A 57330-nucleotide genomic window follows, 5' to 3' on the forward strand; every position below is an offset into this window, starting at 1 on the left:
AGTAAGCCAGCCCACCGCCGTAGCCGTCCACCGTGGCAGCCCGTTCGCCTTTGGCTTCCTGAAATTCACCCTCCAGGCTTGCGGTGGCTTCCTGGTAAGTGGTTTTGATCTCTGTCAGTGCTGCCTTATGCTCTGCCAGCAGGGCGGCAAGGGCTTCGCCTTCCTCAGCCTTGATGCCTGCAATGGCTGTGGCTTCCTCAGCCTCCAGGTTGGCGATTTTCTGACGGGCCGAATCTTTGTCGGTGGCGAAGGATTGCCCCGTTCGGCGCTCCCGGTTGTAAACGTTGCTCAGCTCCCGTTTGGCGGCTCCGATCTTACCGGCATACGCGGTTTGCTCAGCTGCCAGGCGTTCCTGGTATCGCTGAGCGGTGGCGGTGCTGTCACTCCGGTAGGCTTCGGCGGCTTTTGCCTGGCTTGCGTTGTAGTCGATCTGTGCGCCTTGAATCGCCAGGCTGTCCCGCTCCGGTTCCACCACTACGGCATCCACAACGGTCTTACTGTTCTGGTAGCTCAGTATGCCGGACGTAGTCAGCAGCACGAAGCCCAAAATAAAGACGGCTATGGACATTGCCAGGTGAAGCCCCTGCCATCGTTTGTACAACACGGCATCCACTGCCTGGGGGATGGTCACTCGAAGGCCGATCTCGAGTACAGCGGTGCCGATAATGGCAACCGCAGCAGCCGGATAGATAGCCAGCTCCTGGAGGATGGGGTAAAGTACGCTGAGTGCAGCCGCAAAGATGCCGGAGACCTCCGTCAGTGCGCTAACGACCTGGGCAAAGTAGCCGCTGGATTTGATGGTCTTACCCAATCTTGCATAAGTAGCAAAGAATGCCCTATCTTTGGGCGTAGAACGTAAATGTTTCATTGCTGTAAGTTTTGAAATGTTTCACAATTGCCCGCTCCGAGTGGTAGCTCGGGGGCGGGCTTTTTTATTGCGCCGGGTTTTGATCCAATGCCTGGATCAGTTCTGAATATTTGCAGTACAACCGCCGGCGAAGGCTGTACACTTTGATAATGCCCCGGTCTCTCCAGGTGTCGAAGGTGCTTCGGCTGATCTGAAACAGCTCCATCACTTCCTCCGGTGTGAGGATCTCCTTTTGTGGCGTTTGCTTCAGCTCCAGGACTAACTCCCGCAGCTCGGAAACAGCCTGCAAAACGTTGGTGGTCTCTGCCATACATAGTTGAATTTTAATGATTATGAATAGTGATTGTACTTAGTAGCAATTCCCAATTAGGCGTAAATATACACAGGGACAAATAAAGGAACAATTTTATGCACACATTTATGACAAAAAAATATTAGTATACTTCAGATAGAGCTTGATTGATGAATAAATCCACCTTTTCAAGGACCTCAGTTGAAAGTTGCCAGCCTTTTTTGGATAGAGTTTGGTTGAAATAAGCCTCGAAGTCAGGCTTTAGGTCATTAACTACCCAATCAAATATAGTCGCCAAACGGCTCCCAGTCTCGCGTTCTGTCTCTACCTGATAAGTGGATAATACATAGCACATACTGATATCTCCAAATGAGTTTTTTGAAAGAATAGATTGGTATTTTCTGAGATCATGATCTTTGATTTGTAATGAATCTCTAGTGAAAATTGGCATGTTAAAAGCCCTGCCTATTTCCATCAGTTCAACTTTGCTAAGGTGTTTTTTTAGCTCTTGAAATAAATCCTCTCTAATTTTATCATAGAAGAGCGCATATAGCAAAGTTCGATATAGTTCAAATCTGTCCCCAAATCCTTTGAGCTGAAAGTCGTCCCCGAAAAAGTGATATTCGTACCGGATTGACTGCTCAATAGTTCTGTCAATTTCCATTACGTATCCAGGATGTTTTTGTAAGAAACTGGTAAACCCTTCATCGGTAAACCGATTGTAGAAAGGTTTTATATCTAAGCTAATGTCAAAGTCTTTAGCCCAATCCATTGAAAACTTATTGTTCTTGCGATCAAAAGTAACTCTAGTGTAAGGCGCATAGTAAAGTAACCCGTTAGCCTCTTTGGGCTTCAGCTGCTTATTCAGGTAGTGATTAATGGTTACTTTCTTCTGCTTTGTCATCTACCAATCCGCTTTTTTCAGGGCTTCCTCAATCGCTTTTTTATTCAGGTGGACATACTTCATCGTGGTAGCAATGCGGCGGTGGGTCATCAGTCGACGGAGGTGCTGTACCTCGATCTTTCCCGCCATAATGGTCCCAAAGGTGTGGCGGCCCACATAGGCGTGAATTTCCCGGTGCAGGGTCTTCCGGATGGGCAAAAGTTGGGCAATCGTCTTCAGGTTGCGATTGATAGCCGCTTTGGCGTATGGCCATACATAAGTCCGGTATTTCTTCAGTTGCGCCTTTGGGCCTCCCCGGTAGGGCATTTCCTCCAGTACCCGTTTTATGATCCGTTCGGGCCTACTGTCCCCACCATCCGGATGGGGAAAAAGAGTCCGGAGGTTGAAGTGGTACGGCTCCTCCGTTTTGCTGGTGCGAAATCTCAGCTCTATTCCGTCCGCGTGTATGGTGAAGTGTTCCGGCTTCAGCTCCTCCAGGTCAACCGGCCGGATGCCGGTGTAGCAAATAAAGAGGAAGTAATCCAGGTGAATCCGGAGCGGGTGGTCATAGGGCAGGCGCATCTGCTCGAAGGCCTCCAGCTCCTCCTCCGTCAGGTAGAGCGGATTAGAGGTGGGGGGCTTGATCCGGAAATCCTGGAATGCGGTCTGATTTTCTACCGGTAGGTGTCCGGTTTTGACGGCGATCCGGATAAATTTCTTCATCCACTTGAAATGTTTGTGGATGGAGGTTGTCCCCTGGTTTTGCTGAACTAGAAATTCGTGGAAGTTGGCGGCAAACTGATAGTTGATCTGGCTGAACAGGACTTTCCCCTGGAAGGCCCGGAGCTTGTTCAGGGTTTGCTGCTTTGATAGGAATGAAGCCTGGTGCCGTTCCTTCTGGAGGTAGAGGTGGTACAGGTCGGTGAAGTTCTTTATCGTATGCTTTTTGGCTTTGTAGTCCTGAAGGCGCTCCAGGCTCAGCGGTTCCTCATTCCGCTGTAGCTCGGTAATAAAGCTCTCCATTCTGCCTACGGTCATACTGATAATTTGGTTGAACTCATAGGCTTTAGGATGCCGGATCACTCGCTTTGCCTTTTCATCCCATTGGCTGGGACTGACGTACACACCCGTTTTGAAAAACTTGTGGCGGGCATCGTGGTAGGCTCTAATCAGTACGGCGGCTGTGCCGTCTTTCCTTAGCCTCTTATTCCGATTGTAGTTAAAAATGATTGCCAGACGGATCATATTGAGCTTTTGTAGTGGTGATGAAATTCGGGAATTACCACTTTGTACAAAAACTGTAAAAAACGTCCGGTGAATAGATGGGAATTAGTACGGTTAGATACTAATTCCCACTATTTATACTCGCCTGTTCCTTAGCTTTTTAAGGTCTAAAAACGAGTAGTTACGAAAAACGTTGTGGTCCCACTTGGGCTCGAACCAAGGACCTACTGATTATGAGTCAGTTGCTCTAACCAGCTGAGCTATGGGACCCGCACATTTTATAAATGCAGCGCAAAAATACATATTCTGTAGCTGCGAGGCAAGCGATTTTTTTAATCAAGGCAGTTGCAGCGCTGCAACTGCCCTGATTTTGTGCTGTCAATTACTCACCTTTGTCTAAATGTACATCCATTTGTGGGTAAGGGATGCCGATGTCGTTGGCGTCAAACTCCTTTTTGATGCGCTCGAAAAAGACCTTATAGGCCGGCCAGAAATGCTCATTCTTAGCCATGAAGCGCACGGCAAAGTTTACGGAGCTGTCGGCGAGCTCCTTAACAAAGATATCATAACCGGCTTCAAGCTCAATATTAGGCAGCCCTTTCACGATCTCCTCAATGAGGGCTTTAGCTTTGTCAATATCATCATCGTAACCAATGCCTACAGTGAGGTCATGGCGGCGCATGCCCTGAGCAGTGTAATTCTGTATAGCATTGCTGGTAATTTGCCCATTGGGCACGATGATCAGCCGGTTGTCCAGCGCAACGAGCACAGTATGGAAGATGAAGATGTCCGTTACGGTACCTGCGTGCCCATTTACTTCCACAAAGTCGCCTACCTTGAAAAACTTGAAGATCAGGATAAGCACCCCGCTGGCAAAATTGGCGAGATTGCCCTGAAGCGCCAGTCCAACAGCAAAAGCCATAGCACTGAATATAGCGACGAAGGAGGTAACCTCCATACCAAACATAGAAGCTACACTGAGTAGCAGTAGAACTTTCAGGCCTATGCCTACCAGTGAGCCCAGGAAATCACGTACGGACTCCTCCTCTATGTGGCGGTCCATCGCTTTTTTGGCCAGCTTAGTGATCCTGCCAATGACCCAAAAGCCAATGATAAGCGTGAGAATAGCTCCAATCACCTGCATAGCGTACTGTGCAATGAAGCCTTGAATTTGTTCCAGAATTCCGTTCAAATCCATGATTTGATTTAAGTTTTGGATTGTTAATAGTGGTGTTTCGCGCTATAGAATAGGCAAAAAAACAGTTTTTTACAATAAGATACGGCTGAAAACATCAAAACGGTTCTCAGCCGCATCTTGTTCGGCAAGGCTCGCTTATACGAATGCGCCTCGTATTGTACTACTTGTCCAGGTGCACATCCATCTGTGGGAATGGAATGCTAACGCCGGAGCGGTCAAACTCCTTCTTTACATTTTCCTGCATGTAGAAATAGGTATCCCAATAGTGCTCACTTTTGATCCAGGGACGTACCAGGAAGTTCACAGAGCTGTCGCCCAGCGAAGAGACCTTGATGAGGGTTTCGGGCGTTCCTAAAACATACGGGCAGGCATCTGAGACGCGTTTGATCGCCTCCCTGGCTTTGTCGATATCGTCTCCGTAACCAATACCAAAAGTCATATCCACGCCCATTTCGCCCTGCCCGGAGATGTTAGTGATGACATTGCTGGTCACTACACTGTTAGGGATGATGATGCGCTTGTTGTCCAGGGTTTGCAAAACGGTGTTGAAGACCTGAATGCCGATAACTTTCCCTGTTTGTCCGCCACCAATTTCAACCAGATCTCCAACTTTGTACGGTTTGAAAATCAAAAGCAGCACACCGCTGGCGAAGTGGCCCAGGCTGCCTTGCAATGCCATGCCAACCGCAAAGGCGAGGGCACCAAAAAGGGCGACAAATGAGGTGGTTTCGATGCCAAACATGCTGGCTACACTAAGAAGCAGGAGTACCTTTAGGCCTACGCTGACGAGTGAGGTCAGAAAAGGGCGGATGGTCGGGTCAAAGCCCCGCTTTTCCATACTCTGCTTGAGAACATCGGTAATTTTCCCTATAATCCAAAAGCCAATAACCAAAGTCAGGATGGCACCGGCAACCTTGGGCAAATAGGTAGTCACCAGCGTGCCCAGCGCTTCAAAATCTAGTAATTGTTCCATGTTGATTGTAGTTTTGTTTTGATTGTGTTGTTTTCAGACGGATTTTCATCAGAAAGTTACACTTATAAGTAAAATAGCAGTATCAAAAGGAATGTGAAAAATATGCCGAAGTGGTATTCCAAAGAGGAGGCTTTACAAAAATTGCAGCGCTATTGCGCTTATCAGGACCGCTGCCATCAGGAGGTGCGTCAGCAACTGCGCGATATGAACGTATACCCAGACTGGCAGGAGGAGATTATTGTGGCGCTCATTGAAGAGAACTTTCTGAATGAGGAGCGTTTTGCTTGCAGTTACGTCCGGGGGAAGTTCCGCATGAAGCAATGGGGGCGGGTCCGAATCAAACAGGAGTTGCGCCGCCGGGATATATCAGATTATTGTATCCGCAAGGGTATGGCAGAAATTGAGGAGCCCGCTTATCAGGAAGCACTGAGAGAACTGATTGTGAAAAAGGGCGACCGAACAGAAGCGGATAACCTCTGGGCCTTCCGGAATAAAGTAGCGCGATTTGTGATTGATAAGGGCTATGAACCGGCTTTGGTGTGGCCGGCAGTCAAAGATATTTACCCGGACGGCACTTAAAAAATAGTGTTAGGATGCTGACTTTTTGTGATTTTAGGTTTGAAGACGGCGTATTAAAAACCTTATATTTATATTGGACAGAAAAGACTCCAAAAAGAACTTCAACTATTCTGTCCACATAAAACAGGAATATCATGAAAAAACGTCAACACAAACTCAACAAATTTGAATCTGCACGCCTGTCTGAAAAGGCATGCCTAAAGGCAAAGGGAGGGCACAAGTACAGCCCCACCGGTGCCGGATTTCAGGGTACTTTCATCTGGGAAACTGTAGATGTCCGTGGTTTGATGGGCCGAGACCTTGAATCAGAAAACGGTCTAAATACCACTTTCGGCCCGATGGGCGGATAAGCAGCATTCAACCATTCAATTCTTTAGCGGGGTAAGGAGCACAGCTGTTAACGGCTGCGTTCCTTAAACTTCCGTTTGATCATCTCACCGTAAGACTTTCCCTCCAGCTTTCCTTCCAGCCAAGCCATCATGTCAAAAGCACGCACAAAGAAGCTTTTGGCTCTTTCTGCTTGTGGCAACTGCTCAAATGCTCCTTTGAGGTTCTCATAAGCCGCTTTTAACTCATGCTTTGATGGCGATCCGGTTGCTTTCCTGATGAAACTAATGGTTTCCCGTTCCACATCGTGCAGTTGTTCCCGCTTCTTCAGGTAGCGGTAGGTGCTCCGGATGAGGGAGTCGAGCAGTACGTAATTGCCGAGCTCAAAATGCACAATTAGATTAAGGATGCGGGCGGTACCCTGTAGTTCCTGCCGCTCAACGGTAGTGCTCAGATTGAGCCAGTCGTTGAGGTAGGAAAGCGCGTCGTCGTAGGCTTCCGCCCCAAAGGAGATATGGAAGTAATAGTAATAGAAGGTATTGGTTTCAAATAAGTCATTATCGAAATGGCTGCGCTCTCTGAGGTGAGTCTTCAGAGCGGACAGCCCCTCCTTAAAGTCGCCTTTGGCAATGCAGAGTGAGAATTTGTTTTGGTAATACTGCCGGTGGATCTTGAGCTCATCGTCCTGACTCAGTGGCTTGACCTGCCGGAGCTTCTCCAGGTAAATCTCGAGCGCGTCATAATCACCCACCCGGCCACAGCCCATGATGAGGTTGCTTAGGGCGGAGATATACTCCGAGACGTCTTCATCCAGGAAGTGCGGTTTGGACTCCATCAGCTCAATGAGCTGCTCGCTGTTTGATTTGAAAGCCTGCAAGTCTCCTATCGCCAACTGATAGATGCTGAGCGTTCGGTAGTAATAGATTTGTGCCTGATGGGCATCGCCTTCGGGAGGTTTTTGCAAAAGTGGGGTGTCTACAATATTGGCCAGCCGCTTACGAAACTCCGGACCGGCCAGAGAGGCGTCTTTCCGCAGACTGACGAGCAGGCGGAAAAAAAGGTTGCGGTAAGCCGAAATACTACTAAGCTGCTGCTGCAAATGCTGCTCTTCGGTATCAATTCGGTCCAGAGCTTCATCAAGGTAGTCGATGTCAGATTTGGCGTAAGCCAGCTGCTTCTCCCAGCCCAGCATGTCAATGAGTACCGTGAAGCGTTCGTACTTATAGGCCAGTTTCCGGGCTTTGCCCAGCAGGTCCTGGCAATCTGAAAAAAGAGACCGGCGGAAAAGGACCTGCATACTCTGAAGGTAGTGGCGCAGCTTATAGTCCACAGAGGTCTTCTCATCGTAGCCTTGCAGGCTTTTCAGGCAGAGGTCATAGAGGTAGGCTTTCAGCTCGGAGTACTTCCGGCTTTGTACCGGCTCGCCCTGATACACCTCATTTTTCAGCACTTCGTCATCAAATTCCTCCTGTGCTTCAATGGCATCGAAAAGCCGCAGGTACTTACTGTTCTTGTTCGCATGGCTGCCAACGAAAACCTTGAAGTACCGCTTTTCAGAGCCCGACATGGACTTGATCAGGTTAAAAAGCTTATTGGATGGGGTCTTGGGCATAGTTCTTGTCCTTTTGCAATATACCGGGGCTATATAACTCCTGCAAAGCCATTTTGGCTGCCTCCTGCTCAAAGGTATTTTAAATTCTGAAACCTGACAATAAATCGAATGTGTATTGCGCCGCAGCCTGTCTTCGCCTAATATTGAGTTCATACATTTCCACACACAGGAGCTTGGTGCAGCACGCCAGGTTCCATAATTTAACGGTCTATGAAGATGGTAAGCTTAACACCCAAATCTAACAACCTGCGCCCAATTGCCCCCACTACGGCACTGAATGTGCGCCGTGCAAAAATCGCTTTGCCTACCCTTGAAGGCTACCTCTTCCGACCGGTAGCCAGCATTCTTTACCTCCGTGCAGAAGGCAATTATACCATGATCCGGTTTGCGAACGGGTCGCAGGAACTGATTTGCAAAACCCTCAGCCATGTGCAGGGGATGCTGTCACAGTACCCGCAGTTTGTCAGAGTCCACCGGTCTTTCACTGTCAACATCGAGCGCATAGACCGCTACGTTCGCGGAAAGGGAGGATTTGTCGTCATGGAGTGCGGTACAGAGATCAGTGTGGCCAATAGCAAAAAAATACACCTGGCTACTGCTGTGGAACAGTACTTTGGTGCCCGATTGTAAGATTTAGGTTTCCTATCTTTGGCTGCTGAATATGAGAGTAGCCATTAATACCCGTTTCCTGCTGCCAGGCCGCATCGAGGGCATTGGGCGGTACACCTACGAAGTAGTGCGCCGGCTGTTGCGCGACCATCCGGAGCATGATTACTTCTTTTTCTTCGATCGACCCTTTGACCCTGCCTTCACTTTTGGCGGTCAAGCCCGGGGCATTGTATTGCCGCCTCCTGCCCGCCACCCTTTGCTTTGGTACCTTTGGTTTGAATGGGCCGTGCCTTATGCTTTGCGCAAGCACGGGGCTGACGTATTTTTTTCGCCCGACGGCTATCTGTCACTACGGTCCGAGGTGCCTGCTCTGCTGACGGTCCATGATCTTGCCTTTGAGCATTTCACGGAGCACACGCCGGGGCTTGTAGGCCGGTACTACCGGCATTTTATGCCAAAGTTCTGTGCGCATGCCGGGCGCCTGTTGTCCGTATCGGGCTACACGGCACAAGATATACAGCAACGTTATGGTATTCCGGAATCCAAAATCGCCATCTGCGGCAATGCCTGCCGGGAAGGGTTCCGCCCGCTGACCGCAGGAGCAAAGGAGGCGGCCCGGAACAAATGGAGCGCTGGCAAGCCCTACTATCTTTATGTAGGTGCCATCCACCCTCGAAAGAATGTACATCGGTTAATCACTGCATTTTCTGATTTCAAAGCCCAAACGCAAAGCCTGGCCCGATTGCTGATTGCCGGCCGTTTTGCCTGGCAGTCCGGCCCGGTGAAGTCGGCCTATGAAGCTTCCGCATTTCAGGAAGATATTGACTTATTGGGCTTTGTGCCCGATGAAGATTTGCCGGCATTGATGGGCGGCGCGAAAGGCTTTGTCTATCCCTCTCTGTTTGAAGGCTTCGGGCTACCGCTGCTGGAAGCGATGGAAGCAGAAGTGCCCGTCATCACGTCCAATGTCTCCTCTATGCCGGAGGTAGCCGGTGAGGCAGCTTTACTGGTCGACCCCAACGATACCACAGCGCTCGCGCAGGCTTTGATATTGTTAGATGGAAACGCGCAACTACGGGCATCTCTGGTGGAAAGAGGCAGGCTGCAACGCAAGCAGTACAGCTGGGACCGCACCGCAGCAATAGTTTATGAAAACCTGGCTCAGCTCTTTTGATGCTTTCGCCAAATCCAGATTGTACCGCCCAGCCCAATCAAGAATAACGTGACGGCAATAAACTGAGCCTGTGTCAGCCCCGTGCCCAGAAAGGAATACACCTCATTGATCCGAACCTTTTCGATGAAAAAACGCTCCATGCCATTAAACAAGAGGTAGATGAAAAAGAGCATGCCCGGATAGCCTCTCGTAACACCTCGCAGCCCGAATAGTATACCGCCTATGGTAAAGGCCATCAGGGATTCATACACCGGCGTAGGGTAAACCGGTGGGTCGAGTCGGGTACAGTAGATCATATCACAGCCTTCAATAGGTACGCCCCGCCGCAGTACATTGTGCGGATAGTCGTAGGCCCACAGCCAGTCAGGCAGGAACCACCATTCAGGCTGCGCAGCGGCATTCACAATACCCCAGTCGCCATCGCCAGAGAAGTGGCAGCCCAGACGCCCCACCCCGTAGGCAATGATCAGCGCCGGTGCCACTGCATCTAAAACGTGGACAATGGGAATGTTCTTACGCCTCAGGTACAAGGCCACGAAGAGGAAGCCAAATATAAGCCCCCCGTAGATCGCCAGCCCGCCACCGGACAGCAAGGTGCCCACCGGATCGGCCAGCAGGGCAGGAATGTCTTCAATCACGGCAAACACCTTAGCGCCCACTACTCCAGAGATCGCCGCAATAATGGTGATCTCGCTGATCCGGTCGTGGGGGTAAATATGCCGGATGGCCTGCTTAGGCTTTGGCAGGGCTTTGCGGTTGCCATTCCAGTAGCGGTAGGCGGCAAAAGCAATGCCAAGCACCAGTCCGCCGCTCCAGCTACCTGCTGTCGAGAGCAGCACCTCTGCCGCGTCCGCCTTGAGGGCAGCAAAATTCTGATAGGCATAGATACCCTTAAAGCCAAGGATGAAGCCCCAAATGCCGTTGGAGGCAATTTCTGCATTGGTGGGGGGCTTGCCGAGCTCAATTTTTTCCTTTTGGGGATCAAACAGACCTTCCCGGGCCTTGCGCTTCAGTTCGTGGTAAAGGATAAAGGCGGCTGAGATGATCGCCAGGACCAGCAGCAATCCAAAGGTTTTAAAAATGGATAGCCAGTTATCAGCCGGGGTGCCAAAGAGATCGTGGAACACATAAGACAAGTCGGGGTACATCCGCTACGGAGTTGGTGCAGCCCAAAGGTAGGGCTTTGCCGTTTAATTTGCTACCGTTGCTGCTGACAGTGTGGCTTCCACCGCGCCTTCCTCATTGATATGGTGCAGATGTACAGGTGCCATGGTATTCAGCAGTTCCTCCTGTAGAGGCAGGCTGACGCGCACATAGTTGTCGGTAAAGCCGGACATCAGCCCAGGTTCCTTACTTTGCTCAAAGAGCACGGTACGGTCGGTGCCGGTAAACTGCTCATAGAAGTAGCGGCGCTTTTTCTCGCTCAGGATGGTGAGCATTTTGTTGCGTCGGCGGCGTTCTTCCATATCCACATGATCGGTGCGCTCGTAGGCGGGCGTGTTGGGCCGCTCGCTGTAGGTGAATACATGAAGGTAGGAAATGTCAAGCTCGTTCAGGAATCGGTAGGTCTCCAGGAAGTCCTCTTCCGTCTCACCGGGGAAGCCCACGATCACGTCTACCCCAATACAGCAATGCGGCATAAGGGCTTTGATCTTAGCCACGCGGTCGGCGTACAGTTCGCGCTTATAGCGGCGGCGCATCTCGCGGAGCTGCTTGTTGTTGCCCGACTGCAGGGGCATGTGGAAGTGAGGCACAAAGCGGTCGGATTGGGCAACAAATTCAATCACCTCATCCGTGCACAAATTGGGTTCGATGGAGGAAATGCGGAAACGGTCGATGCCTTCCACTTTATCGAGCTCGCGTATGAGATCGATGAACATCGCCTCCTTCTTGGGCCGTACGCCTTCAATCACCTCCGTGCCGTTGCCAAAGTCGCCGATGTTGACACCGGTGAGGACAATCTCCTTCACGCCCATTTCTGCGATGCGGTGGGCATTAGCGACAACGCTCTCGACCGTATCGCTGCGGCTGCGCCCACGTGCCAGAGGGATAGTGCAGAAGGTACACTTGTAATCGCACCCATCCTGCACTTTCAGGAAAGACCGGGTGCGGTCACCAAAAGAAAAAGCGTTGACGAACTCATTGGCTTCCTTCACTTCACCAGCGCGAACCATACCCTTGCCGGGGGCTTTGCTCAGCTCCTCCACATAGTCCAGGATACGGAACTTCTCCGCAGCGCCGAGGACCAGATCCACGCCTTCGATTTCGGAAATCTCTTCCGGCTTGAGCTGCGCATAACAGCCGACCACCACCACTTTAGCGTCCGGGGAGCACTTCAGTGCCCGGCGTACAATCTGCCGGCATTTTTTATCCGCAAAGTCGGTCACGGAGCAGGTGTTGATCACGTAGATGTCAGCGCCGTCTTTAAAGCCCACTTCCGAATAGCCCGCCTCTTCGAACAATCGCCCGATAGAGGAAGTCTCCGAGTAGTTGAGCTTACAGCCCAGGGTGTAAAATGCGACGCTGCGTGGTGTGGCCATGTTAACTGCTTGATAGTGTGTTTGTAAAGCGCCGCAAAGTTACGCATACTTATTTGATTCGTCAAGCTGGTTTAAATCATTGGATTGAACCGCTGCGCGTTTATTGCGTTACCTGATTTCACTTTCGAACTCAGGCTTGGGGAAAGCGGCAATTTTAGCCTATTTTTGCCCCGCAAAACGAACGATAGAGATATGAGCAAGCAATTTTATGACCTGCCAGTACGGGAAGTACGCCCCGAAACAGCGGATGCCGTAACCCTGGTTTTTGAAGTGCCGGAAGACCTGAAGTCTGCTTTTCAGTATAAACAAGGGCAGTACCTGACCCTCCGCTTCGACATCAACGGGCAGGAAGAGCGCCGCTCCTATTCTATGTGCAGCAGCCCCGTGGAGCAGGATCTTGCGGTGACGGTAAAGCGGGTGGAAAACGGTAAGGTGTCCACCCACATCAATCAGCAGATCAAGGCTGGAGACAAAATCTCTGTGATGCCTGCGGATGGCCGGTTCTACACCGAGCTGGATGCCGATCAGCGCAAGGATTATTACCTCTTTGGCGCCGGTAGCGGTATTACTCCATTGATGTCCATTCTCAAAACGATATTGGAGGAGGAACCTCAGAGCACCGTCTACCTGCTGTATGGCAACCGCAGCGAAGAGACCATCATCTTTAGGGATGCCCTCGATGGTTTGCAGCGCAAGTACGAGGGGCAGCTGTTCGTAGAGCACCTTCTGAGCCAGCCCAAACGGGAAAAGGCGGGAGGCGCACTGGGCTTTCTCAAAAAGAGTAAAGTCGCCTGGGAGGGCCGTACCGGCCGCATTGACCCTGCTCAGGTACAGTGGTTTCTCAGCAAGCATAAAAAGCGCAGTCAGAAGGCCGAATACTTCATTTGCGGGCCTGGCGATATGATCGACACCGTAGAGGGCGCCCTCCTCGGGCAGGGCATTGACAGCAAGGCTATTCACACGGAGCGCTTTACCACCGGACAGCCTGCTGCTGATGGCACCAAGGCTGCCGGCGTAGATGGTGCAAAAGTCAAGGTACATCTCGATGGCTCGCAAATGGAAGTGACCGTAACATCCGGCAAGACCATCCTGGATACGCTTCTGGCCGAAAAGCTGGATCCGCCCTATTCCTGTACTTCCGGTGCCTGCTCTACCTGTATGGCTAAAGTGCTGAAAGGCTCTGTGGAAATGGACGCTTGTTTTGCCTTGGATGATGAGGAGGTTGCGGATGGCTTTATACTGACTTGTCAGGCACACCCTACCACAGATGAGGTGGAGATCACCTATGACGTTTAACCTTTGGCAATCCGGGGTGATATTGGTAGCTTTGGACAATCGAATTTCTCCTGATCTTATTGCCAAAACGCCTGACCAATGAATCCCCAAGCTATCCTGGAGCAGATTGACCTGTTCAAAGACAGTGTCGCTACTGCGGCAGACAACCGGCAGCTAAGCCGGCTCTCTGAACGGCTCACTGCTTTGCTCAACGCCCATTTCCCTGATGCTACAGCAACGCAAATTGCGATTTTGCTGACCGGTGAAATGCACGAGCTTCGGCAACGGGAAATGAAGGGGGTGATTTCGGATGCGGACCGTCGGCTGGCCCGCAATCAATGGGTGGATAAGTTTCTCAACCTGCTTGGGGACGCAAAGGTCATGGTTGCCAATGGCGGCAATGATGCACAATCTGATGCTACAGAGCAGCCTAAGGGAACGGCCGTCCCACTCAAACTTTTCCTTTCTTACGCCGAAGCGGATCAGGAGCTCAAAAACCGGCTCGATAATCACCTGACGGCACTCAAACGGGGAAACCTGATTGACCTGTGGAGCGATGAGCAGGTATTAGCAGGGCAAGACTGGGGCGCAGAAGCCAAGCGCAATATTCAGGATGCCGATATCATACTGCTGCTTGTAAGCGCAAGTTTCATAGCCTCGGAGCACATCTGGAAGTCGGAAGTAGAGAAAGCCATGGCGCGCCGGTCAGAGGGGGTAATTGTAGTGCCCGTAGCACTTAAGCCCGTGGATTGGGAAGGGCTGCCTTTTGCCGGTCTTCAAGGTTTGCCCCGCTCGGGTAAGCCCGTCACGACCTATGATGACCTGGATCTAGGCCTGCTGGAGGTCGCAAAGGGCGTACGAGAGGTGGTCGAGTACGTGCACCGGCAAAAGGCGTAGCCTGAGACTTGCCAAAGGAAACGTTATTCGCCCCATGAAAGTCCGTAACGTAGCGCTATATTTACATAGGGGGAAGAAAAATCGTTCTCGTAATCCGGGATATTATCGTAGGTAACAAACCTGTAACCCGCTTCCAGACCTATCCGGAACCACTGAAAAACATTTAGTTCTAGTCCGGCAGAAGGCTTGATAACATAAACGGCGTCATCACCTACGTTTTCGACGGTAGCTGTTCCACCTCCGGCGAACAGTTGGAATCTGGGGTGCAGCAACCGTTCTGAATTGGGCGCATAACCCAACAGAATACCATCGTAGTATAGATCAAGTCGGCGGTCACTTGAACCTATAGTAGGCTCTTCCCTGAAATTATTCCGGGCATAAGCAACGTAAATAGACCGGCTCACTTCAATGCCGATATGGAAGCCGCGAGCGTAGGCATAATCGTCCTCAAAGTAGCTGTAGTTGTAGTCTAATCCGCCCCATATACCAGACAATCGGATGTCTGAACTGTTGAAGAGGGTTTCCTCCTTTTGAGCAGACAGGCTCAGGGCAGCGAATAAAAACAAGATGGTAAGTAAGTGGGTGATTTTCATAATTCGTAGGTGTTTGATTTCGACTTCAAATAAAAGGTAAAATCGTTCACCATGCCGGTTTTTAACCACCTTTAACCCACCTTAGCATTTGGTTAAGAAAACCGACTGCCTATTCCTAAAACAGGTAGCAGCCACGAATGGTAATATTGCGCCCGATCCAGGGCACAAGGGTCTGATCGTTGGCTTCTGCCAGTTCCTCACTGTAAGGAGAGTTGAGCCAACGGGACCAGCGAATGTCCATCACCCAGTTTTCAGTAAAGTAGAAAGAGCCCCCGAGGATTACAGAAAAGACATCCTGAGATATAGGGTGCCTTTCCGTTCCATCCTCCCCCGTTACCTCAGTGACGGTGTAGTTGATGATATTGCCGTAGGAGCCACCCGCGGTAAGCTGCAGCTTCCAGTCCCGGAAATGCACCAGCACCGGTGCTTCCACCATGTTGAAATGAATGTTTTCCACATCCAGCTCTGAACTGGGGATGTCAAACCCGCTTTGCCGGGCGCCCTGCTGAGAAAAGAGCAGCTCGATGCCTACCTTCCAGCGTTCAGAAAGGACCGCATCCGCTTTGATGCCCACTTGAAGTCCATACTTGTAAAAGCCCAGCAGCTTGTCCCCGTCGACCTGAGAAAGGTTAAGACCGGCCACCACTCCTGCTTCAAAGCGGCGCTCGGGCCCGCTATCCTGCGCCTGCAGGCTGCAGAACAGGCTTGCAGCCATTAGGGTCAACAATAATTTTATAGGTCTTTTTTGCATAGCACCAATTGAGATTTACGGCAAAGTTATCAATTGAACGCATTTTGCGCCACTATGGTGTAGCGGAGCCCGCTGTAACTTATGCCACTGCATTGCATTATTGTGTAAAACCCCTATGAAAACTATTCAGTTCGCCGGCATAGCGCTTTTGTGTTTGGTCCGGGTGCAGGCGCAAAACCTGGTGCTCAACCCGGGTTTCGAAACCCTACAGTCTGCCAAATACCATAATGAATGCAGCTTCTCCCGAAAAACCTATCAATTCAACGAATCGGCGGCGTACTGGAATTCTTTTAACGGTCTCACCCCTGACCTGGTTTCTTATCCGGACTCCGCACACTGCATTTTCCCAGAGCCTTATGCAGGGGAAAAGATGTTGGGGTTTATCAATTTTTATCCGGCAGCGCAGACCGGCTGGCTCAACGACTACCATGAGTTTATACAAGGGCGGCTGAGCGAACCGCTTGCAAAGGGCGCAACTTATGAAGTCAGTTTTTGGGTCAGCAGGCAGGTTGAAGTCCCTTTGCAGCACCTTAAGACCCTGCCCCGCACAGAATTTACTGTACCACCCGTGCCGGTAGCGAGCAATAATATTGGCATCGCCTTCCTGCGCAGCCCTGCCGACCCCAATGAGTTTTTTGATCAGTCCGTACGGCAGTTCAATATCCGGCCACATTTCAATGTGGATACCATCGTGGGTGACAGCGCCATGATGTGGGTACAGGTTAAGGGTACCTTCAAAGCGCCCTTTGCCACCCGGCACTTTGTAATCGGCAACTTTTTCAAGGATGCTCAAACGGAGGTTAACTTTGAACCCTCTCCCTACGTCGTTTTCCCGGTACGCATTGCCTATTACTGTCTTGATGAAGTCTACATTGGCCCGGTACGTTCGGACCTGGAGGAAGCGCTTACGCAAACTGGCCGGTATACTTTTCAATCTGTACATTTCCCAACTGCGAGCGCGGAGCTACAGCCCGAAGCATTTCCTGAGCTGGGCCAGCTCTCGGGCTACCTGCTGGGCCACCCGGAGGTGCAGGTGGAAATTGCCGGCCATACGGATGACGTAGGCCAGGCCATTGACAATCAGGAGCTTTCGGAGCGCCGTGCCGGAGCGGTCCGGCAGTACCTCATTGAGCAGGGCGTGAATGCGGGCCGGATCACCCATCAGGGCTACGGGGAGAGCCAGCCTGTAGCCGAGAATGATACCGCAGAAGGGCGGCAGCAAAACCGCCGGGTAGAGTGTGTGCTGAAATAGTTATTTTAGCGCCAAAGCCATTGCATATGTTCAAGTACACCCGGCATAGCCTGAAAAAACTGGAGACGCTGTTCGAGGAAATTGAGTTCACCATCCGTTATGAGAAAGGGAACTTCACCTCGGGCTATGCCATTGTGGAGGACCGAAATATTATTGTGATCAACAAATTCTACGATGTGGAGGGGCGCATCAATGTGCTGCTCGATATCCTGGGGCAGACCGAAGTGCCGTTGGAGGTGTTGGGTGAGAAATCGCTCAAGCTGTACAAACAGTTGGAGAAAAATGAGTTGATTACGGATGAGGAAGAAGAGTGAATGTTGACTGCTCATTTAGGCAGCCAACATTCATACGTATGGATTATCCCTTCGGACGGTCATACTGACAGCAGGCATGCAGGTTAGCATACACTTCATCCGGTGCCCGGTGCGTATCCGAGTCATACCCTGCGGCAGCTACTTTGGCTTTGATATCATCCTCTGTTACCTTTTCCGCTTCGTAAGCTACTGACAGCATGCCTGACTTGACATCCCAATCTGCGGAGTGGACGCCCTCTACCTCATTCAGCGCGCCCTCAATGGTGCGTTTGCACATGCCACAGTTGCCGTAGATTCGGATGGAAGCCGTGCTTACGTTAGCATCGCTGCTCACTTTTTGTGCTTTAGCTTTGCTCATTTTGGCGCAAGCCTTGCCACCCTCATTCTTGGCACAGCAGGCTTTTTGGGCTTCTGCTGTTTTGGTACAGCTGGTCTTATCCTTACCGCTGCAACATGCTTTGGCTGACTGTGCCTGCGCGGACATAGAGCCCAAAAAGAGCAGAGCCAGCATCATCATTAATGGTTTCATGGTCATTTCTTGTTTCATTCATGAATAAATCCGCCTAAAGATAAAGACTTTTGTCATTTCTCTATCACTTGCGGTGTCAGCAGGCCATCGAGCTTGCCAAAAAGGCTTGTGCAGATGCCCGTGGTGCCACTGCTGCTGCAGGTCCCGGGTTGGTAGCCGGCAGGGGCGCCTGCCAGTTTTTTCCGGTACTCTCTACAACGTTCAAGAAGAGGTTTAAAGTATTCGGTTTACTGAGCAGCCTGAGGGGGCGCATTTATCTGTTTGGTGCTGACCACTCCGCATCCTAAAGTTTTGGGTTATTTTGTATCTTTTGTCTTATGTTTTAACCCTGAAATTGTCTCGTTTTGGATCGTACCAACAAGAAAGCGGCAGGCCCTGGTTTTTTTGATTTTTCGATGGGGCTTAGGGGCAATATCCCTGAGTTTTTCCTTTCCCTGCACAGAGAGTACGGTGATGTGGTCCGATGCCCAATCCCGTTTTTTCCACCTTTGTATATCCTGAATCATCCTGATCATATCAGGCATGTGCTATCGCTCAAGGCATCCAACTATCCACGCGAAGACTTTATATCCCGCCGTTTTCAAGCCGTGTTTGGCAACGGTAGTGTTTCTGCTACGGGGGATGCCTGGGCGCGGCAGCGCAAGATTATTAATCCGGCATTTCAGCGGAAATTTCTGGAACGGTCTTTCCATGTACTGGATAAACTGAGCAGAGGCCTGGTTGAATCCTGGAAAATCAAAGCAGAAAAGAGGGAACCGGTCGAAGTGGTCAGTGAGATGCGCAACCTGACTATGGATATGTTGTGGGAAGTGTTGTTCAATTTTTCTCCGAAAAACCTGAGGCATGAAATCTACAGGCCTGTCGAATTGGGGGTAAGCTATATTGGTACGCCCATACCTCTGTTTATTTCCAGATGGATGCCTACGCCCACCAACTGGCAGTTCTATTTTGAAAACCGAAAACTGGAGCGCATCCTCAAAGACAGAATCGCTGAGCGGCGTAAAAGCGTAGGCTCAACAGATGATTTGCTCGACTTTCTATTGAGGTACAAAGACCCCAAATCTGGCTTTCCGCTTTCCGAACAAGCAATGCTGGAAGAGCTTAAAACATTAGCCCCCGCTGGGTATTTGACGACTGGAGCCTCATTGGCTTGGCTCTTTTACCTCTTGGGAAGGCACCCGGAGCACATCGGTAAGCTTAATGAAGAATGCAGGTCCGTGAAGGATACGGCATTCAGTTATGCCCATTTCGACTCCCTGCCCTACACGCTGGGTTGTATTTATGAAACGCTGCGCCTATATCCTACGGGCTGGAGCCTTTGGCGTAGCGCTTCGGAGGAAGACACGATTGATGATTTTAGGATAGAAAAGGGAGCGACCATGGTTTGTTCCCCTTACACTGCTCACCGTCATCCGGATTTTTGGAGTGCTCCGGAAACATTCAATCCGAGCCGCGATTTCAGCAGCAACATGGGGCATACTTATTTTCCCTTCGGTCTGGGGCCCCGGCGGTGCGTGGGCGAAAACCTCGCTATGGTAGAACTAATGATGATTGTCCCCATGATATTCAGGCACTTCAGGTTTTCTGTACTTCCCGGTCCTGAGGTTCAGATGGATCACAGGGTGATTTTATCACCTGTGCCTAGTCTGAATATCCAATTGGAAACAATATGAAAGCTGAATTTCGAAGCCTAAAGAGTCACTACTAAGCCACGAGCATCGCCGCACCAAACACGCCTGCACTATCGCCCAGCTCCGGTGCCAGGAATTGAGTGTCGAGCCGATGGTTGAAGACGTGCTTTTTGACCGATTCCACACCTTCTGTGTATAAGTCAGGAATATTGCCCAGGCCACCGCCCAGTACGATTACATCCGGGTCGAGGGTATTGATGACGGAAGCCATGCCTTTGCCGAAGAAATGGATGAGGCGGTCAAGGGTTGCCCTGGCATGCTCGTCGGTATCCACGCGCTGCAGGATGTTCTTGAGCTTATCTTTTTGGCCCGACTGACTTTCGTAAAACCGCTGCAGTGCGGGTCCGGAGATAATGGTTTCCACGCAGCCTACCTGCCCGCAGTAGCACTCCCCCCCTGAGAAGTCCAGGAAGTTGTGGCCCCACTCCCCGGCGATGCCCTGCCGGCCGTTGCGCACCTGTCCGTTGATGACCAGGCCACCGCCCACGCCAGTACCCATGATGACGCCGAAGACAACCTGCGCGTCCGGGGCTTCGCGTGGCACTTTGCCCAGGCGGGCTTCTGCGACAGCAAAGCAATTGGCGTCATTGGCCATTTGTACCGGCAGTCCAAGTGCCTTTTCCAAATCCTGCTTGAGGGGTTGCCCGTTTAGCGCGGTGGTATTGGCATTCTTCATCAGCCCTGTGATGGGGTCGAGCGTACCCGGGGTGCCAATACCGATGCGCTCCGGTTCTGCCCCGCTGTCTTTCCGCAGCAAGTCCACCACTTTGCCGATCTGTCCGATGATATGCTCATACCCTTTTTCCTTTTCGGTGGGAATGCGCAGGCGGGAGCGCACTTTCAGTGGTTGGATGCTTTCGATGATCGCACCTTCAATTTTGGTGCCGCCGAGGTCGATGCCCCAAAGGAGTTGGTTTTCCATGGATTCGTTTTGTTGTGCCGGACAAAATTAGGGTTTCGTGGGGATTATTGGGTGTTACCAGGGTAAAGATTTGAGGCACCAAATAAGCGGGAAAGTTGTTATATTGTATCGGGAATGTTTTGACCACGTAAAGAACGAGTTATGACTGCGACCACAGCTTACGATAATGTCGCTAACTTTATTGCTCACATGGACCCAGAGAAGGTACTCGAACTCCAGGCAGACGAGGAGGTGCAAGAGCGACTGGATTTTTTAATTGATAGAGAAAAAAATGCAGTGCTTTCTCCGGAAGAGAAAGAGGAACTGGATCAGTATATTTTGTTGGAACGGCTCATTCGTTTAACCAAAGCCAAGGCCCGGTATTTGTTGTCGAAATGAGTCGTCATATTTCACAACAAATCAGGGACTTCGTCGTGGAGCGTGCTGGGCATAAGTGTGAATACTGCTGTTTGCCTGAAGGCCAGTCTTTTTATAAATTTCAAATCGATCATATTATTAGCATTAAACACGGTGGGGAAACACAGTTGAATAACCTGGCACTCGCATGTGCAGTTTGCAATCGGAACAAAGGCAGTGATTTGGGCACCTTTCCTGATGGCGATAACGATAACTTAGTTCGGTTTTACAATCCGCGCAAAGATCAGTGGAAAGATCATTTTTTATTACTTGATTCAGGAATCATTCAACCCATAAGTCTAATAGGGGAAGCCACTGATAAAATTCTTGGATTTAATCATCCACATAGTGTTATGGAGCGAAGGTTTCTTTTGTTAAGTGGTTTACTTTGAGACAAAATCTTTCTCAGGTTCCAGGAATTAAGTTGTAGCGTTAACAGTCCGCACTGCTATAATTCCCTATCGCTTCGCAAGCTATTAACTGTCATCAGCAAAAAATCCAGCGCCTGCCGGTAGTCCAGGCTTTCGTAATCCGAGCCCAGGTTTACGGATATTGTGGTAACTACGCCTGCCGGTTTCCGGAAAGCACTCAGCAAGCTCATGTCAACGATTTTCATACCCGAGTTCCTGAATTTCGCTTAAAACTACAACTTTTCTCACTCCCGTTTTTGCCTTCACAACGGTCGCCTGCCTACAAAATCCGCTTATTTCTTACCTTTGACCTGACGAATTACGAACGAAAGATCTAGCAACGATATATGACAGAAGGCGCTTCTTCCAGCGGCCATGCCCCCTTGAATGGCACCCAACTGCGGCTACAGCTTCAAACCCCGGCTGAGGAACATGGCCGGCCGGTCTTCGTATCGGGCAACTTCAATGGCTGGCGCACCGGCAGCGGAGCGTATCAGATGGAGCAAACCGGTCCCGGCTACTATGAGCTGAACTTCCCGGCTGATGAATGGCTGCCCGAGCAGCTCGAATACAAATACCATCGCGGTGACTGGAATCAGGTGGAGCTCGACCGTTTTGGCAATACCCGGCCTAACCGGAGCCTCAACACCCGGGAGCACAATTCGCAGTCGGATAGCGTAGACCGGTGGCTGGTGGACGGGCTGGCTTACAACCCGGCCTATCTGCCCAAAATTGAAATCCTGACCGAGGACTTCAAAATCCCGAAGCTCATCAAAACCCGGCGTATTGCTGCCCTACTGCCGCACGATTATCACGAAACCGATAAGCGGTACCCGGTGCTCTACCTGCAGGACGGGCAAAACCTCTTTGATGACTATGCTCCCTTCGGCAGCTGGGGCGTGGACAAGAAGCTGGCGCTGATGAAAGAGCAGGGCTTTGGTGATATCATCGTCGTGGCTATTGATCATGCCGAGAAGGATCGCATTACAGAGTTTACACCATCCTACCGCACTCAACTGGGTGCTGGGAGTGGAAAAAAGTACCTCCGCGTACTGGCTGACCGCCTGAAGCCCTATGTTGACGAGCATTTCCGTACCCTTCCCGGCCGTGAAACCACCGGTATCGGGGGGAGTTCAATGGGTGGGCTGATCAGCATTTATGCCGGGCTGATTTACCCGGAAGTGTACGGTAAGCTTATGATCTTTTCCCCTTCGCTTTGGGTGAGCCCCAATATCCCTTTCCGTGTGATGAACCTCAATGACCCACACGATATGGACATCTACATCTATGCCGGCGAAGGCGAAAGCAAAAATATGGTGCCCAACATCCACCGGTTTATGCAAGCGGCGGAGGAGCAGGGCGACGCCTCCTTTAACTTTGAGCTCTCACTCGATCCCGATGGAGCACACAATGAAGCCCGCTGGGGGCAGGAATTCCCCCGCGCTGCAGAGTGGCTCTTTTTCAACCAACCTCCAAAAACATCCTGAAAACATGACCATCAACCTAAAACATGAGCCTTTATCTGTAGAGCACGCCTTGACCGCCGCACCGGGAGAAGTACCGCTGAAAATAGTGCTGCCTCTGGTCGCCGGCCCTCACCTGGAGCAGGCACTACAAGGCATTGCTGACTTCTGGAATACGTCTGCGAACGACCTTCAGGAGCGCTTCAAAGGCGAGGCCGGGGAACAAATCACTTACTTCTCCAATCAATACGACTGGTACCTGCTGGGGCTGGGCGAGCAGCCTTCCTACGCTGATACACTGAAGACGGTACGGTCATTTGCTCATAAGCACAAGCGAAAGCTGCCTGCACATATTGGCATCAGCTTTCTGCATCAACCGGTAGCTGACTTGCCAATGCTCGCAGAAGCTGCTGTGAGTGGTTTATTGCTGAGCACATTGCCCACTGGTGAATACCGGCAGGAAACTGAGCCGCCTCATCCTTTTGCTACTGAGAAGGCTCAGCTTACCCTCTTCCTCCCCGATGATCAGGCCGAAGTGGGGCGGCAAGCCGCAGAACGTGCCCTGCACCTTTCCGAAGCCCAATTGGCTATCATTGGGCTGGTCAACGCACCCAGCAACAAGAAAACGCCGGCGATGCTGGCCGATTGGGCGGTGCAGTCCGGGCGCAAGCACGGCTATAAGGTCACGGTATTCGATAAGCCAGCCATTGAGGAGCTGGGTTTGCACGCCTTGCTGGCGGTGAACCGGGGCAGTGAGGAGCCTCCCCGCTTTATCATCATGGAATACCAGCCAAAGGGTACAGCCGGGCCACTGCCTAAAGTCGGGCTAGTGGGTAAGGGTGTCACCTTTGATACCGGGGGCGTTTCCATAAAGCCTTCCGCCAATATGCACTACATGAAGAGCGATATAGGTGGTGCAGCCGCTGTATTGGGCACTATGGAAGCCGCCGCCCGACTGCAACTCCCGGTACACCTGATCGGTATCGTACCTGCCACTGACAACTGCGTGGATGCCAATGCCATCAAACCGGGCGATGTGATCGATTCTTACAGTGGTAAGACCATCGAAGTGATTGATACCGATGCTGAAGGTCGCCTGATTTTATCGGATGGTATTGCTTATATGCTCAAACATTTTGCTCCTGATACTCTCATTGATTTGGCCACACTGACGGGCAGTGCCGTGCGCACCTTTGGGTACCACGCCGCCGCGCTGTTTACCAATAATACGGAGCTGGAGCAGCACCTGAAAAGTGCCAGCGAGGCAACCGGAGAACGCCTGTGGCCACTGCCCCTCTGGGAAGTCTATGAAGAAGACCTGAAATCGGACGTAGCCGATGTGCGCAACTTCAGCGGCCGCCCGATGGCAGGTGCGATCAATGCCGCCAAGTTCCTGGAATTCTTTACAGAGCAGCACCCTCGCTGGGCCCACCTTGATATCGCCGGGGTCGCTTTCGGGGATTCAGAATTTACCGTGCAAAAGAGCGCCACCGGCTATGGCGTGCGCCTGCTGATTAACCTTTTGGAACAACTGAAAACCGCATAAACCCATCGCAGCCATAGGGCTCCGAGCAACCTAAATACCATGATGCGACCACTGACTTTCCTCTGCGTTACCTGCTATCACAAAGGGCAGGACTTCCTGAGTGCCTGCAAAGCTGCCGGCAACACGGTTTACCTGCTTACAGCCAAAAACCTGGAGCATGCCGAATGGCCCCGGCACGCTATCGACGAGTTTTTCTACATGGATTCCGATGAGAATACGCCCGAGAACTTTGCCAATCTGGAACAGGGGCTGGCCTGGCTGATGCGCAGCAAGAAAATCGACCGCATCGTGGCCCTCGATGATTTTGATGTGGAAAAAGCGGCCTTCCTGCGCGAGACGTTCCGGGTGCCGGGCATGGGGCAGACTACCGCCCGCTACTTTCGCGACAAACTGGCGATGCGCATGAAGGCTGCGGACGCAGGCATTCCGGTGCCGCCTTTTTCGCCTCTCTTCAATGATGAGGAGATCACGCATTATGCGACAACGGTGCCTGGCCCCTGGGTGGTTAAGCCGCGGGCAGAAGCCTCCGCTACCGGCATTAAAAAGGTGCATACCATGGAAGAGCTCTGGCAGGTGGTCCACAGCCTGGGCGACAAACGCCACGGCTACCTGGTGGAGCAGTTCAAGCCTGGTGCGGTTTACCACGCCGATGCAATTACGGTGGACGGGAAAGTCGACTTTTGCCGGGTATCCAAATACCTGAATACCCCCTTTGAAGTCGCACACGGAGGGGGCATTTTCCGCTCGGCTACTTTGCCTTTGGGCAGCGACGATGACAGGGCGGTGCAGGAGCTGCACGCCAAAGTGATGGACGCCTTTGGCATGCAGTTTAGCGCCTCGCATACCGAATTTATCAAGTCGAATGAGGATGGGCAGTTTTACTTTCTGGAAACGAGCTCCCGGGTGGGCGGCGCGCACCTGGCAGAGATGGTGGAGTACGCCTCGGGCATTAACCTATGGGCGGAGTGGGCACGGCTTGAAACTGCAATGGCCAAAAAGCAGCCTTACGAGACCCCACAGGCCAAAGACGATCATGCTGGCATCGTGGTCTCTCTTTCCCGCTTTCAGCACCCCGATAGCTCTGGCTTTGACGATCCGGAAATCGTGTGGCGCCTGCGGAAAAACCACCATATTGGGATGATTGTACGTTCTTCTGATCTGGATCGTATACATGCCTTGCTGGATGATTATGCGGGGCGCATCCACCGTGATTTCCACGCAAGTGCACCGGTGCCGGACAAGCCCATGGATTAATATTGTCTGCTTTGTGTTAGCGGTTGCCTAAGTCGAGGATTTGGTCGGCCAGCTCTTCGGAGTTGATGATCACCCGGTTGCCTTCCACTACGATAGCGCCGTCTTTGAGGTGGCCGCTGTTGAAGTAGAGGTAGATTTTATCGGCGTTGATTTTGTGGTTGTAAAACTGGTTGAGGGTTTTTTTATCGAAGCGGAACTCCTTGTCCATTTCTACCTGATGGTCCTGCAGGTACTGCTGGGCTGGGTTCTCGTTCCTGTAGAATTCCTGCTCAAACTCTTCGATGTTGATAACTTTTTGGGGGCTGCTATTGGCAAACTGAAGGACCTTTTCGTGGAACTGTTGCTGGGGCATGGCTTCCCCGGTTTCTTCATCGACGGGCATAGGCAGCTCATTGACCATTTCCAGAAAGGTATTGGTAAGGTCGCGGCTGCTTTCCGGCCGTTCCAGCCCGATCCACTGAATGAAGTATTCTGAAATGGCTTTCTGGCTCTTGGCGTGCTTGATCAGCTCCACACAGCGCCCCTCGCCGGCCTGGAATTTGCCAACAAGAATACGGCAGGCCATGGCCAGCTTTTCGGTGTTGAGATAGGTAACGGTATTGAGTGCGAAAGCTTTTGCCTCCTCTTTTCTGGAAAAGACCACGCCCTCTGTGTCCCGCACCAGGAAGATACCCATCACCCGCTGATTGGTCAGCTCTTCGGTATAGTCGATGTAGACGAGGTAGCCACCTTTGGCACCCAACACGCCCTGCAGGGTCAGTTGCAGGGCATTCATCGTTTCTCTGGAGAAGGAAAGAAAAGCTTCCTCCGTCATGCCGCCATCTACAAAAACCTGAAAGTAGCCCGGGAAGAGGGCGTCTTCCGGAGAGCTGAGGTAGCCCTGTAGTGTGTCTTCCTTGCGTACGAAGGTATCATGCAGTTTGTCGGAAAGCGCCTGTGCCCGCTCTTCAACCGGCAGGCAGTACTGGCTCAGAAAAACCTTCGCGCCGCTTTCGTCGGCTTCCTTCTGCAATTCGTGAATGGCGATATGGTGGATAACGGTAGACATCCGGTGTTTTTTGCCAAAGGTAGGAATATTTTGAGTGCGCCGTAAGCCTGATTGGTGTGTTGCCTGAGCTGAGCAGCAAAAACCTGTGATTGTTGAATAATGCCCGCCACTCTGCTAACTTTACAGCAAAAAGCACCTGTGAAAGCATTAAAAATCATCGGCATACTACTCGCCGGGCTCGTCGTACTCTACCTGCTGGGCCCCAAACCTGCGCCGCCTCAGCTACAGGCTCAGCTGCCTAATCTCACGACTACCATCGCTGCACTTGGAGACAGCATCGCCAACGCTGAGCAGGCTATTCCCAACCTGAAGCCCAACAACGAAGCCCGCATCATCTGGGCCGATAGTCTGCCCCGCCCAACTGAATACGCTTTGGTCTACCTGCCGGGCTTTACGGCCACTTACGTGGAAGGCGATCCCATGCATAGGGAGTTCGCTGCTCGCTACGGGTGCAATCTCTACGTGGCCCGATGGCGCGACCACGGGCTGGATGTGGAGGACAAACTGTTGCATTATCACCCGGACTCTGTGCTGGAAACCGCCGCCCACGCTCTTGCAGTCGGGCACCGGATTGGGAAAAAAGTTATACTTATGAGCACCTCTACCGGAGGGACGCTGTCCTTGTTATTAGCCGCACAGCACCCGGAACTGGTGGATGGCATTATTGCCTATTCGCCCAACATCCGCATCAAATCGGAAAGCGCAAAGGTGCTGACGATGCCCTGGGGGCTGCAGATTGCCCGGCAGATGGTAGGCGGAACCCACCGGCATTTTGATGCGGAAGAGGAGTTCATGAAGTATTGGTACAATCATTACCGGCTGGAGGGCCTGGTGCAGTTACAAAACATGGTGGAGCACGGTATGGTACCCGAAACCTTTGCTGCGGTCGAAGCCCCTTTTTTCCTGGGCTACTACTTCAAAAATGACAGCATACAGGATCAGGTCGTTTCGGTTCCGGCTATGCTGGAGATGTACGATCAGTTGAGCACGCCAGAGCCGCTAAAAAGAAAAGTCGCCTTTCCCGACGTTGACAATCACGCACTAGCCTCCTACATAGGCTCGAAGGACCTGGACCACGTCCGGCAGGAAACCTTCCGGTTTGCGGAGGAGGTATTGGGGCTTAAGGCAGTACCACAACAAGTGGAAGACGCTGTGAAAACCGCTTCCGATTAAAACCAGAATGCCGGGTTGTTTGTCTTTTTTAGTATTCCGAAACCTAAAACCAACGACGATGCGCCTGACCAATACCTTACTGGCTTTGTGCCTGCTTCCATTCCTAAACTGTAGCACGGCAACGGATGCTACGGATACGGAGCCTGCCAATGACGACTTTGCCATCATGGCCTACTACGTAGCCAACGACCGGTTCCCACCGGGCGATCTGCCCCTCGACAAGCTCACCCACATTATTTATTCCTTTAGCAATATTGTGGATGGGGAGATGGCCTTTGCTAGTCCGGGGCACGATTCGCTCCTGCGCGTCCTTGTTGCGCAGCGGGAAAAACACCCCGACCTCAAAGTCATGATTGCCTGCGGGGGCTGGGGAGCCGATGGATTTTCGGACGCCGCTTCCACGGCAGGCACCCGGGATACTTTCATCCGCAGTACCATTGAGTTCCTGAAGCGCTATGACCTGGACGGCCTGGATATGGACTGGGAGTACCCCGCGATTCCGGCTGCAGGTACAAGGGCCCGCCCTGAAGACAAACAAAACTTTACCCTGCTGATGAAAGGCCTGCGGGAAGCGATGGATACGCTGGACCGCCCTCAAACGCTGACTTTTGCCTCAGCAGGCTGGGAGCGTTATTACTATAATGTGGAGACGGTAGAGGTGATGAAGTATGCCGATTACATGAATATCATGACCTATGATCAGGTAGGTGGCCGATCACCGGTTACCGGGCACCACACGCCCCTCGGGTTGATTGAGGAGTCTGACCTAGAGGGGCTGCCGATCCTGGATACGGTAGCTAAGCGGCGGGAAGAAAGGCCGGAGGCGGAGTACGACTGGGCACCACGCTCGGCTCAGCGTATTGTGAATTATGTGAAGGGCCTGGGAGTAGACCCTAAGCAGCTCGTTATTGGCGGCGCATTTTACGGCAGAGCCTGGAAAGGCGTCTCATCAGCCAACAACGGGCTCTACCAACCTAATAAAGGCGTGCATACCGGTTGGTTGGATTATGGGTCTATCCGAAAGGATTATGAAGATAAGAATGGATTTACCCGGCACTGGGATCCCATAGCCCTGGCGCCTTACCTGTTCAATCCGGCCGACAGCATATTTATTTCCTACGACGACCCGGAGTCAGTAGCACTCAAAACGGACTACGTGCAGGAAGAAGGGCTGGGGGGCATTATGTTTTGGCAGTTGAGCAATGACACCCGAGAGGCGGGGAGCCTTCTGGATGCCATTTGGGCTGCGGCTCAGGATTAAGCAAGATTAGCTACCCCAAAGATAGCCAGCACAACCAGCGAACCCACGAATATCCAGAAGAATACGCCGAACAGGGCGATGGCGGTCGTATCCTGTTTAGGGATATCGGGGTCTGTTTGCTGTTGCATAGTATTGCCTTTGGACAGCTGTCTTTGGTTGGCTTCTCCTACAGCGCCGAAGAGCAGGACGATGAGCAGACCTACTACCAGGAGGTCAATCCACGCCACACCGTACCATAGCGGCCCGATGGGCGTCACCCATATGCTGGTCACCCAGATCGCCAGGGAAAGCACCGCAAACAATGCCCAAAAGCTATTCCAGGGACCGGGCGATTTGGTTAGCCGGGTGAACAAAAGTGAAAGCAGAAACGCGATGGTCAATGCAAAGGCGAGTGAATAAAATCCCATTTTCATTTGGTTTTGATGGTAAAATGTACCTTTTGAACGAGACTGAAAACAGGATGTTCGAAGTGAGTCTTTTGCTAAGGATTGATTATCAAAACTTTACTCTTTTACGAAACTGCCACCACTCATCCGGTACCGGTGACTGCCGATGGTGATCAGCTGCCCTTCATTGACGGTCTTGAGGGTTTCGATATCTTCGGTGAGGGTGTGGATGGATCCTCCCGTAGCCCATGCAATTTGCAGGTAATCTTCGTTAATGCCGTGGTCGAGATTGCCGGCGAGCACGATTCTTACCGGTGTGCGGAGTTGGGGCAGCAATTCCATGTCCCGTACATCGCTGTAGTTGTCGGCAATCAGGACAAGCTCGTCTCCCTCGCCCATCATGCGCATGGCTTCGAGCAGGGCTTCAATATCGTTTTCCTCAGACTCGCCCCCGCTGCCTCCGTTCGTAGTGGATTGCATGGTCTGCAACAGGGCGGGCATATCAGGTATTTCGGTAGTATAAAACCCTCCGGTTGCTCCGATTGGTTTTTCGGGCTTTCGGTCGCCATCGTTGAAAAAGAGGTAGCGGTTTTGGGCCCCGGGCACGACCGTGAGTGCATGCCAAAGCAGCACTTCGTCCATATACGGGTGCATACTGCCGGTCAGATCGGTAACGATGACGTTGCTCGACCATCCCGCGCGGTTGCGGTAGAAAGCCGACTTTACGGATTCTCCGGTCAGCTCATAGAGCTGCTCGTTTTCAGAAAGTTGTTCCCGTTCTGAGGCGGCTTGTTCGCCCACTTTTTCCAGGATTTGCTTTATGTTCACCCCCGAGTTCATGAGGAACAGGTAGTCGTAATCGCCGGACAGTAATCGCAGAGAATCCCGGGCTGCGGCAATGGAGTCGCGTGCACGGGCGAGTTCATACAGGGAGTCCCTCCTGGCAGCAAGGCGGGCGCGTTCGGCTTCACGTTTCAAAAAGGCTTCCTTGCCGATCGTTTGCAGGGTCAGCCGGAGGGTGCCAAGGCGGTCATCATCGGGCAATTCAAAACCGGATACATTCGGAACGAAAGCGGTACTGAGTTGTATGCTGTCGCCCCGAGGCAGCATCAGCAGCGCCTGCCCATCCGCTCCGGTGGTTACGGCGAAAACCTTTCCGCTGTTTTGATATTTGAAGTAGATGTCTTCATCCGGCAGGGGCTGCTCTTCGAAATTCTTAACCAGCAGCCTTAGCAAAATGCGGCTGCGGATGGGCTGTTGGGTGGGCGGCACTTCCTGAAAAACAGTGTCTCCCCGCTCGGTTTCAGTGTAGGTCTTCGGGGCATAAAAAAGCGTATAGCGGCTGCGCACATAGCCGTCATTCAATGTTTTGACGTCACCGAATGCGGGCTGATCTTTTGCATTGACCTGGTAGGAAGCACCCTTAGGCAATAGAAAATAGGCCTGCCCGCGGCTGTTGGTGGTCGCCTGATAGACCACTTCCGTTTGCTCCGGGTTGACGAGCCAAAGAGGCATGTCTTTCCAGCTTCGCCCCTGCATGTCCGTCACTTTCAGGCTCACCTGACTGTGGGTGGCGGTCGCCTCAGGGGGCGTGGCAGGCTGAACGAGGGTGTCTGCGGGCTGAGTGTATGCCTTGCCCATAAGCAGTATAGGCAGACAGATCAGGAAAAAATGGCGCATGGGGTCAGGGTTTATTTTCCAAACGCCAATTCCTGGGTTTCAGTATTAGCGCCGGGTCTTTAACCCATATTGCTTCAGAATTTTCCGGGCCAGAGAAGCCTTATGCACCTCGTCTGGTCCATCGTAAATACGTGCGCCCCGCTCCTCCCGGTAAAAGAAAGACAGGATGGTATCGTCAGTAATGCCCAATGCGCCGTGGACCTGTAGTGCCCGGTCGACCACCCGCTGCATCACATCTGCTACAAAGAATTTGATGGTGGAAATTTCGGTACTTGCCGCCCGCTGCCTCTCTTCCTGCATTTTGAGGGCCGTGTGGAGCACCATATATCGCGAGGCATCAATCTGAGCCCGGCTTTCGGCGATCCAGGATTGGACCATTTGTTTTTCGCCCAGCATACGGCCTTCACTGAGTTCGCGGGTAGCGGCACGCCGGCACATCATATCAAAGCTGCGTTCGCAGATACCGATCCAGCGCATACAGTGGTGAATGCGGCCGGGGCCCAGGCGTTCCTGCGCGAGTTTAAAGCCTTCTCCTTCGGCACCGAGCAGATTGGAAACCGGTACCCGCAGATTGTTGAATTTAACCTCGGCGTGGCTATGCCAGCCCTCTCCGGCATGGCCCATAATGGGAATGTTGCGGATCAGTTCAAACCCCGGCAGGTCAGTGGGCGCGAGGATCATGCTTGCCCGGGCGTAGGGCGATTCTGCCTCCGGATTGGTAACCGCCATGATGATGGTAAAGGAGGCGCCGTCGGCAGCGGTGGTAAACCATTTGTGCCCATTGATGACGTACTCGTCGCCTTCCCGTACGGCAGTGGTGCCTAGACGCACCGGGTTGGAGCCCGCGTAGGCTGGTTCGGTCATGGCAAAGCAGGAGCGGATGTCGCCGGCCAGCAGGGGCTCAAGGTAGCGTTCGCGAATATCCGTACTGCCATACTGCAACAGCAGCTCAATGTTCCCGGCATCCGGCGCCTGACAATTGAAAGCCAAATGCCCAAAGGGCGAAGTGCCAAGGAGTTCGCTGAGTTGGGCGAATTCTGTCAGTTTTAGTCCGGGGCCGCCTTCTGCTTCGCTTAGTGCAGCATTCCAGGCACCGGTGGCTTGTGCCTGGGGACGAAGGGCGCGGATTTCCCGTTCCACTTCATGGAAGGGCGTCCGCAGCCACCGGAGCTCGTTGGGATAGATGTGGTCATGTAGGAACTGTTGCACCGGCTCGTAGAGCGCTTGCAGTTTGGGGCTTGCAAAAGTGGCAATCATAAGGCAGTTTGGTTAGGGTGGTTTGGCAATGGATTGCCAAGATAGGGAAAAGGGAAGTTTATTTTTTGATTCTTACCGGCCAGTCATCAGGATTGATGCCTGTGGAAATTTCTGCCGCAGTACCTTCTACCCGGATCAGGGGGATTTCCGGGCAGTTTTCCGGAGTAAGGGTGATGGGTTTGTTTAGCGCAGTGGAGACTGCCTTCATGTAATCCAATAGTTTTTGGTGGTCTTCCAGGCTTTTGAAGTCTCTGGGGTCTATATCATTTTCAATCGTGGTAGCTTCGAAGAAATGCGCATTGACCTGAATACGGTCATCCAGAAAGACCTTAGCGGTAGAGCAAAGGTTGGCGTTCCCCTTCCAGTACGCTTCGATTACGGTGAAGTCAATCCGGGATTCGTCTTTTTGAGTCTTACCATTATGCCATTCAATGCGGTACTGTTGATTGACCAGCCGCACCCACTTTTCCCAGTCGGTGGAAGTAGTCCCCTATATGTAGAGGTCCAGCCAGCTGCCATCCCAGCTATATATACCGTTCTTCAAGGTTTTCCAGTCCATGATTGTCTTAAGGTCAATATAAAACAGCCCCGGATTTTTTACCCGGGGCTGCCTTATCATTAATGATTATGCCCATCGTGATTATGGTCATGATTATGCCCGTCTGCCGGCATATTTTCATTCTTCACATAGTCCATACCGCACACGGGGCACTCTCCCGGCTCATCACTGCCGCTGCCATCGCAGTGCATTGGGCAGATATAGGCAGAAGTGTACTCCGGGCCCTGCTTGTCCGCATCAGCTTCCATATGATCTCCATCGTGCATGTGCCCGTCTTCGTGAGTGTGCTCGGTCTGATCGGTAGCCGCCTCGTCGCCGGCTGTATCGGCATTGCCACCGCAGGAGACGATAAAAAAGGACAGTGCCAGAACAGGCAGGAGTCTGATAAGAAACTTGTTGTTTGTCATGATCATTGAATTGATTGTTAAGCGCCTCCCGAAAGAGGCGGTAAAAATTGGTTTACGAATTTACTCTTTAGTCAGGGTTTCTTCTACGGTGCCGCAAGCCAGCATTTCATCTCCAAAGTAAGGATTGCGGATTTCTTTCGCGTCACTGATCCAGTCTGCCCCCTCCCAGTCGAAAGCCATCGGGCAGTGCTGCACGTAGTAGGTTTGTTGTGCTGCTCCGAATGCCTTCACCGTACTGATGAGAGCCTGTGACAGCAAATCAAATTGAGTGCGTTGTTCTGCGACTGCTTCCGCTTCGGCAATCTGCTTGCTGTGCGCAATGAGTGCGCCGCGTTGCTGCCGCCAGTATTCCAGGGCCTCTCCGGTTATGCCACCGCTGTTAATGCGTTCTACTTTGGCCGTAAAAGCTTTTGCCTGTGCGGCTGCGGTCTCGGCATTGGTGGCCACCAGCGCATCTTTGAGGCGAAGATAAGCTTCTATCGCTGCCCCTAATTGCTGTTTGAAAGCAGCGGATGCAGCAGCCCGGTAGTCGGTGGCTTCCTCCTTCGGCTCTGCTCCTTTGATTTGGATGTCACGGTTCATCATGCTCGCCTGATTGTTGAGCTGTGCTGCAGCATCAATCGAGAAATTGCCGTAAGTGACCACTTCTTCGCCGGCTTCCAGCCCGTCAATGACCCGGTAGCGGTCGCCGAGTGCTTCGCCCAGCTCTACTTCCCGGTACTGAAAGGTAGGGATGTCCGTATCAGGCAGCTTGACGTACACCACCGAGCGCTCGCCGGTCCATAGCACGGCAGATTTAGGTACAGTAAGCGCCACTTGCTCCCCGGTAGCTGCGGCCCGCAACTCTCCGGTGACGAGCATTTCCGGCTTGAGCTTTCCGTTGGGGTTGCGTACTTCGGTACGTACCGCCACTACCCGCCGGTCTTTGTCGAGGACCGGGTCAATGAAGGTGACCCTTCCGGAAAAGCGTTGCCCCGGCACAGCAGGGGTGGAAAAAGTGATCCGGTCGCCTGGCCCGATTTGCGGCAGGTCTTCCTCGTAGGCATCAAAAACCACCCATACTGTGCTGAGGTTCATCAGGTCAAACAACGGCTCTCCCTGCGCCACATAGTCACCAACCGCTACCCGCCGTTGAGTGACCACACCGCTTTCCGTGGCGTAGAGCGGGAAAGTTTCCTGTATTTCGCCGCTTGCTATGATTTCATCAATTTGCTCTGTGGAGATTTTCCAGTACCGGAGTTTATTGCGGGCGACTTCCGCCAATTTTGGGTTGACCTCCTGCAGCCTGACTGCTTCCAGCAGTTCGCGTTGTGCCGTGATCAGGTCCGGTGCATACAGTTCCGCCAGCTTCTGGCCTTTGTAGACCTGTTCGCCGGTGAAGGAGACGTATAACTTTTCAATACGCCCCGGCACCTGAGCCACCTGACTTGAGGCCCGGCGCTCATCGGCCTGCACTTTACCGCTGAGTTGTAGGGCAGTGCCCGACTCGGTAGCCGACTCCCCGACTATCGTAGTTTGGATATTGGCCAGACGGGCAGCCTCCCGGGTCATCTCAAAGTTGAGCGGGTCATTGGAAGCCATCTCGCTTTGAGGTATCAGGTCCATCCCGCAGATGGGGCAGTCGCCCGGCTCTTCCCGACGGATTTGCGGGTGCATAGAGCAGGTCCAGGTGGTGCCTGCTGCATCGGATGCCCCGGCTTCATGTTGGTGCGCTGTTTCGGGAGCAGCCGCCCCGCCGCCGAAGAGGAGGTAGCCGGCACCCAGCCCCACGAGCAGGGCGATCAGGATGAGGAGGGGAACTTTTATTTGTTGCATGGTATTATTGATTTAAATCTTAGCTTTTGAAAATGATGATACTAAGTACATACCGACGACGAAGTAGTTTGTGACCAAACACTACTTCGTGTCGGCATATACTCGTGCGTCGGGTTTGTGCCTCACGCCCAAACCTCTCCGTTCCGAGTATATCTGACCAAGTTCTGTAAGCTTCCGGATTGACAGAAGAGGAATTGACGCTGGAAATATACCGACGACGAAGTAGTTTGTGAGCAAACACGACTTCGTGTCGGCATATACTCGTGCGTCAGGTTTGTGCATTACGCCCAAACCTCTCCGTTCCGAGTATAGCAGTAGCTCTATATCAGCGCGAAATATTGTCTTTAGGCAAAGCTGCTGATTTTGCTGGTCTGCACCGCATGGCCTTTCAAGCCGCGCTTTACGAGCAGAAGGTGCCGATAAACTACAGCGTAGAGGATTTGGAAGCCGACCTGAATGCCCTGGATCGTATACTGCCTTCATAGTTTTGCGCTCTTCATATTAAAAACCTCACCAGTAACCCTCCAGCCAGCCACACATAACTCACCCAAGCCAAATACTTCAGCGTTTGCTCCAGCACTTTGCTCTTAGGAGCCATCTCCTTATGGTGCATCACATCCTTGCGGCGGAAAAAGCCGTGGTAGACCAGCCCTGCGGTAAGCAGCAGGAAACCGAGGTTGAGGAAAAAAGTATAATCAATTTTAAAGTGTTCCGTTTCCGTGACACTAACGGCTTTCGGGTCGGGCAGGTAGCCCAGCAGGTCGAAGCCATAGTGCAGCGCCAGCGCGGTGCCAATCAGCGAGCTGAACAGCAAAAACAGGATGAACAGCGACATCCGCCAGCCGTAGTACTTGGCGTTGATGCGCAGCACCGGAAAGACCACAAGGTCGCTGAAGATGAAAGCCATCACCCCGGCAAAGCTTACGCCTTTGCTAAACAGCAGCGCCGCCAGCGGGATATTGCCCATAGAGCCGATGAAGGTCATAGAGGCCGCCACCGGACCGATAATCACATGCTCCAGCAAGCTTAGAAAGCTGTACTGCGTCACTTCCGGCCCGCTGTTGATGAACAGGCTGCGGAAAAAGCTATCCGGTACAAACGCAGCGACAATGCCTGCGATGGTAAAGCCGATGGTCACGTCTTTCCACACCATCTTCCACTCCATCACATACTGCTTGGCGATCTTGGCCCAGCTTTTGGAAGAACGGATTTTGGCTTTCCAGGATTTATCCGCATCATCGTCCTCCTCCTGCTGTTTGCCGAGGTGCTCCCGGGCATTTTTGATCAGCTTTTTTGGTCTGATGAGCCGGATGATGAGCCAGCTGATGGCGATGAGCAGCATGCCGCCCACGTACTCGCCGACCACAAACTGCCAGCCGAGAAAGATAGAAATGATAATGCCCAGCTCGATCACCAGATTGGTGGAAGCCAGCAGAAACGCAATTGCTGCCGAAAAGCTCGCGCCCTTTTGGAATAACGATTTGGTCGTCGCCAGCGCCGAAAAGCTGCACGAGCTGCTGATAAAGCCAAAAAAAGTGCCCAGCAGCATACTTTTGGAACGGGCATCGCCCATCGTGCGCTGCATGCGCTCTTCCGTCACGAGTATCTGTATCAGGCTGCTGAGAAAATAGCCGAGGATGAAGGCCCACAGCGCCATCCAGAAAAATCCGGCGCTGGTGTAGGCGGCATTGCCCCAGTTTTGTAGAAAATTTTGCATCATTTGGCGTTTTGATCGTGTGAAAAATGGGTTTGGCGGAAGTGCCAACGATTAGGAGTTTTGGGGTGTTTTTTATATTTTAAAAGCGTTAAATCACATTGCTTAAAAGTTGCGTTATGGAGGTCTTGGCAAAAAGTATCACCTACGAGGAATTCAGCAGAATGGAATTTCCTGAAGATGACCCCTATATTTATGAACTTATTAATGGTGAGCTCATGAGAAAGAACGCGCCCTCTGGAGAGCATCAGTACGCCCAGTCTAAACTGTTTTACAAAATGATGCACCATGTTTCTGAGAATAACCTGGGAACGGTTTTTGCAACACCAACCGCCGTCCTCCTCACCGAGTACAGCGCACCGCAACCCGACCTTGTCTTCCTCAGCAACGAAAAAATGGACCTCTTTGATCCGTACTGGGGCATCAAAGGCGCACCGGACATCATGGTAGAAATCGTCTCTCCCACCTCTTACAAGCGCGACCACCTGCTCAAAAAAGAGCTGTACGCAGAGCACGGCATACCCGAATACTGGATCGTTGACCCTTCCTACCACTCGGTGGAAGTGTTCGTGCTCCAAGACGGGCGGTACGAGCGCCACGCTTTCGGAATTGATGGGGAAACGGTAGGGTCGCATGTCTTATCCGGTTTTGAATTAATTGTCTCCTCAATTTTTATTGATTCCACAACAACTGATTGATTCTAGCGACCGCCAAGTGCCCCGCCACTACAGCATTCAACCGCTTCAGGTCATACTCAATCAGCTCGCTTTCCAGCCGTAGGAGTTCGTCGAAGCTGCGGCCCTGCGCGCTGTAGGCTTCCTGCAAAATATCTATAGCAGACTGGGTCAGCCGCCGCTGCCGCTCGTAGAGGTCCAGCCGGAGCCGGGCGGTTTCGAAGTCGGCGTAAGCCTGGGCAATGGTAGCCTCAAAGCGGTGGTTTAAATCCTGTTTCCGGTTGTCCAGTGCGGCAATTTTCAGTTGTTCTTCCCGTTCTTTCGCTTCAAATTTCTCCCGGTAGATGGGCAGGCTTACACTCGCCCGCAGTTGCACAATATCCCGGCCATTGGCATTGAGGTTGGCGTCATTGCGCGGGCCGACGAAGATATAGTCTGCGCCCAGCCCGAAGGAAGGTTTGCCGTCAAGTTCTTTGAGGCGCAGGGCCTGCCGGGCGGCTTCCTGCTGCCAGCTGAGCTGCCGCAGCTTCGGGTGGGTACGGCGGATGGCCACGAGCAGGCTGTCTTGCTGAAACGGCAATTGGGCGGGGCCAAGTTCGTCCACCACCTCGATTTTTGTCGCCGGCCTGCGCTGCAGTAACCGATTGATTGTCGCCAGCGGCTTAAGGGCCTCCCGCTCCAATATAGCCAGCTCCTGCTGCAGCTCTTCCCGCCGGATTTGCACACGCAGCACATCCGCAGTACTTCCTTTGCCGCTTTCCACTTTGGCGAGGGCCGTAGCTTCCAGTGATTCTAGCAGGGGCAGGTTGCGGCGCAGGATGTCCTGCCGTTTTTCAATAGCGTAAAGTTGGTAATAGGCTTGTTCCAGCTCGTAGCGGAACTCCAGTGCACGGGCGGCAATCTGTTCGTACAGCGCCTTAGCTTTGGTGTTTTCCAGCTCTGCCCGTCTTGGCAGGGTGCCGGGCCAGGGAAAACCCTGCGTAGCCCCCAGGCGGAGCAACTGCGGCCCCAGGCGGGTTTCCACCGGCAGCGGGAAGCCGCCTACGCCTACTTCCGGATTGGGCAATTGGCTGACCTGCGGGGCACGTTCCAATGCCACCTGATACTCCTTTTCCAGTGCCATCAGTTCCGGCTGCTGTAGCAGGGCACTGTCGATGAGTTGGGGGAGGGGCTGGGCATTGATTAGAATGGGAAAGAGCAATACTGCCCAAAAAAGTTCATATTTCCATCTAAATTTGTAACGAATTAGGACGATCATTGGTTATTAGTATTAAACTTAAGAGATGAATAGACTTGAGCGCATAACATTTGACCCGGCGCGGATGGGCGGTAAGCCATGTATTCGCAATATGAGGGTAACTGTGGGAACTGTGGTTGGGCTTTTGGCTTCTGGCTATTCAGTTGAACAGATTCTGGAAGCATACCCTTACCTTGAGCAGGAAGATATAATGCAAGCTCTTCAGTATGCAGCATGGAGAGCTGAAGAAATTGAGTTGCCATTGACCGGAAGCTGATGAAGATATTGATTGACATGAATCTCTCTCCAAAATGGGTTCCGCTTCTTTCAAGGGAAGGATGGGAGGTAAAGCATTGGCAAGAGATTGGCCCTCGAGATGCTCCTGATATTGAAATTTTTGATTGGGCAAGAAAGAACCTATATATAGTTTTCACCCATGATTTAGACTTTAGTGCACTACTTGCTGTAACCAAAGCTGAAGCACCGAGTGTTATCCAAGTGCGCACGCAAAATGTCATGCCACAGAGCCTGGGTTCTAAATTAATTCCCATCATCAAACAATTTGACAAAGATTTATCTTCCGGTGCTTTACTTACCGTTGATGAAGTAAAGCAAAGAATTAGGTTACTTCCACTTTAGTCTCCTCCGCCCTTCCATCCAAAGCGCATACAGCACCGGCACCGTAAACATGGTAATCACCTGCAACACCATACCGCCGAAGGAAGGAATGGCCATCGGCAGCATAATATCAGCTCCCCGGCCCGTGGAGGTCAGGATGGGCAGCAGGGCGAGTATGGTGGTAGCGGTGGTCATCATCGCCGGGCGTACCCGCCGCAGGCCGCCTTCCACTACCGCATCCCGTATACCTTGTATGCTTTCCGGCTCATTGCGCTTGAAACTGTCTTTGAGGAAGGTAGCGACCAGCACGCCATCATCGGTTGCAATACCGAATAGCGCCAGGAAGCCGACCCACACCGCCACGCTCAGATTGATGGGGCGGATTTGGAACAGCTCCCGCATTTCCGTACCGAAGAGGCTGAAATTGAGGAACCAGTCCGTATCGTACAGCCCGATCATGATGAAGCCACCCGAAAAGGCAATGAAAACTCCGGTGAACACCATCAGCGAGATGGCGACGGAGCGGAACTGGAAGTACAGAATGAGGAAAATGATCGCCAGCGAAATGGGCAATACGATGCTTAGCCGCCGGCTGGCACGCACCTGCTGCTCGTAATTGCCGGCAAAGCGGTAGCTGATGGCGGGGGGCACTTCCAGTTCACTGGCTTCGATCTGCTCCTGTAGGTAGGCTTTGGCATTTTCCACAACCTCCACTTCCGAATACCCGTCTTCCCGGTCAAAGAGCACGTAGCCGATCAGAAATCCATCCTCGCTTTTAATCGCCTGTGGCCCGGCTTCGTAGCGGATGTCCACCAGCTGCCCCAGCGGGATTGGCTGCCCGGTAGCGGTAGGGACGTACACGCGTTTTAGCGCTTCCGGGTCATCGCGCAGCTCGCGCGGGTAGCGCACCCGAATGGCGTAGCGTTCCCGGCCCTCTACAGTGGTGGTCATGGCCATTCCGCCGATAGCGGCCTGAATATGCTGCTGTACCTGCTCTATCGTCAGCCCGTAGCGGCTGATGGCCCGCCGGTCGATATCAAGCAGCAAATAAGGCTTGCCCACGATACGGTCGGCAAAAACAGCAGAAGCTTTGACGCCTTCCACCTCCTTCAGCAGGGTTTCCAGTCTGAGGCCAAAGTCCTCGATGGTTTTCAGGTCATTACCCTGCACTTTGATGCCCATGGGGGCACGCATCCCGGTCTGCAGCATGACGAGACGGGTCTCAATAGGCTGCAGCTTGGGCGCAGAGGTGACGCCCGGCAGTTTGGTGACCTGCACAATTTCATTCCAGATATCATCCGGGCTTTTGATTTCATCCCGCCACTGCCGGAAGTAGCGGCCATTCTCATCGGGGATCAGTCCACCATCTTCATCGCGCACATATTCTCCATCCTCGTAGCGGAATCGGATACGCTGGCCGGCTTCGTTGGTTTTGTACTCCGATTTGTACAGGATGACGTTCTCATACATTGACATGGGCGCGGGGTCGAGCGCCGTATTCGCCCGCCCGGCTTTGCCGACTACGGACTTTACCTCCGGGATGGCCGTGACCGCCATATCGAGCAGGCGCAGGTTTTTGATGTTTTCCTGCATACCCGAGTGCGGCATAGAGGTCGGCATTAGCAAAAAAGCGCCCTCGTCCAGCGCCGGCATAAATTCCTCTCCGGTGTTTTGGTACACCCGAAAGCCGAGGAACACGAGCGCGCCCACCACCAACAGGAAGAGCAGCTTGAACCGCAGCAAAAACCGAAGTATGGGCTCGTAGTAGTAGATGACCACATGGAAAAATCCGATCAGCAGGCCCGCCAGCAGCGCGACAAACAGGAAGTTGGTAAAAGTGCTTTTCACCACGCCCAGCGGCATCCAAACGCTGGCCAGTAGCCAGGTGACGACGAGGGCGTAGAGTATATTCGTTGCCCAAGACACCCATTTGGCGGAGCGGGCGGTCCCTTTTTGCTTCATCCGGTAGTTGATCCAGCCCGCCAGCCCGATTAGGATGAGCGCGCCGCCGTAGAACGGATCGGCCCACACCGCGAGCAGCACACCCGCCAGCACAGCCAGCCCATTCGCCACGTATGCGGTAGCCTGGGAGCGCGACCGCATGGAAAAGATGCTGTGCGCCACCGCCGGCAGTATGGTAATGGCGACGATGATGGCGGCAATCAGCGCAAAGGTCTTGGTGTATGCCAGGGGGCGAAACAACTTGCCCTCCGCTGCTTCCATGGTGAAAACGGGCAAAAAGCTGACTACCGTGGTAGCGACCGCTGTCAGGACCGCCGAAGCGACTTCAGTAGTGGCTTCGTAGATGGTCGTCATCAGGCTTTCGCCCGGCGGGGCTTCCTCCATGCGGTTGACCATGCTCTCCACCAGGACAATACCCATATCCACCATAGTGCCGATGGCGATGGCGATGCCGGAAAGCGCCACAATATTCGCGTCCACGCCAAAGTAGCGCATGGCGATAAAGCACATCAGCACTGCTACGGGCAGGGAGGCGGATACGAGTAGGGAAGACCGCAGGTTGAGCAGCATGAGGATGATCACCACGATGGTGATGAGCACTTCCAGCTTCAGCGCTTCCTCCAGGGTGCCGATGGTCTCATTGATCAGCTCCGTACGGTCGTAAAACGGGATGATTTTCACCTGTGATACCGTGCCATCCGCCAGCGTTTTGCTGGGCAGGCCGGGTTCCAGCTCCGCGATTTTTGCCTTTACGTTATCAATGACCTGCATAGGGTTGGAGCCATATCGGGCAGTCACCACACCGCCCACCGCTTCGGCACCCGATTTGTCGAGCACCCCGCGCCGGGTAGCCGGCCCCAGGCTCACCCGTGCTACATCGCCTATACGGATGGGCACGTTGTCATTGACCGTGACCACGCTTTGCTCAATGTCTTCGATTTGCTCCACGTAGCCCAGGCCACGCACAAAGTACTCCGCCCGGTTGATTTCCATGGTCTGTGCGCCCACGTCGATATTGCTGCCGCGGATAGCGTTCATCACCTGCTGCAAGGTCACGCCGTAGGACTTTAGCTTATCCGGATTGACATCCACCTGGTATTCCTTGACAAAACCGCCCACCGAGGCGACCTCCGATACCCCTTGGGCTGTGGACAGCCCGTAACGCACATAAAAGTCCTGAATGCTGCGCAGCTCGTGCAGGTCCCAGCCGCCGGTGGCGTTGCCGGAGGAATCTCTTCCTTCCAGGGTGTACCAGTAGATTTGGCCCAGCGCGGTGGCATCCGGGCCGAGGGTAGGCTGCACACCTTCCGGCAGTGTATTGGCAGGCAGGGCATTGAGCTTTTCGAGTATGCGGCTGCGGCTCCAGTAGAATTCAATGCCCTCTTCAAAGATGACGTAGATACTGGAAAAGCCAAACATGGAATTGCTGCGGATGCTCTTCACACCGGGTATGCCGAGCAGGGCGGTAGTCAGCGGGTAGGTGATCTGATCCTCCACATCCTCCGGGGAGCGGCCGGGCCATTTGGTAAAGACGATCTGTTGGTTCTCGCCAATATCGGGTATGGCGTCTACGGCTACCGGGTCGCGTGGCAGCTGTCTGATTCCAAAGTCAAAGGGTGCCGTGGCCAGCCCCCAGCCGATAAAGCCGAGCAGCAGCAGATAAGCCACGAGTTTGTTGTCGAGAAAGAACTGGATAAAACGGTTCAGCATGGAAGGTTACTTTCCGGTACACAATAGGCATATAGCCTTTGCAAAATAGCGAGTTTATACCGTTAGCGCTTACGCAAAAAGCGGGTGAAGCCCGAAACGGTGCACGAACTCACATGCTGCTGAGGCCTGCTCAGCAGCCGGGAAAGCCATTTTTTATAACAGGAAGGATTGGGTCAGGACAGGGATATCCCTGGGTATGAGGGGCGGTTTATAGTTCAGGTAGGGAGCAGGCGTGCGCGCTATATCCTCAGCGGGCAGCAGGCTTGCCGTGTACGCCATCAGTAAGTATTGCAAGCTTGGATTCAGCTCTAATTCCGCGGCGGTTTGGGTCTGCCGCTCGTGGTCGGCTTCTACCTGCACGGTGTGGTTATCGCAACAATTGGATTTTTCCAGTGCCGCTTCGCCCTTTTCTGCCATCAATTTCCGGTGGTGGGGGCAGGTGATTTTGGCGGCCGCCCGTTCGTGGCAGCTCGGCGCTTTGCCCCAGAAACTGATGGACTTCAGCTCGCCTTTGCAGAAATGCATATCTACCGCGAAGCTCACCGAGGAGGTGAGGAGCAGGATCGCCATGAGCAGGGCGATGGGGCGGTATGTGCGTTGCGGTTGAAGCATAATCTGTTGACGAATATACAGCTTTTAGGGGAGAAATGTTTGATGGGGTTGAGCAATTAGGGGAGAACAGGCATCGGTCGCATATTTACGCGTTCTAGCAGAGTTGAAGGTTAGCTTATGTCAATGTTGGCCACCTGTTTTTCCAAATGGTCAAGGTTGTTTTGAATGATTGCCCAGAGAATCCCTATGTCAATCCCGAAGTATTCATGTATGATTCTGTTTCTGTACCTTATGCCCCATATGTTTCCAAAACCTTGTCATCCTTCAAGCAAATCTTCAATAATGTCTATTTAAAAAAGCGGGAAATGGGTATATTAACGTATCAAAATCTCTCATCAACCCCACTGCGCTATGAAAAGCCTCTACCTGTTCAGTTTATTCGCCCTGTTCTGCACCCCCCTTTGGTCGCAGTCATTTTCCAAACAACTTCTATTTCCCGACACAAGTGCCAATGCCGTTCGTTGGCACCAAGACTTGTTCCCGACATCGGATGGGGGGTATTTTTACGCTGGGGGGGATTATAATTTAGATGCTGCGGTGCTCATCTGCAAGTTCACAGCTGATGGCGAACTGACTTGGGCAACGGAGTTGTATCTACAAGAAGAATATTGGTTTGCATTAGACGTCAATGTAATTGAAACCCAATCAGGCGGAGCTATGGTACATCTCGAAATGGAAAGAGAGATTCTAGATCGGCAAACACATATAGTAAAGCTTGATGCTGAAGGTACGATTCAGTTTTCATTTGAGTTACCGGTTCGTCCGTCCATATTTAACGGTGGTATTCTCTCTAAAAACAACCGCTTATTCCGCTTTGGTGACCAGTATCTCCTAACTGGTATTAAATTCTTGGTTGGCCACAGTAGCGTTGTAATTTGCCTTGCCACATGGAACGAGGATGGGGTGGTCACCAACAGTGGAACCTGGAAAGTTGGTAACTTTGACCGCCTTTATCAATCCAGTATTAGCCTAGGACAAAATGATCAGGTTCAACTAGCTTGTTTCGGGAGAAAAGCTGGAGATCAAGACACCATCACAGATGGGACGATACTTTTTTCTGTAGATGTCAATGATTGGGAAACGGCTAGTTGCAGCTTTCATCCTGATGAGAAATGGGTCATAAACGATATCGCATCAGATGAAAATGGGTGGTATTACAGCTTCAATGATTTTGCTGTTACCGGATCAATATACACCGTTACAATTGCTCATTTTGATTACGATTATAACTTGGTATGGGCAATGAATATGCACAACGTTCCAAGCCTTATACCTACGGAAAATGCTTTGCTCGTCAGGCGGGAAGACACCTTAGATATGGTTACTCTAGCTACACTTAGCAAGGAAGACGGCACTTTAATATGGAACAGTGTACTGTGGGACTTCATCACCCATCCTCTTTCGTACGAGCCCGTCCAATTAATCGATGGTGGGTTGTTGTGGTTTGGGTACGATGGTAACATTAATATCCATCAAATGATCAAAATGGACGCACAAGGGCAGGTTGCCGATTGCAACGGCTTCTCCCGCTGTGACTTAGAGACCTTCCCTCCCAGCCCACTGCCTGAATTTGAGCCTATTGAGATCACCGCTATACCATTGCCGGAACAAATTCCCATCACTATTACTTCCCGGCCCGCTACTTTGGAGTCGGTGCCCTATTGCCCGGATTTCAATTTCACGGCAGATTTCGCCGTGCCCGATACTGTGTGTCAGGAGGATGCGGTCACCGCTGTACCATTCAAGGAATCCTCTGTACTGCCGATTTCCTCCGAGTGGGACGTAACGCCAACAGTCGCGGACAACCTTGCAGCGGACAGCCTTACTTTCTTGGCTGAAGAAGCAGGGTCCTACACTATCCGGCACGAGGTGAGCCTGCTGGGCTGCCAAGATAGCGCTACCCAAGCCATCCACGTCCTGGATGGCCCCACCTTTGCGCTGCCCGCCGACACTTCGGCCTGCGCCGGCGACAGCCTGCTGCTCGACAGTGGGCTAGCCACATCTCTCTATACGCTGGAATGGCAAAACGGGGACAGCACGCAAGCGATTTGGGCCAGTGCGGCGGGAATGTATTGGCTGTCTGCGGTTTCAAAAGCGACTTCATGCGACAATGCAGATACCACCCGATTGTCCATTTTAGAAAAACCATCAATAGGCCTGCCTTCTTCGGCTAGTTTATGCGAAGGCGAAGCATTAACCATAGAGCTTTCTGACACGGACCTTGGCTTCCGCTGGAGCACCGGTGATACCTTGGCGGCCCTTACTATCAACCAAGCGGGCACCTACCAGCTTACCGTAACCGATGCACAGGGCTGCAGCGCAATGGACAGCTTGCAAGCTGTAGTGCTGCCAGCCCCACAATTTTGGTATTCTCCTGATACGGCTTTTTGCCCTGGCCGTCCTTTATTGCTCCGGGCGGAGGCGCTATCAGAAGACGAGCTGCAATGGCTGTGGCCGGACGGCAGCAATAGTGACCGCTTTCAGCCTGGTACTACGGGCACTTTCCCGCTCATTGTCTCCAATGCCGCTTGCTCCGATACGGTGTTCATACAAGTAGAAGCGGGGGATTGCCGGTCGGATATATTCGTTCCCTCTGCCTTTTCGCCCAATAACGACGGCCGCAATGATTTATTTAAAGCTTACGGTCCGGAGATAGAACCCATCCGGCTGCAAATTTACGACCGATGGGGTGGGCTGCTGTACGAGGGTGAAGGCGCCGAAGCGCAATGGGACGGCACCTCTGAAGAACGACCTGCTAACGCTGGGCATTACGTTTATGTATTGCAATACACCGATCAGCTGAGTTTGGAGGTGTATCAGAAGTCGGGGCATGTTGTTTTGATACGATAGTAGCTTTCCCAGCTGTATAGTGGTTCTCGTTGCCTACTTTTTCAAAAACCGCTCCACCACCTGCGACTGCCCAGCCGAAAGGTTCAGCAGGTAAGCGCATGGAGCAAAACCAGGAGCTTTTCACCAAGCTGATGGATGATGACCGCATGGCGGGCATTGTGAAGGAGATGTTGTTGGATCGGGTTTTTGAGCGGTTGGGGGGGGAGATTAAAATAGTAATACATTTCATTCAAATGAAACTTTCCAAATCACACACCGGAATAGCATCGGAGTTTTTTGTCGCGGCTGAACTGAGCCGGAGAGGCTATAATGTGACCTTGACCTTAGGAAACACAAAATCAATAGACTTACTGGTCGAAAAAGAGTCTAATGTCGTTCCTATTCAGGTAAAAGGCATTCAGCGGACGAAGTCCATCTGCTGGAGCCTCAAAAGCACCTCGTTGAGGGAAGACATTATCTATGTTTTCGTAAACCTCAATGCCGACACCTTATCGCTCCCAGAGTTTTTCGTACTGAATTATGAAGAGGTCAAAGCACACCTCAAAACTGTGGCAAGCGGCAGGAATTATATCGACTATAATTACCTCAAGCGGTTGGATTTTGAGGATGGGTGGGATAGGATATGAAGACCAGCTGTAATTTCATAGCTTAGGTTTGATCTGATTATCTGTTAGTTTAGTAAGGTGTGAAAACATATCTACTTGTAAGGCGTCAAAGCAAAACAGAATCGAGTAGGGATCAAAGTAAGGGACAAACAACTAGATTCAGCTGTTTGTCCCAAAGATTAGATATTACTTAGTAAGGCGCCCTTGATGGCTGTGGTTTTATATCTACTTTTGTATGTAAATATCGCCGTCCACAAAGTCATTATCGCCTACATTTCTACGGCGCTCCGTATTAAATATAGCTAATCTACCGTCTCGCGTAACATAGACTCCTCCTGCCCATCGGAATGATTTGCTATTGGTTGCGAACAACCCTAAGCCATCACGTTGCTGCGTGAACTTGAATAGCTCTACAGCGTCCGATGAAGAAGCCTTTAGCACCCAAAATACCTGCAGATACTCATACTCTTTACCTCCAGTGCCAGATGTTCCATGCATCGCAATTAGGTAAATTGCCCCCTCACAGTCCGTTACTAAATTCAGTCCACCACCACTTCCTACGAAGCACTTGTCGCTATCATTCCCATAACCGGTACATTCTGGCTCATAGAAGTCAATATAATACCATTGGGTGGAAGAAGTAATCTCTGTGTCTTCTGTTTCGTAGAACCAGATGCCTTGCTTACCATGATTCCTACCGCATACAGCTAGCAAGTAATTCCCCTCTTCTAGTTTGACGAAACCAACAGTGGCGGCCGCATTTTGATCAGCTTGGTATGGTTCTCCCTGTGATCCATCTAACCATAATGTACTGAGGTAAGAAACGGAGTTCCCCTCTGCTTTCAGGAAATATACCGCTCCGTGTTCAGCGGCACCCCCTTCCATCGCAATAGCAATAACGTCCCCTTGAGCTTGCATACCTCCTGGATGATCATGGTCACCGTATTGTGGTTCATTGCGTATTTTAAAAGACACCGCATTCTTCAACTTCTGATCTTCTGAAAAAATACCTTCATCAGAGTTAACAATATCCTGGAAAGCAATTCTGAAACCAGCATTTGAACCATTGTCAGAGATTGCCATACGACCTTTCCCGTTCCAATCTCTAAGGCGAGCCACACCTTGTACATGGCTGCTCAGGCCGATTCGAGGAAATTGAAACTTGTAAGAATAGTCTTTACTCCCAATGTTCAACCCGCCTTCCCCACTAAATTGTGACCTCATGTCATTAATACAGCGGTTTGCAGTGGAAGACGCCATAGTAGAGACATCGCCAAGCTCAAGATCACAAGATGGAAGAAGCAAAACAATAGCGAATAAATACAAAATTAAGTTCTTCATGTGTTTGTCTTTTTAGAAATGAATGGGTTCAAATAAGTGCGGATTTAATAAAAGCTAGCACTCTCAAGGAAATTGATTTCTCTTTCAACTTTTTCTTCTAGGAGTAGCCAAGCAAATGTAGAGTAGTTGTAAGAATAGTTCCAGCGGTACAGGACTAGAAGCTAGAATTAGCTTTTCGTCCTGTACTTAAATGCAATTAATGCAATGGTTTACAGCATCAAAAAATCAATGCGAAGACTATTGGCGAACAAAACTCGTCCCACCAAAGCCAAGACCACTAATTTTAGACATCCTATCGGCTGAATCTATTTTGAGAATCAACTTTCCATGTCCAGTTGAGCTTCCCTTGGGAACATCTGCCCATTCCAAGAGGACATAATTGCCTTGACGGACACCTACAGCTACGTTTGCGAATCCCGGCTGACCGGAATTGAAATTTTCTTCGCCAAACCAAGCTACCTTACCATCTATTTCACGGATGTAATACTTGGCTCCATCATTTCCATTCCAGATACCATCTAAATCATTAATGTTCCCAGTTTGTGAAAAACCTGCTGGCTGAGCATTAGGAAGGACGGCAGGCATTGACGTCCGCGTATACGAAGCATTAATACCTGAGCCTGAAACTTTGGTGATTAGATTACCGTCTTTGCTGATTTTTAAAACAAGAGGACCTAGATCAGTGGCTTCTCCCTTAGGAAGGTCGTAAAAATCTGCTGTAATATAAAAACCGGTTGGATCTTCATTATCTACAACACCTTTCATAACGTTAGCCCAGCCCCCATCGCCTGACTCGCCAAACCAGAATACTTTGTTTTCTACAAATCGAACATAATAAAGTCCTTGACTTGAACCATTATATAGACCACTAGTAATACCTGATGATGTTAGGGGACTCGTACTTGAGCCGATGGGATCAGTATATTTGCTCTCGCATAAAGATAAGTTTCCTTTCTTAAAAAGGTCTCTACCTCCACAACTTATATTCAAAATCTTATCTTGAATCTTGTATATAAACTTACACCGAATTTTAGCCCATATTTTTCTAGCTCGGAATTGACCACAATTAACGAAACCAAAGCCAGCGGGAACATCTTGGTCAAGACAGCAACAGCAATAAGTAGATCGTCCCCGAAACTGAATAGTTTCACCGTTTTCAATATCAGTAAAATCAATGCCAAGTTCAATTTCAAACACAGCAATCGCGGACAGCAAGCCACCTATTTCTCTGTTATCAATTGCATCTTCTAATGCATTAACTATGGGTTCAAAAGACTGTACGTACTCGATAACACTAGCAAGTAGAATATCAGGAACAGCAACAGATGAAGGACTAGCTTGACTAAAAGAAGTTACCAATGGTAGTTCTGGAGGAGCCATGATTGAATCAATTGCGGAATACCCTCCCCAGTTTTCTGGAAACTGCGATTGTTGAATACCTTTTACTACCTCAGCAACTTTTTCAAAAGCTAGAACTGTTTCTTCAATATCTTGGTAATCCTCGATAGAAACTTCGGTTGTACCAGGCAGAAGAACTTCGTCACCGCCTTCGCTGTCCAAAACATCATTGCAGCTCACAAGTGTCGAGGCAGCAAGCGCCATAAAGCAAAGAGCAGTAAATTGCAGCTTTTTGAGGTTAGTCAGTAAGAATAACGTACTTAGCCCCATTTCTTTGAGCAAGCCCGCGACTTGTTCTTTGGGCCGTGGTGACTGGTAAGCGTATTTACCGTTACTCTTAAATGGTTTTCTCATTTCTGTTTTCATAAGTATTTTTATTTTTGAATGAAAAATCACATTGACTTAGAAGTCGAAGCAAAGTTGTAGAATCAATCTGCTCAGAAAGTAATTGCCGCAACCTTGTTTGAATTCACAAGCTTGTGAAGAGATCATCTAATGCTTTGGTTTACTGTTGTTTACAGAAGTCGTGCAAAGTAAATAACCTCTGAGAATATGAAGGTTCATCTAATAAAGTCTCAAGAGTTGGTACCTGATCGATATTGGCGAGTAGTTAAACTATTAGAGAAATACAATGGCCCAATTAGTTTTATATCAGCTGAACCTTTCGCAAATGAATCTATTTCTCATTACGTGCCAGCGACTTGGGATGAGCATTTAGAGAAATGTAGAAAATATAGAGACGCATACTTTGTTGACAATGACGACTTAGTAATTCTTCTGACATCTAGACCTAACTTTCCAAACTGGTTTATTGGTTTTTCAGAATTTCCCCACAACGACTTTTTTGTTCACTCAGATGATTGGGACTTGTTTGTAGACTGCGAACAATTTTACCCTATTGCATTTCAAATTGCACTGATACCTATTAGAAAGCAGATGTTCGGGCATTATCAGTTCGCTAAAGAATACTTCCACCACCCAACTAGAGGCTGCGTTCAGGATTTATGCAAAAACAAATTAGAGATAATTTTTAAATTCCGTACGGCTGATTTCTGTAGCGAGTGTATAGAGATTGTAAAGAAAACAAATGTATCTAATGACCTTTTCAATCAGATCTCAGAAATACTTGAGGATATAAGACCTAATTTTTTGTCAAAGACAAAGATTGAGCCTGATAAAAAACCAAGCCGATTAAAAGTTACTGACGATAGGGTTAACAACATATTACTCACTGATCTAAATAACTTAAAAATACCCTTTTCACCATTAGAAAAAGTTGTTTTTCTCATTTATCTCAAGTATCCTGAAGGACTGACAGTTCATGAATTCTGTGAAAGGAAAAAAGAAATAGCTTATGTTTATCGTAAACTCAGTAATACTGATGACCCTACTATAATACGAGACCGGATAGACAATCTAACCAACCCACTTTCAAATTCACTTAGTGAAAAGATATCCAGAATAAAGCAAATATTAAAAAAGCTAATTGGAGATGAATTAGCTCAGCACTATATCATTAGTGGTCCGAACGCTGAAAAAAAAATGATTAGTCTTGATCGAAGCTTAGTAGATTGGGAAAGCAAAATCCTGTAAGGACATAAACAGTATGTGACTTGACATAATAGTCAGTAAAAGACTACTCTTGTCAGATACATTCTAAAGTCCTAACGACACGATCCTAATTGTTCTTTTTATAGCCTATTAAAAGCTTGTCCTTTATCGTTGAGATTGTAACAAGGAACTATATTCAAGCCTTATTAGACTTCCGTTTCAAGAAAATCCGCTACCATTTCCGTCCACCGAGAGCGGGCTGAGCGTCACCTCCCAGCAGTAGCCATTTAAGCTGGATTCGTATTTTCGATAGCAACTATTTTTTAAGGAACCGCTCCACCACCTGCGACTGCCCGGCCGAAAGATTAAGCAGGTAAGCACCTGCTGGCAAGTCTTCAATGCCGAGGGTAGCCGTTTGGGCGCCCCCGCCCAGATAACCCAAATCAGTCTGCCGGATGATTTTGCCCTGATAATCCACAAGGGTAGCGAGAACGGTAGAAGCTTGCGCCAGTTCAAATGAAAGTTGCAACTGGTCGGCTGCCGGATTAGGGGAAAGCAGTAGCGTCTGTAGTTTGGGCTGAGCGGGTACCTCCTGATTGTTGCTGAGTCCTTCGGGCTTGAGGTAGACCCGGAACAGGCTGTTCGTGGCCACGCTTTGGGTACCGTCATTGATGAAGAAAATATTTGGTTGTGTGCTTTCAATACCACCCACCAGGTAGCCGATGAAGAGGCTGTCGCCGGCTGCGGGGAGGTTAAGCATTTGGATGTCCGGTTGCAAGTCCAGCGTGTTGTCCACAGGGATGAATTCTGACCCTGCGCCCAGTAGTGCGGGCAGCTCGCCTACGCGCTGTTCAGTCATGCTACCGTCTGTATGCCGCGTCACCCTGCCAATAGTCGGCACGAAGGGTACTTCCTGATCTTCCTGCAGTTCGCCTTCCGCATCGAGGTAAAACTGGCTCATGCCGCCGAAGAAAAGGGTGTGCATGTCGCCGGTAGTGGTATCGTAAATCGGTGCCGTGCCGCAGTGGTAGTGGTTGAGGTGCTGCTCAAAATCGTTATTGACGGTATAGCCTGCGCTTGTAATGTCTACAGCGTTCAGAAAAGGCAGGTCAACTGCATGCTGGAAGACACCGGAAAAGGCGGTCATACCCAGTTGCTCGTCTGGGAACACTTGCTTGACGAGGTTGTAGTCGCGCCGGTGCAGGTTCATCTCATCCGTCCAGGCTTCATACCACCCAATTGAGGGGTCGGAATTGATATTCTCAATGATAAACCGGCGGATGGAATTGCTGTACTCCTGTACAAAGGAAGGGCCATTGTGCGGGTTGTAACGCCCGGTGAAGCGGTGCCCCCCGACGAGGTAGAAAGTATCCTGTAGGTGTTGCAGGTAGCCACCGGTGACCGCCATGCGGAAATCGGGCACATACTGGAAAGCCGGAGCAATATCCCCATCATTCAGCAGGGCGCTGACCAGGGCTGGTACGTCCACTACCGTGAGCATAGCATAGGTGATGTGGTCGTTCATGCTTGGGCTAAAGCCATAGCCCCCGGTGATGATCAAATGATCGTCCACCTGATGGAATTGCATATTGGTAGACTGCAATTGCTCCTGTAGGGGTTCGGGTAATACTTCGACATCGGTGGACCAGTGCCCACCGGTCTCCGGGTGGAGAAGGTGTATCGTCGTGTTGTTATCTGAGGCCAGGAAGGAGGCAAAGGGCTGCCGCCGGTGCAAACCATCCTTGCGCCCGCCAATGATCAAAATATGCCCATCGTGCGTAGCGGACACAAAGGATTGCACCCCATCGAAGCCGTCTATGGTGAAAGGATGTACAGCAACCGAAAAGTCAGATTGTGCAATAGTGGAAGTCAAAACGCTGCTAAGGAGGAACACCAGGGTAAAGAACCGCATGTTTTTATGCTATTTGTTTAGCACAAAAAACCAGCATTCTTCACAGACTTTTTGTGATAAAAATCACTTCCTATTGAATCATAAATTTGCGGACCTCCTGACTTTTCCCATTTCCCAGCTTCAGGACGTAAGCACCAGGCTGAGCCATGCTCAGGTCAATAAAGTAAGAGTGCCCGGAAAAAACATCCGATTTTACCAGTTGCCCATTGAAGTTGTAGACCTCCAGCTCAAAGGGCCCTTCCCAGTCATCATCGAGGCGTAGCCCGACCCAGCCGTTGCTCGGATTGGGGTAAACGATAAGCTCGTGCACCTTGCCGGCGTCTTCCGGCAGGCCGTCAATCCACTCAGCGAGGTACGCAATGTAGGGTTCATCAATGATGGAACGGGCCAGGGGGGGCATTTGATTGCTGGACAAGCTTGCGTCCCGTACCCATATTTCAGAGTTGGCGTGGTCACCGGGCCTGACAATCATTCGGTTGGGGTCCGAGTTGGAGCTGCTGGTGGGTTCATTAATGAGGTTTTGTAAATGCAGGGGCAGCTGGAACCGGAGGTCCATTTTCAGATCCTGAACCCCGCCTAACCGATGGCAGGAGGCACAGTTGGCATCCAGATAGGAGCGGACGCGCAGCTCCAGGTCAGCCTCTGTATCGTCAATGGCATAAGCCCGGGGATAGCTGTCAGGATTGACGATGGAGTGGTTGAGCATCCCCACATCGCTCAGGTAGGCGAGCTGGTTAAGGGTTTCGCCGGAAGCCGGATAGGTAAGGTCACCGTTGAGCTGATGGGTTTTTACGCCAAGTACGAAGTTAGCATTGGCAGTATGGCAGCTCAGGCACTGATCCCGGCTTGGGTAGTCCCAGGTTTGTTCAGCTACGGGCATGCCCCCCTCGTAAAGCGTAAAGGTTTTTGAAGCATCGGCCTTAAGCAGGAAGGCATCCGTCCCCTCATCATTCCATTTATAGGTTAGGCCGTAGCTTTTGCCATCCGTACCCAGCACGAAAAAGCGGGTTTCCAGCGGGGCTGCCTGCCCGTTGGGGCGTGCTTTAGGCAGCTCAAAATGTTTGATAAAGACTGTGCCTTCCGGAAACTGCCAGTCTTCCCGGCTGCTGAACTGGATTTTTTCCGACGGGCTGTCAAAAGCCCCGTCATTAGGGATGGCCATCCACCGGCGCTTGGCTGCTCCGTCAGACCAAAGCGGGGAGTTGACCTGATAAGGCAGAATACCCGGTACCGTCTTTAGCGTGGAGAGGTCGGTAAATACCCCCAGGTCCGACAGACGTTCGGGTGGGTCGGCAATAGTTTCCTGTGCGGTCAGGCGAAGGATTTTGCCGGGTGCAAAAAAGTCATTAGCACTTTGTATAGTCAGTAATACATCCCCATTGGGTTGGGAAAAAATCCCTGTAATGCCCGCACTGCTGGAAAGGTCCAGCCCAAGGTTGCGTATATCTGCAATCAGGATATCCCGTTCCCCCTGTTGATTATCAAAATCGTAGTCCAGCGACATGAGTTTACGCTTGCCGTAGTCAGCAAAAAGATATTTGCCCCAAAGATTTGGGAAGAGATTGCCCCGGTACACCTGCCCGCCAATGATGCAGTTGCCGAAGTCCCTGCTGTATTCGTGCAGCGGGGGCTGTTCTTCTCCAATCACCTCGTCCGGGCGGGCGTATTCCTCAGAGGGGACCGTGCCCTCCAAAAAAGGCCACTGCAGGTTTTGCCCTTTACCGATAATAGAGATTTCTTCCCGTAGTACCTCGCCCACATCAGCCAGCCAGATGCGGTCCTCCACCGGGTCATAGCTTACGCCATAGGGGCTTCGAATGCCAATGGCGTAGAATTCTTCCATCAGGCTACTGTCGGGGCTCTGCCAGGGGTTGTCATTGGGGATAGAGTAGCCTTGGGAGTAGGTGTCTCCCCAGGTTGGGTCCTGAGGTCCCCACTCTGAGGGCTGCGGCTGCCGTCGGATGGGGTGGCTGCGCGCCGGGTCGTTGTCCACATCAATGCGGATCAACCCTCCAAAGAGGGCCCGGTCGAGGCGCTGATTGGAAATTTCCTTAAAGTGAAAATGCCCTTCATCTCCCAGGCCGAGGTAGAGAAAGCCATCATCCGGGTGGAAGAACATACCGCCACCGTTGTGCCATGTGCTGCGGTCGTACTGCTGAAACAGGATTTGTTCCGTACTGGTATCAAAAGTGCCGCTGCCAGCATCCCACCGGAATTTAGAGAGTCGGTTGAAGCCTTTCTCGTCCCAGCTGTCGGGCTGTGGTTTGTAGCGGTAGAATACGAAAATCAGCTGCTTGTCCGGAGCATTGGGGTTGCCAAATTCCGGGTGGAGCGCGATGCCCGTAGTGCCTGCTTCGCCCTCTTTGAAGGCCCGGTCTTTGATGTCGAGTACCAGCTGCTGGGTCTGTTGAGCCAGGTTGATGCGCCAAACTTCACCAATTTTGCTAAGCACCAGTACGTCTTCGGTGCCCGGAAAGGGGATAATCCGTAGCGGAGATGGAATGCTGAGCCCCTCCGAGACGTCTTCCAGGCTCCAGGCACCATTAGCGCCGGGTGTCTTCGATGGCAACACCCCATTCAAAAACGGGCCAATAGCGCCCGGAGGCGTAGGGCCAGGCGGAACGAGGGTAAAGGCCATAAGACCGGAAAAGAATAGAAAAACAAGGAGGTATCGCCACTGGAGCATAGCTGAAAGTTTTGGAAAGTTGCCCGGCAGATTTAGGCAGCATGAAGGCCCGGGCGCAAAAATACTGCCTCAAATATAGCAGAAAGCGAATAGAACCACAGTGCGCCCTTCCGCAAAAACTTTAGCAATGTCATCTATCCGATAGCTGCTGTAGACCTACGCCGTTTATCAGCAGCAACATGCCGGTTTGCTGATCGTCTTGTACGCGTGAATGCAGGCCTACCCGATTTGGCGTAGCATATCTTCCAGGTTTTGGTTATCCGTTCCGGTTGCAGTGGCGAGTTTCTTTTTTAAGCGGTATTTGCCTTTTCGTACACTCTCCGGTTGGATATTTAAAAGCGCAGCCGCCTCTGAGATGGTTGTACCCAGCCGGAACAGGTAAGCGAGGCGTTTTTCAGTTATACTCAGTGAGGGGAATTTTTGCTCGAGTTGTTCAGAGAAATCGGCGTGCACGGCCTTAAAGTAGGAAGTGAACGTATCCCAGTCCTTATCCAGTGTGTCCTGAGTCCGGAGGCTATTGAGCAATTTTTGGTGCCCCTGGTCCCCGGAAGCGGCAGTCTGATTGCTCAGCTGATCTTCTACCTGCTGTAGAAGATTATTTTTCTGCAGAAGGTGCAGGCGCTGCGCGGCTAATTCCCGCTCCCGGTGCCGTACTTCAGCCTTTAGTGTCCTTTGCCGCAACCGATAAGTGTAATAGCCACCCCCCAGCAGCAGCAGTGTTGCCAGCAGACCCAGGCCCAGCAACCGGTTTCTGAGCAGGGCATTTTCTTTTTCACTAGCCAGCCGTTTGATTTGAGCTGCCTTGAGCACAATTTCCCGCTCTTTGAGTTCCGTATCATACTCCAAATGCAGCTCGGCAATAGCCTGGGCCTGCTGAATGGAAAACAGGCTGTCGCTTAATGCTTGCGCCTGTTCGTAGACCGATAGAGCCTGGGCTGGGCGGCCGAGTTTGGATAAAAGGGCTGCTTTCAACCTTAGGGCGCCCCGCAGGTAGCTTGCTCCTTTATGGTCTTCAAATATTGAAATGCTATTGTCCACCCTGTCCAGCGCCGGAAGCCATTGTTGCTGTGCGGAGTCAATCCGGGCAAGGAGCATCTGGCAACTGCCGGCCATTACGGGCAGGACTTCTTCAAAAACAGGTTGGGCGGTGGAGGCGTCTAACGCTGCTTGTCTAAGTTGGTGCCCGCGTTCCAGCCAGCTCTCTGCCCGCAGTAATTGGGCATGAGCGATATTGTAGGGCTGCTGCAATTGATGGCTAAGCGCGATCGAAGCGTTAAAGGTAGAATCAGAAAGAGCATATTT

General features: G+C 51.4%; 53 protein-coding genes, 1 tRNA gene and 1 pseudogene (1 of these 55 only partly in view). 23 read left to right on the top strand and 32 right to left on the bottom strand.

The genetic code is table 11. From position 1 onward, the window contains the following. From MRY86_RS18540 to MRY86_RS18570, 7 genes and pseudogenes are all read right to left on the bottom strand, one after another. Positions 1-868: pseudogene (locus tag MRY86_RS18540) on the bottom strand (hypothetical protein); the annotation flags it as partial. A 64-nt stretch (positions 869-932) separates the two neighbouring features. Further along, positions 933-1178 carry a helix-turn-helix domain-containing protein gene (locus tag MRY86_RS18545; RefSeq protein ID WP_293567134.1) on the bottom strand — a complete coding sequence of 82 codons (246 nt, stop codon included), beginning with the start codon at positions 1176-1178 and terminating at the stop codon, positions 933-935. 124 nt (positions 1179-1302) lie between these two features. Next, positions 1303-2064, bottom strand: coding sequence for a hypothetical protein (locus MRY86_RS18550; protein ID WP_293567133.1), 762 nt, complete (start codon positions 2062-2064; stop codon positions 1303-1305). After that, positions 2065-3288 (bottom strand): phage integrase SAM-like domain-containing protein, encoded by a 1224-nt coding sequence (locus MRY86_RS18555; protein WP_293567132.1) that lies wholly within the window; start codon positions 3286-3288, stop codon positions 2065-2067. 175 nt (positions 3289-3463) lie between these two features. Beyond that, a tRNA-Ile gene (locus tag MRY86_RS18560) sits at positions 3464-3537 on the bottom strand. A 112-nt stretch (positions 3538-3649) separates the two neighbouring features. Further along, on the bottom strand, positions 3650-4465 hold the full coding sequence (locus tag MRY86_RS18565; RefSeq protein ID WP_293567131.1) for a mechanosensitive ion channel domain-containing protein: 816 nt from the start codon (positions 4463-4465) through the stop codon (positions 3650-3652). A 160-nt stretch (positions 4466-4625) separates the two neighbouring features. Continuing rightward, positions 4626-5438, bottom strand: a complete 813-nt coding sequence (locus tag MRY86_RS18570) for a mechanosensitive ion channel domain-containing protein (protein WP_293567130.1) — start codon at positions 5436-5438, stop codon at positions 4626-4628. A gap of 102 nt (positions 5439-5540) precedes the next feature. On the opposite strand from MRY86_RS18570, the gene MRY86_RS18575 reads away from it, so the two are divergent. Beyond that, entirely contained in the window at positions 5541-6017 is a 477-nt protein-coding gene (locus tag MRY86_RS18575; protein WP_293567129.1) for a regulatory protein RecX, read from the top strand. Between the two features lie 134 nt (positions 6018-6151). Continuing rightward, entirely contained in the window at positions 6152-6367 is a 216-nt protein-coding gene (locus MRY86_RS18580; protein ID WP_293567128.1) for a hypothetical protein, read from the top strand. 47 nt (positions 6368-6414) lie between these two features. Here MRY86_RS18580 and MRY86_RS18585 read toward each other — a convergent pair whose 3' ends face one another. Next, on the bottom strand, positions 6415-7956 hold the full coding sequence (locus MRY86_RS18585; RefSeq protein WP_293567127.1) for a hypothetical protein: 1542 nt from the start codon (positions 7954-7956) through the stop codon (positions 6415-6417). Between the two features lie 210 nt (positions 7957-8166). Here MRY86_RS18585 and MRY86_RS18590 point away from each other — a divergent pair, with 210 nt between their 5' ends. Together MRY86_RS18590 and MRY86_RS18595 are read left to right on the top strand one after the other, a co-directional pair. After that, the gene (locus tag MRY86_RS18590; RefSeq protein WP_293567126.1) at positions 8167-8586 is read left to right on the top strand and encodes a LytTR family DNA-binding domain-containing protein; all 420 of its coding nucleotides are present in this window, start codon (positions 8167-8169) and stop codon (positions 8584-8586) included. Positions 8587-8617: 31 nt separating this feature from the next. Further along, on the top strand, positions 8618-9739 hold the full coding sequence (locus tag MRY86_RS18595; protein WP_293567125.1) for a glycosyltransferase family 1 protein: 1122 nt from the start codon (positions 8618-8620) through the stop codon (positions 9737-9739). On the opposite strand, the gene MRY86_RS18600 is transcribed toward MRY86_RS18595, so the two are convergent. Continuing rightward, entirely contained in the window at positions 9727-10887 is a 1161-nt protein-coding gene (locus MRY86_RS18600) for a prolipoprotein diacylglyceryl transferase family protein (protein ID WP_293567124.1), read from the bottom strand. The two genes, MRY86_RS18595 and MRY86_RS18600, sit on opposite strands and share 13 nt — an antisense overlap. A gap of 42 nt (positions 10888-10929) precedes the next feature. After that, on the bottom strand, positions 10930-12279 hold the full coding sequence (gene mtaB, locus MRY86_RS18605) for a tRNA (N(6)-L-threonylcarbamoyladenosine(37)-C(2))-methylthiotransferase MtaB (RefSeq protein ID WP_293567123.1): 1350 nt from the start codon (positions 12277-12279) through the stop codon (positions 10930-10932). 192 nt (positions 12280-12471) lie between these two features. On the opposite strand from mtaB, the gene MRY86_RS18610 reads away from it, so the two are divergent. Next, positions 12472-13575 (top strand): ferredoxin--NADP reductase, encoded by a 1104-nt coding sequence (locus MRY86_RS18610; protein WP_293567122.1) that lies wholly within the window; start codon positions 12472-12474, stop codon positions 13573-13575. A gap of 78 nt (positions 13576-13653) precedes the next feature. Beyond that, positions 13654-14451, top strand: a complete 798-nt coding sequence (locus MRY86_RS18615; protein ID WP_293567121.1) for a TIR domain-containing protein — start codon at positions 13654-13656, stop codon at positions 14449-14451. Between the two features lie 23 nt (positions 14452-14474). On the opposite strand, the gene MRY86_RS18620 is transcribed toward MRY86_RS18615, so the two are convergent. Both MRY86_RS18620 and MRY86_RS18625 read right to left on the bottom strand, forming a co-directional pair. Beyond that, a complete protein-coding gene (locus MRY86_RS18620) occupies positions 14475-15044 on the bottom strand; it encodes a hypothetical protein (protein ID WP_293567120.1) in 570 nt (189 codons plus the stop codon). Positions 15045-15159: 115 nt separating this feature from the next. Continuing rightward, positions 15160-15759: an outer membrane beta-barrel protein gene (locus MRY86_RS18625; RefSeq protein ID WP_293567119.1), complete on the bottom strand. Its 600-nt coding sequence runs from the start codon at positions 15757-15759 to the stop codon at positions 15160-15162. Positions 15760-15910: 151 nt separating this feature from the next. Here MRY86_RS18625 and MRY86_RS18630 point away from each other — a divergent pair, with 151 nt between their 5' ends. Continuing rightward, entirely contained in the window at positions 15911-17047 is a 1137-nt protein-coding gene (locus tag MRY86_RS18630) for an OmpA family protein (protein WP_293567118.1), read from the top strand. A gap of 26 nt (positions 17048-17073) precedes the next feature. Further along, positions 17074-17361, top strand: coding sequence for a hypothetical protein (locus MRY86_RS18635; protein WP_293567117.1), 288 nt, complete (start codon positions 17074-17076; stop codon positions 17359-17361). Between the two features lie 43 nt (positions 17362-17404). Here the strand turns inward: MRY86_RS18635 and MRY86_RS18640 are convergent, their stop codons facing one another. Next, complete coding sequence (locus tag MRY86_RS18640) at positions 17405-17890, bottom strand: heavy-metal-associated domain-containing protein (protein ID WP_293567116.1); 486 nt, start codon at positions 17888-17890, stop codon at positions 17405-17407. 344 nt (positions 17891-18234) lie between these two features. Here MRY86_RS18640 and MRY86_RS18645 point away from each other — a divergent pair, with 344 nt between their 5' ends. Beyond that, on the top strand, positions 18235-19563 hold the full coding sequence (locus tag MRY86_RS18645) for a cytochrome P450 (protein WP_293567115.1): 1329 nt from the start codon (positions 18235-18237) through the stop codon (positions 19561-19563). A gap of 31 nt (positions 19564-19594) precedes the next feature. Here MRY86_RS18645 and MRY86_RS18650 read toward each other — a convergent pair whose 3' ends face one another. Further along, a complete protein-coding gene (locus MRY86_RS18650; protein WP_293567114.1) occupies positions 19595-20503 on the bottom strand; it encodes an ROK family protein in 909 nt (302 codons plus the stop codon). A gap of 141 nt (positions 20504-20644) precedes the next feature. Here MRY86_RS18650 and MRY86_RS18655 point away from each other — a divergent pair, with 141 nt between their 5' ends. Next, a complete protein-coding gene (locus MRY86_RS18655; protein ID WP_282779837.1) occupies positions 20645-20881 on the top strand; it encodes a hypothetical protein in 237 nt (78 codons plus the stop codon). Continuing rightward, entirely contained in the window at positions 20878-21291 is a 414-nt protein-coding gene (locus MRY86_RS18660; protein ID WP_293571815.1) for an HNH endonuclease, read from the top strand. The genes MRY86_RS18655 and MRY86_RS18660 overlap by 4 nt, the downstream gene beginning before the upstream one ends. Positions 21292-21347: 56 nt before the next feature. Here MRY86_RS18660 and MRY86_RS18665 read toward each other — a convergent pair whose 3' ends face one another. Next, the gene (locus MRY86_RS18665; protein WP_293567112.1) at positions 21348-21515 is read right to left on the bottom strand and encodes a hypothetical protein; all 168 of its coding nucleotides are present in this window, start codon (positions 21513-21515) and stop codon (positions 21348-21350) included. Between the two features lie 141 nt (positions 21516-21656). Between MRY86_RS18665 and MRY86_RS18670 the strand changes: the two genes are divergently transcribed. The 3 genes from MRY86_RS18670 to MRY86_RS18680 are packed head-to-tail and all read left to right on the top strand — an operon-like array spanning position 21657 to position 25572. Further along, positions 21657-22796, top strand: coding sequence for an alpha/beta hydrolase-fold protein (locus tag MRY86_RS18670; RefSeq protein WP_293567111.1), 1140 nt, complete (start codon positions 21657-21659; stop codon positions 22794-22796). Positions 22797-22800: 4 nt separating this feature from the next. After that, the gene (locus MRY86_RS18675) at positions 22801-24318 is read left to right on the top strand and encodes a leucyl aminopeptidase family protein (RefSeq protein WP_293567110.1); all 1518 of its coding nucleotides are present in this window, start codon (positions 22801-22803) and stop codon (positions 24316-24318) included. A 42-nt stretch (positions 24319-24360) separates the two neighbouring features. Then, positions 24361-25572, top strand: a complete 1212-nt coding sequence (locus MRY86_RS18680) for an ATPase (RefSeq protein ID WP_363325422.1) — start codon at positions 24361-24363, stop codon at positions 25570-25572. Between the two features lie 16 nt (positions 25573-25588). Here MRY86_RS18680 and MRY86_RS18685 read toward each other — a convergent pair whose 3' ends face one another. Then, entirely contained in the window at positions 25589-26620 is a 1032-nt protein-coding gene (locus tag MRY86_RS18685; RefSeq protein ID WP_293567108.1) for a nucleoid-associated protein, read from the bottom strand. 138 nt (positions 26621-26758) lie between these two features. On the opposite strand from MRY86_RS18685, the gene MRY86_RS18690 reads away from it, so the two are divergent. Together MRY86_RS18690 and MRY86_RS18695 are read left to right on the top strand one after the other, a co-directional pair. Next, positions 26759-27793, top strand: a complete 1035-nt coding sequence (locus MRY86_RS18690) for an alpha/beta hydrolase (protein ID WP_293567107.1) — start codon at positions 26759-26761, stop codon at positions 27791-27793. 58 nt (positions 27794-27851) lie between these two features. Then, a complete protein-coding gene (locus tag MRY86_RS18695; RefSeq protein WP_293567106.1) occupies positions 27852-29054 on the top strand; it encodes a glycoside hydrolase family 18 protein in 1203 nt (400 codons plus the stop codon). Here MRY86_RS18695 and MRY86_RS18700 read toward each other — a convergent pair. From MRY86_RS18700 to MRY86_RS18725, 6 genes are all read right to left on the bottom strand, one after another. Continuing rightward, the gene (locus tag MRY86_RS18700; protein ID WP_293567105.1) at positions 29051-29461 is read right to left on the bottom strand and encodes a hypothetical protein; all 411 of its coding nucleotides are present in this window, start codon (positions 29459-29461) and stop codon (positions 29051-29053) included. The two genes, MRY86_RS18695 and MRY86_RS18700, sit on opposite strands and share 4 nt — an antisense overlap. A gap of 96 nt (positions 29462-29557) precedes the next feature. Next, entirely contained in the window at positions 29558-31120 is a 1563-nt protein-coding gene (locus MRY86_RS18705; protein ID WP_293567104.1) for a hypothetical protein, read from the bottom strand. Positions 31121-31165: 45 nt separating this feature from the next. Beyond that, positions 31166-32377, bottom strand: coding sequence for an acyl-CoA dehydrogenase family protein (locus tag MRY86_RS18710; RefSeq protein ID WP_293567103.1), 1212 nt, complete (start codon positions 32375-32377; stop codon positions 31166-31168). 58 nt (positions 32378-32435) lie between these two features. Continuing rightward, complete coding sequence (locus MRY86_RS18715) at positions 32436-32837, bottom strand: hypothetical protein (protein WP_293567102.1); 402 nt, start codon at positions 32835-32837, stop codon at positions 32436-32438. Positions 32838-32995: 158 nt separating this feature from the next. After that, on the bottom strand, positions 32996-33343 hold the full coding sequence (locus MRY86_RS18720; RefSeq protein WP_293567101.1) for a heavy metal-binding domain-containing protein: 348 nt from the start codon (positions 33341-33343) through the stop codon (positions 32996-32998). A gap of 60 nt (positions 33344-33403) precedes the next feature. Continuing rightward, the gene (locus MRY86_RS18725; RefSeq protein WP_293567100.1) at positions 33404-35158 is read right to left on the bottom strand and encodes an efflux RND transporter periplasmic adaptor subunit; all 1755 of its coding nucleotides are present in this window, start codon (positions 35156-35158) and stop codon (positions 33404-33406) included. 263 nt (positions 35159-35421) lie between these two features. On the opposite strand from MRY86_RS18725, the gene MRY86_RS18730 reads away from it, so the two are divergent. Next, positions 35422-35643, top strand: a complete 222-nt coding sequence (locus tag MRY86_RS18730) for a UPF0175 family protein (protein ID WP_293567099.1) — start codon at positions 35422-35424, stop codon at positions 35641-35643. Positions 35644-35654: 11 nt separating this feature from the next. Here the strand turns inward: MRY86_RS18730 and MRY86_RS18735 are convergent, their stop codons facing one another. After that, positions 35655-36875: a permease gene (locus MRY86_RS18735; RefSeq protein WP_293567098.1), complete on the bottom strand. Its 1221-nt coding sequence runs from the start codon at positions 36873-36875 to the stop codon at positions 35655-35657. A 116-nt stretch (positions 36876-36991) separates the two neighbouring features. Here MRY86_RS18735 and MRY86_RS18740 point away from each other — a divergent pair, with 116 nt between their 5' ends. After that, on the top strand, positions 36992-37570 hold the full coding sequence (locus tag MRY86_RS18740) for a Uma2 family endonuclease (RefSeq protein WP_293567097.1): 579 nt from the start codon (positions 36992-36994) through the stop codon (positions 37568-37570). On the opposite strand, the gene MRY86_RS18745 is transcribed toward MRY86_RS18740, so the two are convergent. Next, positions 37545-38804 (bottom strand): TolC family protein, encoded by a 1260-nt coding sequence (locus tag MRY86_RS18745; protein ID WP_293567096.1) that lies wholly within the window; start codon positions 38802-38804, stop codon positions 37545-37547. The two genes, MRY86_RS18740 and MRY86_RS18745, sit on opposite strands and share 26 nt — an antisense overlap. A 25-nt stretch (positions 38805-38829) precedes the next feature. On the opposite strand from MRY86_RS18745, the gene MRY86_RS18750 reads away from it, so the two are divergent. Together MRY86_RS18750 and MRY86_RS18755 are read left to right on the top strand one after the other, a co-directional pair. Then, complete coding sequence (locus MRY86_RS18750; RefSeq protein WP_293567095.1) at positions 38830-39060, top strand: DUF433 domain-containing protein; 231 nt, start codon at positions 38830-38832, stop codon at positions 39058-39060. Next, positions 39060-39422, top strand: a complete 363-nt coding sequence (locus tag MRY86_RS18755; protein WP_293567094.1) for a DUF5615 family PIN-like protein — start codon at positions 39060-39062, stop codon at positions 39420-39422. The genes MRY86_RS18750 and MRY86_RS18755 overlap by 1 nt, the downstream gene beginning before the upstream one ends. Here MRY86_RS18755 and MRY86_RS18760 read toward each other — a convergent pair. The 3 genes from MRY86_RS18760 to MRY86_RS27225 form a co-directional block, all read right to left on the bottom strand. Beyond that, entirely contained in the window at positions 39408-43073 is a 3666-nt protein-coding gene (locus MRY86_RS18760) for an efflux RND transporter permease subunit (protein ID WP_293567093.1), read from the bottom strand. The genes MRY86_RS18755 and MRY86_RS18760 overlap by 15 nt on opposite strands. Before the next feature lie 153 nt (positions 43074-43226). After that, complete coding sequence (locus tag MRY86_RS18765; protein ID WP_293567092.1) at positions 43227-43685, bottom strand: hypothetical protein; 459 nt, start codon at positions 43683-43685, stop codon at positions 43227-43229. Between the two features lie 110 nt (positions 43686-43795). Next, a complete protein-coding gene (locus MRY86_RS27225) occupies positions 43796-43927 on the bottom strand; it encodes a HepT-like ribonuclease domain-containing protein (protein ID WP_366145571.1) in 132 nt (43 codons plus the stop codon). 109 nt (positions 43928-44036) lie between these two features. Between MRY86_RS27225 and MRY86_RS18770 the strand changes: the two genes are divergently transcribed. After that, positions 44037-46535: a gliding motility-associated C-terminal domain-containing protein gene (locus MRY86_RS18770; RefSeq protein ID WP_293567091.1), complete on the top strand. Its 2499-nt coding sequence runs from the start codon at positions 44037-44039 to the stop codon at positions 46533-46535. 98 nt (positions 46536-46633) lie between these two features. Continuing rightward, entirely contained in the window at positions 46634-47161 is a 528-nt protein-coding gene (locus MRY86_RS18775) for a hypothetical protein (protein ID WP_293571817.1), read from the top strand. A 204-nt stretch (positions 47162-47365) separates the two neighbouring features. Here the strand turns inward: MRY86_RS18775 and MRY86_RS18780 are convergent, their stop codons facing one another. Both MRY86_RS18780 and MRY86_RS18785 read right to left on the bottom strand, forming a co-directional pair. Next, a complete protein-coding gene (locus MRY86_RS18780; RefSeq protein WP_293567089.1) occupies positions 47366-48481 on the bottom strand; it encodes a hypothetical protein in 1116 nt (371 codons plus the stop codon). A gap of 237 nt (positions 48482-48718) precedes the next feature. Next, entirely contained in the window at positions 48719-50245 is a 1527-nt protein-coding gene (locus MRY86_RS18785) for a hypothetical protein (RefSeq protein ID WP_293567088.1), read from the bottom strand. A gap of 186 nt (positions 50246-50431) precedes the next feature. Between MRY86_RS18785 and MRY86_RS18790 the strand changes: the two genes are divergently transcribed. Next, positions 50432-51472, top strand: a complete 1041-nt coding sequence (locus MRY86_RS18790; RefSeq protein ID WP_293567087.1) for a hypothetical protein — start codon at positions 50432-50434, stop codon at positions 51470-51472. 274 nt (positions 51473-51746) lie between these two features. Here MRY86_RS18790 and MRY86_RS18795 read toward each other — a convergent pair whose 3' ends face one another. From MRY86_RS18795 to MRY86_RS18805, 3 genes are all read right to left on the bottom strand, one after another. Then, positions 51747-53342: a T9SS type A sorting domain-containing protein gene (locus MRY86_RS18795; protein WP_293571819.1), complete on the bottom strand. Its 1596-nt coding sequence runs from the start codon at positions 53340-53342 to the stop codon at positions 51747-51749. A gap of 70 nt (positions 53343-53412) precedes the next feature. After that, positions 53413-56028, bottom strand: a complete 2616-nt coding sequence (locus tag MRY86_RS18800; RefSeq protein WP_293569525.1) for a PQQ-dependent sugar dehydrogenase — start codon at positions 56026-56028, stop codon at positions 53413-53415. 219 nt (positions 56029-56247) lie between these two features. Beyond that, a protein-coding gene (locus tag MRY86_RS18805; RefSeq protein WP_293569527.1) for a hypothetical protein crosses the window boundary here: on the bottom strand, positions 56248-57330 show its 3' portion. It continues 771 nt past the right edge of the window; only the last 1083 of its 1854 coding nucleotides appear in the window; the start codon falls outside the window, past its right edge; the stop codon is at positions 56248-56250.

It is taken from the genome of Phaeodactylibacter sp. (genome assembly GCF_022763345.1).
GTDB lineage: Bacteria > Bacteroidota > Bacteroidia > Chitinophagales > Saprospiraceae > Phaeodactylibacter.

Coding starts and splice junctions, on each gene's coding strand:
- MRY86_RS18665 (WP_293567112.1), bottom strand. CDS start 21,515: ATGAAAATCGTTGACATGAGCTTGCTGAGTGCTTTCCGGAAACCGGCA.
- MRY86_RS18700 (WP_293567105.1), bottom strand. CDS start 29,461: ATGGGATTTTATTCACTCGCCTTTGCATTGACCATCGCGTTTCTGCTT.
- MRY86_RS18660 (WP_293571815.1), top strand. CDS start 20,878: ATGAGTCGTCATATTTCACAACAAATCAGGGACTTCGTCGTGGAGCGT.
- MRY86_RS18650 (WP_293567114.1), bottom strand. CDS start 20,503: ATGGAAAACCAACTCCTTTGGGGCATCGACCTCGGCGGCACCAAAATT.
- MRY86_RS18750 (WP_293567095.1), top strand. CDS start 38,830: ATGAATAGACTTGAGCGCATAACATTTGACCCGGCGCGGATGGGCGGT.
- MRY86_RS18765 (WP_293567092.1), bottom strand. CDS start 43,685: ATGCTTCAACCGCAACGCACATACCGCCCCATCGCCCTGCTCATGGCG.
- MRY86_RS18735 (WP_293567098.1), bottom strand. CDS start 36,875: ATGCAAAATTTTCTACAAAACTGGGGCAATGCCGCCTACACCAGCGCC.
- MRY86_RS18720 (WP_293567101.1), bottom strand. CDS start 33,343: ATGACAAACAACAAGTTTCTTATCAGACTCCTGCCTGTTCTGGCACTG.
- MRY86_RS18705 (WP_293567104.1), bottom strand. CDS start 31,120: ATGCGCCATTTTTTCCTGATCTGTCTGCCTATACTGCTTATGGGCAAG.
- MRY86_RS18590 (WP_293567126.1), top strand. CDS start 8,167: ATGAAGATGGTAAGCTTAACACCCAAATCTAACAACCTGCGCCCAATT.
- MRY86_RS18670 (WP_293567111.1), top strand. CDS start 21,657: ATGACAGAAGGCGCTTCTTCCAGCGGCCATGCCCCCTTGAATGGCACC.
- MRY86_RS18685 (WP_293567108.1), bottom strand. CDS start 26,620: ATGTCTACCGTTATCCACCATATCGCCATTCACGAATTGCAGAAGGAA.
- MRY86_RS18565 (WP_293567131.1), bottom strand. CDS start 4,465: ATGGATTTGAACGGAATTCTGGAACAAATTCAAGGCTTCATTGCACAG.
- MRY86_RS18800 (WP_293569525.1), bottom strand. CDS start 56,028: ATGCTCCAGTGGCGATACCTCCTTGTTTTTCTATTCTTTTCCGGTCTT.
- MRY86_RS18745 (WP_293567096.1), bottom strand. CDS start 38,804: ATGATCGTCCTAATTCGTTACAAATTTAGATGGAAATATGAACTTTTT.
- MRY86_RS18725 (WP_293567100.1), bottom strand. CDS start 35,158: ATGCAACAAATAAAAGTTCCCCTCCTCATCCTGATCGCCCTGCTCGTG.
- MRY86_RS18610 (WP_293567122.1), top strand. CDS start 12,472: ATGAGCAAGCAATTTTATGACCTGCCAGTACGGGAAGTACGCCCCGAA.
- MRY86_RS18680 (WP_363325422.1), top strand. CDS start 24,361: ATGCGACCACTGACTTTCCTCTGCGTTACCTGCTATCACAAAGGGCAG.
- MRY86_RS18775 (WP_293571817.1), top strand. CDS start 46,634: ATGGAGCAAAACCAGGAGCTTTTCACCAAGCTGATGGATGATGACCGC.
- MRY86_RS18710 (WP_293567103.1), bottom strand. CDS start 32,377: ATGATTGCCACTTTTGCAAGCCCCAAACTGCAAGCGCTCTACGAGCCG.
- mtaB (WP_293567123.1), bottom strand. CDS start 12,279: ATGGCCACACCACGCAGCGTCGCATTTTACACCCTGGGCTGTAAGCTC.
- MRY86_RS18595 (WP_293567125.1), top strand. CDS start 8,618: ATGAGAGTAGCCATTAATACCCGTTTCCTGCTGCCAGGCCGCATCGAG.
- MRY86_RS18600 (WP_293567124.1), bottom strand. CDS start 10,887: ATGTACCCCGACTTGTCTTATGTGTTCCACGATCTCTTTGGCACCCCG.
- MRY86_RS18550 (WP_293567133.1), bottom strand. CDS start 2,064: ATGACAAAGCAGAAGAAAGTAACCATTAATCACTACCTGAATAAGCAG.
- MRY86_RS18555 (WP_293567132.1), bottom strand. CDS start 3,288: ATGATCCGTCTGGCAATCATTTTTAACTACAATCGGAATAAGAGGCTA.
- MRY86_RS18785 (WP_293567088.1), bottom strand. CDS start 50,245: ATGAAAACAGAAATGAGAAAACCATTTAAGAGTAACGGTAAATACGCT.
- MRY86_RS18570 (WP_293567130.1), bottom strand. CDS start 5,438: ATGGAACAATTACTAGATTTTGAAGCGCTGGGCACGCTGGTGACTACC.
- MRY86_RS18790 (WP_293567087.1), top strand. CDS start 50,432: ATGAAGGTTCATCTAATAAAGTCTCAAGAGTTGGTACCTGATCGATAT.
- MRY86_RS18770 (WP_293567091.1), top strand. CDS start 44,037: ATGAAAAGCCTCTACCTGTTCAGTTTATTCGCCCTGTTCTGCACCCCC.
- MRY86_RS18795 (WP_293571819.1), bottom strand. CDS start 53,342: ATGCGGTTCTTTACCCTGGTGTTCCTCCTTAGCAGCGTTTTGACTTCC.
- MRY86_RS18625 (WP_293567119.1), bottom strand. CDS start 15,759: ATGGCTGCAAGCCTGTTCTGCAGCCTGCAGGCGCAGGATAGCGGGCCC.
- MRY86_RS18755 (WP_293567094.1), top strand. CDS start 39,060: ATGAAGATATTGATTGACATGAATCTCTCTCCAAAATGGGTTCCGCTT.
- MRY86_RS18545 (WP_293567134.1), bottom strand. CDS start 1,178: ATGGCAGAGACCACCAACGTTTTGCAGGCTGTTTCCGAGCTGCGGGAG.
- MRY86_RS18630 (WP_293567118.1), top strand. CDS start 15,911: ATGAAAACTATTCAGTTCGCCGGCATAGCGCTTTTGTGTTTGGTCCGG.
- MRY86_RS18615 (WP_293567121.1), top strand. CDS start 13,654: ATGAATCCCCAAGCTATCCTGGAGCAGATTGACCTGTTCAAAGACAGT.
- MRY86_RS18585 (WP_293567127.1), bottom strand. CDS start 7,956: ATGCCCAAGACCCCATCCAATAAGCTTTTTAACCTGATCAAGTCCATG.
- MRY86_RS18580 (WP_293567128.1), top strand. CDS start 6,152: ATGAAAAAACGTCAACACAAACTCAACAAATTTGAATCTGCACGCCTG.
- MRY86_RS18575 (WP_293567129.1), top strand. CDS start 5,541: ATGCCGAAGTGGTATTCCAAAGAGGAGGCTTTACAAAAATTGCAGCGC.
- MRY86_RS18695 (WP_293567106.1), top strand. CDS start 27,852: ATGCGCCTGACCAATACCTTACTGGCTTTGTGCCTGCTTCCATTCCTA.
- MRY86_RS18760 (WP_293567093.1), bottom strand. CDS start 43,073: ATGCTGAACCGTTTTATCCAGTTCTTTCTCGACAACAAACTCGTGGCT.
- MRY86_RS18740 (WP_293567097.1), top strand. CDS start 36,992: ATGGAGGTCTTGGCAAAAAGTATCACCTACGAGGAATTCAGCAGAATG.
- MRY86_RS18780 (WP_293567089.1), bottom strand. CDS start 48,481: ATGAAGAACTTAATTTTGTATTTATTCGCTATTGTTTTGCTTCTTCCA.
- MRY86_RS18655 (WP_282779837.1), top strand. CDS start 20,645: ATGACTGCGACCACAGCTTACGATAATGTCGCTAACTTTATTGCTCAC.
- MRY86_RS18620 (WP_293567120.1), bottom strand. CDS start 15,044: ATGAAAATCACCCACTTACTTACCATCTTGTTTTTATTCGCTGCCCTG.
- MRY86_RS18640 (WP_293567116.1), bottom strand. CDS start 17,890: ATGAAACCATTAATGATGATGCTGGCTCTGCTCTTTTTGGGCTCTATG.
- MRY86_RS18635 (WP_293567117.1), top strand. CDS start 17,074: ATGTTCAAGTACACCCGGCATAGCCTGAAAAAACTGGAGACGCTGTTC.
- MRY86_RS18675 (WP_293567110.1), top strand. CDS start 22,801: ATGACCATCAACCTAAAACATGAGCCTTTATCTGTAGAGCACGCCTTG.